Genomic DNA, 54,342 nt, shown 5'->3' with positions numbered 1-54,342 from the left:
TAAAACGACAGAAACGCGAAAAAGGGCCGATCCCGGTGTTCCCGGATAAAGCGGCTGGTCTCTTTGGCCAGCTTCTCCGGCAGGCTCATGCCTTTTTCTGCCGGATGATCTTCCATCTTGGGATTGTTAAACGGGGAAAAATATCCGCCCGTGTAGGGCCCGCCGGCTTCAAACCCTCCCTGGTTGAAGTCAAACCCGTGGTCTTCCGGGTAGGAGCCTTCCCCGCCCAGGTGCCACTTGCCGGCAAAAAAGGTGGTATAGCCTTCCTGGCGCATCGCCTCCGGCAGCACCTGGTACTCGTGCGGCAGATGGTCCACGTAATCAGGCGGCAGCAGCTTGCTGTGGCGACCCTGCTCGCGCCAGTCGGTCCCGGTCCGGGCCCCGATCCAGTCGGTGATCCCGTGGCGGGCCGGGGTCTTCCCCGACATGATGCTGGCCCGCGCCGGGCTGCAGACCCGCCCGGCGGTATACCCCTGGGTAAAGACCATGCTGTGGGCCGCCAGCCGGTCCAGGTAGGGAGTATCATAAAATTCGCTGCCCATACTGCTCATATCATGGTAGCCGTAGTCGTCGGCAATGATGAACAGCACATTGGGGTGTTCGGGGGCGGGCTGTTCTTCCAGAGGCGTGCAGGCTCCCACAAGGCATGCAAGAATAATTATCAGACAAATTGACGAACTATTTAAATTCATAACTATTTTCCATCCATTGAAGAGAGCTTTGCCTGCCGCTGTTTTGCCCAATACCGACTTGTTTATCCTGAACAAAACTCTCAATTCCACGTTCTGGGGTTGTACTCCCGTTTAAAGGGCAATAAGGTCGATGGTACAACCACCTTCCATCAAAATAGTAGATTCTGCAAAGATCCCTTAAATTACATTGGTCGTATTCCGATAGTTGTTTTTTCCCGAACGATCTAAAACAGCGTAAAGATTATATCCCAATTTGTAAAGCGTTAAAATTCCTGCCTGAATCCTGCCATCTTTCTCCTTCAACAGGTTACCTCCCTTATCTACAAAAAACGGATTACGTACTCCCTTTCCTCCCTTTCGGGAACTTTGCCACCTATCCATTGGTCCGCACGGTGCCAGAGTCCCTGGGCACCAGTTTAGATGTCTTGCCTTGCGAAGTATTCAAAACTAATTAAACCTGCGTTTGCTAAATATTTTTAGAAATACTTCCCTTTTATAAAACAAATGCAAGTTTTTAACCTCGTTCTGTGAGCGATAAATTGTATTTACAGATTTTTGACTTTTCCTGCCGACCTTTACTCTACTTGTGCTGACAGGTAATCCACCAGGGCCACAAACTCTTCATACGAAAGAGAGTTCGTCAGTCCTGCCGGCATCATGGAAGTTTTGAGCTGTTCTCGCGAAACAATATCTGACTTCTGCAGTGTCGTCGCCTGCCCGGCGATATTCCTGATGACCAGCTTTTCAGCCGTCTCTTCAGTGACAAATCCCACATAGCTGTTCTCATCACTGGTTTGGATTTGCACGGTGGCAAAACCCTGCGAGATAGAGGCGTTGGGTTTCAGGATCGATTCCGCAATCTGCTGTCGATTCATTATTCCGCCGACCTGACCCAAATACGGGCCTTTCATCGCTTCGTCCGGGCTGATGCTGTGGCATGCCTGGCATCCCTGCCGGACAAACAATTTTTCGCCCTTCTCCAAGTCACCGGAGAGCTCCTGCAGGGCCAGCATCACATCTTCGATGGATGATTTCCCGATTTGTCCTTCTTCACTTTTTATCTCTTCCAGGTCTACGACCGGTTCCTCTACTTTCGACCCGGTGTCGTCGGTGCCGCCAAACGCGGGAATACCCAGCCGGTATTTGCTGTTCAGGTCCGCGAAAAACCGGTCATCAAATGCACCGTTTTCATACTCAGTAATGAGGAAATCCCGTATTACCGGTGTTCCCTGCCACTCCTCTGCCTTATAATACGGACCGTGGGTATCGGGGCGCGTGCTCCACCACCACGAACCGTCGTAATCGGCCTCTTTGTGGTATATACGCGCCAGGTTATGAAGGATTCTGCTTTTGAAATCGATATTACTACTGTTGTTGTAGACTTCAATCAATCTTTCAGGTACATGGGGATCGTGAATATAGCGCAGGGCCCAAAGTGCCAGTTCGCTGCGGTCCTTTGACACTGCATCCAGTAACGGTGCTGTAGCGCCGATCTCGACCAGTGATTTGACGGCTACATGCGGGGGAATAATCTCCGCATTCGGGGTGGCATGAGGGCCAACCGTACCGATATCCGGGGCCTCAAACGAGTCCGGTACTTCAATCTGAAGGAGTGCATCCACCGCTTCTTCGCGGCCCAGGCGTCCCAGTCCCACGATCGCCGCGATTTTAACGCGATCAGAGGAGCTATCCAGCGCCGAAAGAAATGGCTGAAGCGGTACCTGGTCCACATATTCTTTGCGATCCGCCAGCGCACGCAGGGCGTACTCCCGCACCTGCTGATCCCTTGTCAGCTCCACCAGGTTTTCAATGCCCCCTGTGCCGGCAGCCTGAGCGTAGGTAAAAATCCCGGCAACCCGCACATCCAGGGGGAGCCCCGCGTCACGGGCTGTCTCCCAGGCCACCCTATTCACCTCCTGGTCTGTGCGCTGCAGGAGTTCATACTGCGCATACTGGCGCGCTTTGGCATGTTCCGACTTGAGATACCCGGCCAGTTCCCCGATCGAAGCGTTTTCCAGCGATGGAAACGGCTGGGGTTGTAATCCCTCTGGGACCGACCGAACGGTAAATCCCCTTGTTGAATCGCCGGAATAGCCCGCTCCATCCCAGGCGGAAAGATACATCGTGCCGGAAGCATCCAGGTCAAGATCGGTAATCTGCGGCAGTTCAATAAACTCCTCCTGCTGCTGGGTAAAGCTTCCTTTGTCGGGGTTCATGTTATGCAGGTATAGGTAGCTGCGTCCCCAGTCCGCGGTCAGCGGTTTATGGTTGTAAGCCTCCGGCCACCGCTCATCATCCAGGTACAACGCCCCGGTACCTGATCCCCCGCCAAAATCTTTCAACGCGGGGATGATCTCTTCCGTAAAATGTTTAAACAGCGTGGGATAGCCGTATTCTCCACTCTGGATATGGTCGAGAAACCGAACATTCCAGCCCCCGCCGTCGTTGGTGTTGCCGCGCGTAAAGATATTCATATAGGGATCGATCGCCACGTCGTAGTTATTGCGCGTTCCGTGGGTATAGACTTCCATCTCGGTTCCGTCCGGGCGCACGCGAACGATCCCGCCCCCCAGCATCGTCAGCTTGGTATCTTCGCGATCAACGGCATCGTGGAATCCAAAATCTCCGACGGCTATATAAATCCACCCGTCAATGCCCATTCGAATTCCGTTCGTAGCATGATCGGTTCCCCGGCTCCGCAGGTAGTTGGGGTTGCTGATCCCTTCAATCAGTGGTTCGGAGGGACCGTCGGCAACACCGTCACGATCTTTGTCCTCGAAGACGACCAGGTCCATCCCCGAGGCTTTCCCGGTCTCTTCCGAAAAAGTTGTGTGCAGGACAAACACCTGATCCCCAATCGCAATGATTCCGCGTGGATTGTTGACCCTGGTGAACTCTGTGTGGGCATCCACGATGCCATCCTGGTTACAATCCACAAGGCGTACAATCGCCCCTTTGTCCATCTCCTTGCCGAGCGAGCCCTGCATGTCAACACCCACAAAAACTTCGCCGGTGGGAGCTACGGCCAGTGCGGCCGGACTTGGGGTCAGTTCCGGCCCGGAAAATGCGTTAATGGCCAAGTTGTCCGGCCAATCCAGGTTGCTTTCCAGGGAATCTGTGAGTGCTGTCAAGGTACTGGAATCACTGGCATTGCAAGGTACAGGCGGCGAAGAGCTGGTTTGATTTTGGCACCCCATGAGGGCTGCACTTATCAGGAAAAATAGCAAGGTACCACGCATCGTTGTTACCGGAATTCGAATCATAGTGTGTAAAATCAGTCGTTAGCTTGCGGTTGAATACTGCGGGGAACTGTAAGAATCGCTGTTCCTTCGATCCCGTTTTACGCAAAATACAACGGTTAAAAACGACCATAGCTGCTCACTTTACGATCAGCTAATTGCCAACGCCGTACTATTCAGCGCAAAGAATGAAAGGAAGACCCATCGATTTTTACAGAATCCTTCCCGGAAGATCATCAATATGAAATATGATCACCGGCACTGAATATAAAACATAAATTCAAACCTTTTAATATCTTTCGGGACTATAAATACGTGAGAGGGACGGGAGTAGCACCAGCAGTTAAAAAGAAGGATCGATTCCCTGACAAGAAAAGAGAGGAAGAACTATGCCCGCGCAGATGATGTGATTTAAACGGGTACCCAACGCCGGTTACCGGGGGAGAAATTGTATCCCCGCTCATTCCCGTATTAAACCCATCAATAACATTCTCGATCACAGGGTAAGAAAGGATAAAACATGCGGTCAGACCCGATGCAGCTTAATCGGATACGTTTGACCGGCATTCCACTGGCAGACATACATATTTTTATCCTCATCTATACAGACATCATGACAGTGCTTGAATATGGATTCTTCCTGGACCATAAGCTGGAGCTCTCCATTGATATAGCTGGGTTGGGTGCCGGCCGGGTTCGACACCACATTATCATCTTTATCCAAAATGGTAATGAAGCCGGATTCAGGAGTTAAATTCAGATAGCGTTTTCGCGACCAGCAGACCCCGGCATAAACATTTTCTCCATTAATTACCGGTCGACATACGTAGGCACCGGGTAGAAAAATGGTTTCCAGGTACTCCCCCTCCAGGGTAAACCGTTTAAAACTGTTATGCCTCCGCGAGGTAACGAGAAGGGTTGGCGTTCCGTTACTCCGGGTATCAACGGCCACACCGTGGGGTTCATTAAGTTGATCATCTGCACTGCCTGCCCCCCCGAACTTATCCAGGTATTTGCCGTCTGGACTAAACCGAAGTACATAGAAGGAGCCGTAGCCATCGGCTACATAGATCGTACCGTCCGGCCCGACGGCCGTTTCAGTCGGCAGATAGTCATCCTCCGTGTCGTAACCACCCACTTCCCGGGGATCTTCCAGAGTCAGAAGAACCCGTCCATCCAGCGTCGTCTTTTCTACCCGGGCTGTTTCAGCATTTGTATCGGTGATAAAAAGAAATTCTTCTCCCCCCGCATTCCAGAGCGTCAGCCCGTGTCCCCCGGGATATTTGGATCCCCAGCTATCCAGATATTTCCCATCCTTGTTGAAGATAATAATATTATTCTGAGTCTCATCGGTAATCATGATCAGACGTCCCCGCTTGTCCATAACCATCTCATGGCAATTTTTAACGGGATGTCGAGCGGGGTCCAGGGCTGCCCAGTCTTTTTCAACGCGATAACGAAAGTCACCATGACCTATCACATCATTCTCCGGGGAAGATCGACTGGTATTAATGTTTACATCAAAATTTGTGACCATGCCGGGGGCGGCAAAGGCGGTTCCGGCCGCCGCCACCTGTTTAAGAAATTCTCTGCGGGTTTTATTCATAATTAGCGTTGAGATGGTTTTTTAGGGCCCTTTTAAGTTATAAAGTTGTGATCTACGCGAAAAGCTCGGGGATCGCTTCCCCATGACCTTCCGGAGTGGTATACACGGGGCGGCCTTCAATGGTATAATGTGTTTCAGGGGGAATACCCAACGCCTGGTATATGGTCTGGTGAATATTGCTTATCTCTACAGGATTTTCCACGGTTGAACAGGGACGTTCATCCGCTGTTTTCCCATAGACGTGCCCCTGTTTTATTCCACCGCCGAACATTAAAATTGAACATCCATCGGTGAAGTGTTTGTGCATGCCATATTCCGATATACTTTGCATTACTTCTGGCTGTTTTGCCTGTTCCTTGACCGTTTTTCCCGGCCGACCCTCTACCATCATATCCCGGCTGAATTCACTGGCCAGGATAACCATTGTGCGGTCCAGGCGGCCTGTTCTGTCGAGATCTCTGATCAGTTGAGCAATGGGCCGATTGATACTCTTTTTCATCTCCACGGTTCGGGTATGCCCGTTTTCGTGGGTATCCCACCCCATGAATGGCACGTATTCTGTAGAAACGCTTATAAATCGAGCGCCAGCCTCCGTGAGTCTTTTTGCAAGCAGACACCCCAGTCCAAAGCGGCCGGTATTGTATTCCCTGTAAATTTCTTCCGGTTCTTTTTTAAGGTTAAACGCCTCTGATTCAGGCGATTTCAGCAAAGCATAGGATTTTTCCATCGCGCGCACCATCGATTCCTTCTGGTAGGCGCTGCCATGTTTTCCGAGTTCACTTTGATCAACCAGATCGCGATACAACTGATGTCTTTTTTCAAACCGCTCGATACTCATCCCAACCGGTGGCCGAACGCTTTCGAGTCCACTGGAGGGATCGGGAATCAAAAATGGGCCGTACTCACTTCCCAGGAAGCCGGCAGAATGGTACGCCTTCAGCTCTTCCCCCTCGCCGACATCGAACCGCTGGCCGATACTGATAAAAGGCGGAATCACCGGGTTTACAGGCCCCCGTTCGTGGGCAATCCAGGCCCCGATGTGCGGTACCTGAATCGTTTGAGGCGGTTCATAACAGGTATGCCAGTGATATTGATGCCGTGTATGCAGGATGTGTCCCAGGTCGGCCGCCCGGTAAGACCGGATCACCGTCCCCTTGTCCATTACGGATCCTATCTCCTCGAGTCCCTCTGAGAAAAACAGATCGTCTACGGCGGTTGGAGATTTTGGGAATGTGCTCAATACCCTGCTACTTTCAATACCTGGTTCAAACGGGGTGTAGGCTTTGGGATCAAATGTCTCCGTGTGGGCCATACCGCCCGCCATCCACAGTAATATTACCGTATCCGCAGTTGATTCAATTTCGTTGCCCGCCCGCTTGCAGCTACTCAAAAAAGAGGTTCCCGGAATCGTTGCTCCCATTGCTGCAAGAGCTGCAGCCGAAGTATTTTTAAGAAAATCGCGTCTTTTCATAGTATTAACTAACCTCCTGGGTTACCTGTGTATTAACAGATCTAATTTTACGAATATATGTCGCCATACCATATGATCAGTAAATCAATTGAAATTCGGGATTCATCACCAAGGCCCACAAGAGATCCTGTACTGCTTCCCTGCGCGGGTCTGATGAGAGCTTCTCACTTAATATTTTTTCTTCGGTTTCACTTGGGGAGCGACCATACGCGGTGAGATAAAGGTGTTCAATCATCCGGTTTGTAGCGGTCCCGTATTCGTTTATCAGCCGCTCCGCTCCCCGGGCCATCACTTCATTCAACTTCTCACCGTTGGTCAGCTCCAGCGCCTGAAGCAGCGTAGCTTCCGTCTGCCGGTTGGTGATTACATTCTCCCGTGTAGGCCGGCCCATCTCCTTAAGAAAATCATTATTTTCGACCAGTGATGCGCGGACAAAATCCATCTGATGGCTGGTATCGTGCGTAAAGCCCAACAGTTGTCCCCAGTGATCACTGCCGGCACTGGTTCCAAACGCCCGAACTGCTCCCCACTCACTATCATCAAAATCCAAGGTTTCCCACCCTTCAGCGGGCGTATCCTGCAGGGCTTTCCAATTTTCATTGGAGGTAACCACGAGGGAATCATCACTGCTGGTGAACTGTATTTTCAGATTAAGCAGGATGCCGGCCGGATTGGGTATCGTACCTCCATTTTCTCCCTCCAGTGCCAGTACATTTCGTCCTGATCTGAGGTATTCGGTTACATCCAGGCGTTCAACCCGCCTCCAGTCATCTCCCTGACCGACCATTGTTCCGTTCAGATAGAGCTTATAGGATTCATCCACCGTTACCAGCATGTTGGCTACGTCCACTTCCCGACTACCCGGAAGATCAAATTGATGTCGGAAATAGTACATGCCCGGGGCCGGCTGGCTTCGCCGCCCGTTTTCGGTGGTATTAAACCAGATCCAGTCGGCCTCGGCAGGAGGCGTTTCGTAGGGATCATACGCCACTGAGAAATAGAAGGGAGCGGCCACCTGGGAAACCGCATCGGCAAATTGTTCAGCCGTCATCCGCTTTCTGAGTGGTCCCTCAAACACGTAATCCTCAGAGCCGGCCTCTTCTTCACTCATACCCACCGAGGGCAGCTGGTAGGTGCGGGACTTTAATATAGTGGACAGAAGGTACTTCAGGTCATATTTGTGGTCGATCAGGTCAGCGGCAAGCCAGTCGAGATGCTCCTGGCTCCACGGGATGTTATCCATATTGTCTACCGGTTCAACCAGGCCTCTTCCCATCAGCAGCTCCCAGTAGCGGTTGGCAATCGTCCGATACAGGCGCCCGTTTTGCTCGTCCGCAATAACCTCCGCCAGCTGCTCCAGTCGTTTTTCCAGGGAAGCTTCCGAATCGACATCGCCGAGCTCCTCACTGTAAACAAAGCTTGCTTTGGCCGTATCACCGGTGGGAACGTCGCACCGCTGGATCGCAATAGCCGAATCGGAAAAAATCTGGGCAAAAGAGTAGGCATCATTCAGCGTCAGGTTGCTTACAAAACTGTCGTGACAGGAGGCACACTTGAGATTGGTGCCCAACAGCGACTGGGATATATTTTGTGCGGCCTGCATCTCAGTAGTCTGGCTTGCATTAACCGCACCGCGCCATTCAATACCCCTGATAAAACCATCCGAACGCTCATTGGGATTCGCCAGTTCCCTGACCATCTGGTCGTAAGGCATATTATTATAGAGTGCGTCGTACAGCCAGTCTGTGATCTGCTCTCTTCCTCCCGTGATAAAGCCGGTTCCAGTGTAATCATTGCGCAGCAGATCGTTCCAAAAGGTCAGCCAGTGCTGGGCATAGGCATGTTTTCGGCCCAGCAGGGAATCAATCAACCGGTCCCTTTTATTGGGCGAACTGTCATCGACAAACGCCTGGAGTTCTTCAGGACTGGGCATCAAGCCGATCACATCCATATAGGCACGGCGCATAAACGTAACATCGTCCACCGGTTCCGGCCAGCTGATATTATGCTCCTTGAAATAGGCGTCGGTAAACTTGTCAATGGGATTTTCAAGATCTGATCCCGTCTCCGGAAGTTCAGGTTTGTACAGCGCCATGGGAGCCTCGCGGAACGTTTCCACCTCCTCGTCAGACCAGGGAGCGCCCACTTCTATCCATGTACGTACCAGCTCAATCTGGCTCGCACTTAATGAGCTTCCTTTCTGCGGCATCACCTCGTCATGGCCTTCCGGCAATGTGAGTCGACGCATCAGTTCACTTTCGCCGGGTTCGCCGGGAACAATAATCGGTCCGTCATCTCCTCCCTTCATAACGGCTTCCTCGCTGTTGAGGACGAGTCCGCCCTCAGCTTCATTGGAGTCGTGGCAGCGATAACATGTTTGGGCAAAAATGCGGCGGACCCCGACATTAAGTTTCGTTTTGTGGGTTTCTGCCAGTGTCCCCATCTCCCTGTGTTGGTTGACCTCCTCCACCAGTTCAGTAAATTCGTCGTCCGAGAGGGTTTCGTAGTTCCAGGGCAAGACCGATGTCAGGTAGTCGCTGCCATGCGTCAAATTTGCCCCAAAATGGCCGGTTACTGTCAGCACCAGCACTGTTGCTGCAAGCGCACCCCGGTAGATATTGAGATCCTTCCGGGTGTCACGTGTTTCTGCCCGGTACAGAAGCCAGCATGCAGAAAGGGACAGCACCACGGTAAGAATACCACCCCACCGGTGATAAAAAATAGTTGATTCCGAATAGTTGCCGCCATAAGCGAGCATGAGGCCGACAATGGCGGCACCCAAAGCGGTTCCGGCCCCAATGTAGATTAGCCAGCGGATGCCTGAACGCAGGTCAGGACGCTTGCCCCCCATTGTAAGCATTTCAAGGAAAAAGGCGATTACAAGAGCCCCTATCGGGAAATGAACAATCAGTGGATGCAACCGACCCAGCAATTGCCAGATCCACAATTCTGAAAGGGTGTCTAAAAACATTAGCTCAATACTTTTGGCTTCTTATTTATGTATATGAGAGGGCTTTGCAAAACCCTCGATTTCCTCGTTCTGAGGGAGTTGTACTCCCGTTTAAAACGGTCAACAAAGTCAGTGATAAACCACCTCCCAACAAAATAGCAGACTCTGCAAAGGTCCCAAAGAATAAAGTTCAACAATTCAGCATCTAACGGTGATCCACTGCCCGCCTCTTTTGTTTATGCTAGATGCTAAATGTGTTGATTAAAATCAATACCCCGGATTTTGGGTTAAATCCCCGTTAATCAGTATTTCATCCGCAGGAATCGGGAATAACGCTTCATAGGGTTCAAACACATAGTCTCCCTCGGTAAACGGGATGCCTCCCCGGCTGGTGGTGGGATTATCACGCTCCTCCTGCCCGTGGGCATTTAAAAAGTCCGCCAACTCCTGGGGCGTATGGGTTCGTTTGAGGTCAAACCACCGATGATTCTCAAACGCCAGCTCCATGCGCCTTTCGTGAAGTACCGTATCCCTGAAGGTTTCCTGGTCCAGGCCGTTTAACGGATCAAGTCCTGCCCGTTCCCGCACCTGGTTCAGGTATCCATGCGCTTCGGTAGTGGGACCTTCTTCTTCATTTATCGCTTCGGCGAGCATCAGCAGAACATCGGCATACCGCAGCACGGGCCAGTTGTCGTCTGTACGGCCCCGGATCGAATGAGGGTGATGATACTTCGTGATATACGGAACCGGCACCCAGTCGCCCTCATTATTTGTGTATCCCTCATTCAGGGATACCTCTTTGCGAAGGTCACCATCTTCATAAGAGTTGATAATGTCTAACGTGGGAGTATTCCATCCCCCTCCATTTTCACCCGGAAAATCGATCACGGCTCCCTCGGATTCCCGGGGGGCAAACGTGTAGATAAAACTGCTGTGTTCCCCCAGGTCATTTCCGCCCTGGAACTGAACTGCAAAGATTGACTCCTCATGATTCTTGTTTGCCGGATCAAAAACGTCTTCGTAAGAGGCTAACAGTGAGTATCCCATGGGAAGAACCTGCTCAAGTGTACTAATTGCCTGCCCATACTGTTTTCTGGTAAGGTAGACTTTTCCCAATAAACTCAGGGCCGCTCCCTTGGTCACCCGTCCGGCCGCGGCTTCTCCATAGTCCGGCGCACCAGAAACGGCGGCATTGAGATCACTTTCGATTAGATCATAGACCTCTTCAACAGGCTGCCGGGCATACGACCATGCTTCTTCCGGCGTGTCGAGTGGTTCGGTCATAATAATCACATCACCGAAATACTGAACCAAATTGAAGTAGTAGTAGGCCCTCAGAAATTTCAGCTCTCCCTCAAACTGCTGAATCGCTGTCTCATCGAAGGTCGCCCCTTCCAGCTTGGAAAGCGCGGTATTGATATTCACCAGCGCCTGGTAGTAGCTGTTGTACAAGTTTGTAATATTGGGCGTCGACTGGTTTATCTGCCAATATTCAATCGCCTCCAGTGCCGGACCCTGTCCGCGGTTTGCAACATTAAAATGGAGGGTCGTGTTGTCCGTGATAAACTCATTGTATTGCCATTGATCATGTATGATATCCTGCAGCTGGGAGTAAACCCCATTGACAGCCTGCGCCATCTGCTCCTCGGTTTGATAGAACTCATCCTCCACAAGACTGGTCGGATCTGTTTTGACAAGGTAATCATCACTGCATGAAACCAGCGTCAGCAACAAAAGCGAGTTTAATGTTATGATAAAATATTTCATGGCTATCCAAATATTAGTTTAAAAATTGACTGCAGCACCGAGAGAAAATGTTCGGGGAACCGGGTATGTCTGATCGTCAACACCAGGCCTTATTCCCCCGTATTGGTCCACTTCGGGATTGTTGCCCGGATAACTTGAGATCAGCAACAGGTTGTCAGCACTGACATATACCCGGACATTGCTTATGCCGGGAATTTGCGAGAAGGTGTAGCCCAGCGTCACATTTTTAAACCAGGCATGGCTGGCGTCGTACACATATTTTGAGTTTGACTCTCGCTGCCACTTCCAGGTGTTTGAAGTGGGAATACGCCCGTTCCCGGGGTTATCCGGCGATCTCCATCGGTCCTTGCCCGCCGCGAGGATGTTAAAGACTCCATCCATGTTGAGCGTGGTTTTTTCGATCTGCCTCATCACATCGTAATCCTGGGCTCCGGTGACCAACACGCTCAAATCAAATTTTTTGTAATCCGCCCCGAGGGTCAGGCCCCAAACAAATTTGGGATGCGGGTTCCCGATCTCCACCATATCCTCTGTGTCGTAGGAAACGACGCCGTCTCCGTTGGTATCGGCATATTTAAAGGTACCCGGAATTGCACCGTCTTGTGTGGCGTGGTTATCGATCTCCTCTTCGGTATTGAAGATTCCGAGCCACTTGTAGCCGTGCAGCATGCCAATCGGGCGGCCGGGTCTTGAAACATTGTAGGCTCCATAAAATCCGCCATTCCTGATTTCGTCATTATTCCCGCCGATGGCAAGTACTTCATTGCGGTTGAACGAGATATTGAAATCGGCGTTATAACTGAAGTCCTGGCCCGATTTCCGATATCCGAGAGAAAATTCCAGGCCCTTGTTTTCAACTTCACCGATATTCGTAAATGTGGTTTGGAACCCGGAGACTACGGGAATTTCGGTCGGCAGCAGCATGTCGTTGGTGACTTTCCTGTACGCCTCGGCCGTGAACGTTACCCGGTTGTTCAGGAGAGCCAGATCCATGCCCAGATTGACCTGGTTGGATTGCTCCCATCCCAAATTGGCATTCGCAAATGAACTTAATACCTGCCCGTTCACGAACTCTCCATCCAGTATGTAATTCGCCTGGTTCATGGTAGACAAGCTCCTGTAATTCCCGATGCTGTTGTTACCGGTAACGCCCCAGCTACCCCGGAGTTTTAAGTCCGACAGCCAGCTGTAGTCAGGGACGAATGACTCTTCGGAGACTCTCCAACCCAGCGACACGGCCGGAAAGTCGCCCCACCTGTTATTGGAACCAAACCGGGAACTCCCCTCCCGGCGGAATGTAGCCGATACCAGGTACTTGTTATCAAAATTGTAGTTCAGCCGGGCGAAATAGGCCAGCAGACTCCAGTCAGCTTCAGAAGAACCTGCTTCCACTCTTGTGGCGGCATCAAGATACCGCACGATGTCATTCGGGAACTCGTCGCCTGAAGTCGAAATATTTTTCACAACTTCCTCCTGTGCAGAAAAACCACCCATCAGTGTGATGTCATGATCACCGAGGCTGGTCATATAGGTGAGAAGTTGATCAGTGGCATAATTATAGACCTCGGAATCCCATTCATTCAGGTATGCTTCCCTGGGAGGCGGATTGTTAAACCCTCTTCCCGCCAAGTAAGAAGGACGAAACTCCTTTTGGCTGTTGTTCTCAATACTGGCGTTGACCGACGATTTAAACGAAAGGTTCTCCAGGATAGAAAATTCCAGGTATCCATTGGTCGTCAAATTCCCGGTATCACGGTCTCTGTCCATCTCCGTCAACTCCATCACCGGGTTGGGCGTGCCAAAGACCCCGTCTCTACCCCCGATGTAAGCGTTGTAAGTTCCATCTTCATTGTAGACCGGCTCCCGGGGATCTGCCCACAGTGCCGACCCAATAATAGCATCGCGACCCGTTGTGGGTGCATATTGTTCCCGGGAAAAAGATCCCGCCAGGTTCCAGCCCATCGTGATTTTCTCATGGAGGTCGCCCCTCAGGTTTGCCCGTACATTAAACCGCTCAAATCCGGTTTCGATCACAGCTCCCTTTTGATTGAGATAACCTACAGACACAAATGACCGAACCGGTCCTCTGCCCGCGCCGACGGAGATGTTATATCGCTGAAAGGGAGCATTCTGATTAAGAATCTGGTCGACCCAGTCGGTCGAATGTTGTGTTTGCTCCGGGTTCCGATAGCTTTCCGGCACCTCATCAATACTCGGCTCCCTGTTCTCGAAATAACGAATCTTATCCATGAAGGCCTCTTTTTTGAATCGTGCGAATTCCTCCCCGTTCATCATCTCTGTCCTTCTGGAATCGGGAATATTCTGAATACCGGAGGTGGCATTAAACGAGATATCAACTGCTCCCTCCTCAGCCGACTTGGTTGTGATAAGAATAACCCCGTTAGATCCCCTGGCCCCGTAAATAGCCGTTGAGGAAGCATCCTTCAGCACGGAAATACTTTCAATATTTGACGGGTTTATATTCTGTCCAACCGATGTACCCACTGGAAACCCGTCAATAACATAGAGCGGCTCGCTGCCGGCGCCGAGAGAACTTATCCCCCGAATGTTGACCTGCAGCTCCTCCCCGGGAGTTCCAGAAGTTTGTTTGGCAACCAGCCCCGGTGCCTGCCCCTGCATAAGGTTTGTGAGATTTGTTACAGGTCGGTCCTGGGCACTCTCCAGGTCCACTTCCGCCACTGCCGACGTTATATCGGCCCGTCTTTGCGATCCGTATCCCACGACAACGACATCTTCACCGACCAATGCCTGGGGCGAGAGGGCTACATCAATCGTGGTTCGGCCATTGACGGGAACCTCCCTGGTTTGATATCCAATAAACGAGAACAGGAGCGTATCCTGCTCCCCTGTAGCCTGCAGGCTGTAATTTCCCTCTGAATCTGTTGCCGTCCCCGTTGCCGTACCTTTGAAAACCACATTTACCCCGGGCAGGGTCTCACCGGTATTCGCATCGGTGACGGTGCCCTGAATTTGCTCGATTTTCTCCCTTTTCACAGTCTGCGCATATTTTGAAAAATCCAGCGAAATAGCGAATGTGCGGTTGTTCAGCCGGGTATATTTCAGACTGTAGGGATCAAGCAACCTGTTAAGTTCATAGGTCAGGTTATCGGTCTGCCCAACATCGGAAGGGGCGTATACGCCGTCCAGCAGTCCCGTTTTATACATAAACGAGATATCAAATTTCTTTTCCAGCTGCTCCAGGGCAGAAGTAAACTTGATCTCGGAATCGATACTGGAGCTCTCCGTTATTTTGAGCTGCGCCAGCGCCTGAGATCGCTCTTTTCCCTGCGCGTGAGTGGTTATCGCATGGGCAACCACCAGTAACACTAACATCATACTTCCGTGTATCCACCGAATATTCATACGTGTTTCCCCTTTTTGTTATTCTTGGTTCTCTGTTTTAATTGCGTATCAGGCATACTTTATCCCTTTTTATTTATCCCTTTTTATTATTGAGTAAAAACCTTCCTTTTCTTGCACAACATCCACATGGAGTATTGTTGAAATCCCTTCCATCAACGTTTGCAGATCCGGGTTCCGAAGGGTTCCTGTCACCTTTTGATTCAGCAGGCTCGCATCTTCAATTTGAATGGTTATTCCATATATATGTTCGACATCGCGAACCAGCTCGTTAAATGGAATCTCCCGGAACACAAACTTTCCATCGATCCAGGCCGTATAAAGAAGTGTATCTACCTCCTGGATCTGAACATTCGGTTGATTCACCGAAAACTGGGCCCGCTGTCCCGGTTTTAATTTAAATTGGCCGGCGACCCCGTTTGCAGAATCCTTCAGCAATACTTCGAGGCTCCCCTCCTCCAAAACGACCCCGGTCCGGTCGTAGCGGGTATTTACATTAAACCGGGTTCCCAGTATCCGCACATCACCATCCGGGGTATGCACGGTAAAGTTCCTTTTTTTACCCTCCGGATCACGGACAATTGAAAAATAGGCTTCCCCTTCAAGCCAGACCTCTACATTCGAACTGTTGAACTGCTCCGGGCTGTAGCGCAGGGTTGAGTTGGCGTTCAGTTTAATAGTTGACCCATCGCTTATTTTTAACGCGCCCTTTTCACCATATCCCACTTCAATTGTTGAAAATAACGGGGTCGGTTCAGCAGGTGTCGGTTCCTGCCGGTTGTAAAGAGTCAAAACGGATACCGTTACGACCAGGAGAATGACAGCTGCGGCAACTGCCCATCGATATCCCGACGGGCTGTGGACCAACTTTTCTTTTTTATTAAAAATATGCGGGTAATCATTCAGGCGGGACTGAAACCGGGTTAACTCTTTTTGAAGATCATCTCCCCTTTGCTCTTCAAATGGCAGCTGAAAAAGTGCTTGAGCTCTTTTCCTGTAATCCCGATGTACTGGATCTTCGGCCTCCCACTTTTCCCACTTTTTCTGTTCCTCGGGTGATGCCTCCCCTTTAATCCAGCGACTAAAAGAGGGATCATCCAGCAGATCCATTAATTCCTGTTCAAATTCCGTCACGCTTTTTCCCATTTGTTCATCGTTCACTTTAATAAAGGAAGGCATTTCGGGGATCTACTCACTAAATCTGAATTTTTTTTAAGATAGGCTGTATTACTTTGTTAATCAGGGCACCTTCAGGCAGTTACAAAAGCCTTTTCCTGATCAGAGTGTTTTTTTGTATGACCAAAAACGACCCCAAAAAATCGCCGCCCTGGAAATATAAATGTAGAATTAGGGATGATGAATTTCGCAGGAAAAGTCGCAGGCTTGATCTTTTGGATCTTTCTCTCAAGCCCAAGGGGAGACCTTTTCTGTAAAAAACCTCTTTTCCATGTTGAGGCTTCTTATTTTCAGAGGTCTTTGCAAAACCGTTTTTTTGGCCCATATCGACATTATCGCGGATTCGAAATCCTCATTTATGAGATATAAACTGCGGTTCCGAATCCGTTCAGGGGTTGATCTTGACCAAAACTCCTGGTTTTTCAAAGCCCTCTTTCAGAAAGCAAAAATCACAGATTATTCTATTCTTCCGCATTATTTTTCTTAAATATTTCACTTTTTGGATCTCCGCCCGAAATCAAATAGGCGGCCAGGCTTTGGAGCTCTGCAGCATTTAGTGGATTTATCAAATCCGGAGGCATCTGGGAGATATCCACCGGCTCCATGGATGCCACTTCCCGGGCGGCAAATAGATCAGCGGCCTGATTGGGATCCCGGCTATACACTTTTATAGAGTCCTGCTGATCCACAACCAGTCCCGTTACCATCTCACCGTTTGTTAAGGTTACCTGTGTGGTATTGTACAAACTTGAAATTATATCACTCGGTCTTATGATGGCGTTGATCATCTTTTCCGTAGAAAACCGCTGGCCCACAGTGCTTAGGTCCGGGCCGATATTCCCTCCATAACCGGCAAAACGGTGGCAGCTTGCACAACCCGTAGCAAAAAATGCGTTTCGGCCCTTATCAAAATCCAGGTTATCCCTGTCTCTGAACCCCTCCGATACAACTTCTGTCGCCTCCTCTACGGTCCAGTCTCGACCCGGCCCCTCCGGCGGATTGATCTCGAAGTCGGGTTCCTGCGACAAGTTTACCCCAGCGATATCGGCTACGGCCTTGCGCTCGGCATCCGATGCATTCTGCAATGCCTCGTTTCGCATGCGTTCCAGGAACCCGGTATAGCTGGCTCCCCCCATGGCATCGGCGGCATTGTTAATGAAGGCAAAATATTCGCGCCGCTGTTCTATCGTCCAGCCGCTCTGCAGGTTCCGGAGCATAAAGGCATATTCCAGTTTATTGGTCGGCGGCGGGTCGTCAAGCATCTGCTGAATGGTACCCCCATAGTGTTCATTTCGAGCGACCAACTCGCTCCAATCCGGCAATGTGGGCTTCTCTTGCTGTTGCATTAACGCCAGGGCCTTTTCAATTACGCGTTCATCCTGCAGGTACACCAGCAAGCGGACCAGCTCTACATTGACGCGATCATCGTTGGCGGGAAAAAGTTCCTGCAGGGTATCCGTGATTTCTGAACGCTCCTGCTCATCCGGATCTCCCAGGCGCATACACACCAGGGCCATTGCCCGCAGGTATCCGAGCTGCTGCCGGGTATCCAGGGAAGCCAGCTCAAGATTTAGAAGAGATGCAATCGCTTCCTCCCGATAGTGTTCCGGGGCCGTGCGCGCGAGGGCCACCAGCCCGGTAATCCGGGCCTGGGGGCGTTCGGCGGTTAATGCTTTGTCCACCCACCACTGCACCGGCTGCGATTCGATCGCCACGCGGGCCGCATGCCGCAAAAACCGATCCTCATCCGCAAGGTAGGGCCAGGCCACCTCTACTGCACGCCGGTCCCTCTTTCCGTGAAACGCTTCCAGCTTCTGACGCTCCTGCCGGGCGGCCCGGGCCTTTGGATTATCGATGGCATCCACCGGAGCCGTGGACTTGTCTCCCGTATAAATCACGCGGTACAGCTTGGTCTTATTATCCCAACCGCCGGTTATGAAGTAGAGCGCCCCGTCTTTTCCTATCACAGCATCCGTCAGCGGCAGGGGGCTGCCAGATAAAAATTCTTCGGCCGTAGCGGTGTAGCTTGCTCCTTTGGGTTCCAGGTGGAAGGCGTACATGGTCCCGAACGTCCAGTCGAGTCCAAACAGGGCGCGTTGGTAGCGGGCGGGGAATTGGGCTCCCGTACCAAATAGCAGTCCGGTAGGTGATCCGGGACCAATATTCAACACCGGAGGCAGGCTGTCTTCATAATATTGTTTCCATTTGCCGCTTCCGCTGCGCCATCCGTAGTCGCTGCCACTGACGGCATGCACAATCCGGGTGGGGCGATACCACGGCATCCCCATATCCCACTCCATGTCGGCATCGTAGGTGAACAGCTCTCCATGCGGGTTGATCGCCGCATCGTAGGTATTCCGGTGCCCGATGCTGATCATCTCCCACGTTGTGGCCTCGGGATTTATGCGCGCGATATACCCGCCGGGCGCCAATACCCCTCGTGCATGGCCGCGGGCGTCCCACTGCCGCGATAATAAGATATCTTCCTCCCAGCCCGACAGGCGGCTGGAGGTGAGCTCCGGCGGCGGGGTGTGATTTCCATTTACTACGTATAGCCCGTCGCCGTCTTCCGTGGGGAGTACCGCGTGATTACCGTGGTCGCCCTGTTCGGTAGGCCCGCCAAGATATTCCATTACGTTCAAGTGTCCGTCACCCTGCCTGTCCCGCAAGCGGAACAGCCCTTTCCGGTGCATGTTGGCATACAGATGATCAAAAGCCCAGGTAAGTCCCTGGGCCCCGGTGGCGGGCATCTGGACTTCCTCCACCTGTACCTCGGCATTACCAGTGGTATCGTCAATCCTGATGCGATATGTCCCCTTTTGGTTCTCATCGGAAGCAAACAGGTCTCCACGGGGACCAACAGCGAGGGAAACCCACGATCCCTGTTCTTCAAGGGGCACTTCGTACAGCAACTGCACTTCAAAGTTGGGCAGGGACTGGATCGATTCTGATACCGAATCCTGCTCGGTATCTCCCCCTGAATTCACCCCTTCGGTATTGGTGGGTACTGAGTCGTATGATGACAGAACCAATGGAGCTAATAATACGATGATAAACGATCTGGCATTCATAAAAATTCGTTCTAAATTCATTGGTGCTTTTCTTTTTCTTTGATTAAGATCCACCTCAAATGAGGGGTCCCTATTATCCCGATTTTTAAAACTACCCGGGTAACTTCTTAAATTTGAAATTGCGATATTCCACTTTCATGGGCGGTCCCTGGTGCAGCTGTACGCCCAGCATTCCCTTCTTTACCCGGTTGGTATATCTGTCAATCAGTATACACATTACCTGCCCGTTCAACATCTGGATGATCGTATCGCCGCGGACAATAAGATGGTAGGAGTTCCACCCGTCACTATTGATTTTCTTGGCAAGTGCTTCGCTCTGGCCCACTGATCCGATCTCGGCCGGGACGTCCTGCTCGCTCACCTGTATCACCTGTCCCCGGTTGGCCAGAATCTGGTGCCCCCGGTCCTCATAGTTCTCATACACAATTCCACTGTAGGTGTTCGCACCGTCGATATCGGCCTGGTATCCAAGTAATACATTCTCATTTTCTTTGGAGGCGGTACTTCTGTAGTAGATTCCACTATTGCCTTTGCTGGAGATTCGATATTCCACTTTCAGCTCAAAATTGGTCACTTCCTTTTCCCACCGATAGAAGATGTTCCCCCTCAAGGGAGATGCTTCCGGCACTTCTCCAATGAGTATCCCGTCTTCAAATTGCCAGTACTCAGGATTTCCCTCCCAGTTCTCCCGTTTTTCTTCCGTCAGGATGCGCCTAAACCCCTGATCCGGATCTGATTTTGAAGATTGACCAAATGCAAAAGAATAACTCCCTAAGATGAAAACCAAAAATGTTAATATGCATATGAATTGTTTCATAACAGGCTGTTTGCTATTTGTGCCATATTTTATTCTTCCGACGATATCATAAATCAATATTTTCCAACATAACCTAAAAGGGTACGGCTACTCCACGAGATAAGACTGCAGCGATTGAATTGCCCGGTAGATGTAATTATAGACGCTCTGACGATTTACCTCCATCACCTGCGCGATTTCCGTGTTGGTCAGACCGCTGTAAAATTTTAAAAACACAGCCTCCTTTTGCTTGTTACTCAAGGATTCCAACGCCTGTTTCAGTCGCTCTTTTTGCTCCTTTTCAAACGTCTCTTTTCTGTTCAGCTCTTCGTAATTTACCACGCGGCTGAAAAATTCGTCAGCATACGCTTTATCCCGCTCATACCTTGTTTTTTTAATCTCTGCCTGCCTGAATACCGTTCTGCGGAGTGATACGTACAAATAAGAACGAATATATTCTACTTCTGACAGGTTCTCACGCTGCTCCCAGAGGACATAAAAAAGCTCCTGGATGCTATCTTTTACGAGCGATTCATCAGGGATCAGCTTTAAACCATAATTTAGCAACGGCGTGTAATATTTTTCAAAGAGGGTGGAAATTGCATGTTTATCACCATTCTGAAGCTTTTCCCATAAACGGATATCTTCTGCGGAGCGAATGCCGGCCACCTAACTCATCCCTTTTTATATTTAAATTCAGCTAACTTGCATGCAAACCCATTCTTTGGCTAAAAATGCAGATTAGCCAACCTGCTAATCGAATATAGATTTATCCAGAAGTTATATCCTTATACTCCGGTCGATACCTGATTCGGAGAATAATTCCAGCTAACAGTGAGAGCATGCTTTTACAGCAGGGGATAGCTCAACCCTTAAAATTTATTTTAAAATATATCCCTTTGATTTTATAGAGACTCCAACCGTCAATATCTACTCAGAAAAATACAGTTCCTCTTGCCACCAGATCAGAGGGGAATGGAAAGCAATAAAAAATCCAGCCAACTACTGTTTGGCCATCTGATCTTCCGAAATCCCATTTCCAGGCCCACAATTCGCGGTTATTTTATTCCCAATATTGATCCAATTTTTCCCGCAAGAAAGTTACGCTGCGTTCCAGCTGGTCCATCCCTTCCACCCCGTCTTCAATGCTGATCCAGCCGTCAAAATCGACCCGCTTCAGTTCGGTAAAAATGGCGTCATAATCGTTGAGTCCGCGGCCAATTTCGCCATGCTGCAGACGCTCGGCGTAGCCCTCTACCCCCGCCTCCTCATTTCGCAAATCTTCTATCGTCCCTTGTTTCAGGTATCGATCACTGGCATGCATCGTCACCACGCGGTCTGACACTTTTTTGAGGAGTTCAACCGGGTCATCTCCCGCTAAAAAAGCGTTACTGGGGTCGTAATTCACCCCGAAACTGGGATGATTGATCCGATCGACCAGCTCACAAAACAGCTCCATTTTCTGGGCAAACTCGGGATACTTCCAGAAATCATCCTTATAGTGATTTTCCAAAATCAGGGTAATGCCACGCTTGGCGGCATAGGGCAGGCATTCTTCAATCGACTCTGCCGCAAGGCGTATGCCCTCTTCCCTGGAAAGCTCCGGACGCCGTTGTCCCGAGAGTACACGGCAATACCTCCCGCCCAGCTCATCAATCATATCAATCCAGTGTTTCTGCTTTTCAATCTCTTTTGCCCGAAATTCCGGGTCCGGGTGCGTGAAATCCGGGGAGCAGCACAGCATCGGGATCTCCTTTCCCTGCTGTTCCACTTCTTTTCGAAACCTGGTCCAGTTCTCCCGGTCTTCCATTTCCAGAAATCCCGAATACCATTCCAGTCCGTCGACCTCTAATTCTCCAGCCATGTTTATCCACTCAGAAACGCTCATGGTTCCATCTTTACAAAGCTCTTGCATGTACGCCTTGGGAAAAACAGCTAGTTTGGGCATAAATTGGTTACAGGTTACAGGTTACAGGTTACAGGTTGCGGAAAAGATGCGATTATTTTGCATGTTTTTCTGAGATTCTGGCTCATTCTTCTTTTTGGGGAATGGTGGTCGCATCTTTAGGGGGATTTCGCCCGATGAGGGGATACTGTTCCAGCTCTACTACCTGCCCGCTGACCGGCCCGCATTCATCGGAAAGCCAGTAAACCGCAGCAGAAGCTATTTCTTCGGGTTGCAAAATGCGTCCCGCCGGCGCATAGGTCTCGGGCAGCCGGGTATGCCAGTCTTCATCCAGATTTTGTTCACGCTTTCGTTCAATCTCTTTTTCGGTAAGTACCCACCCGGGGTTGATCTGGTTGACCCGTACCCCCTCTTCCCGCATCAATGTATCCCCGAGATTGCGTGTCATGGTCATCAGGGCCCCCTTGGTCATGCTGTAGGCCAGTAGATCCGGTTCGCCGCACCAGGCATTTACAGACCCGATATTCAATACACAACCATCGGTTTTGGAGAGGTGAGGTAGCGCCGACTTAATCAGTTGAAATGGAGCAAAGGTGTTTACCCGGAAGATATTCTCCAAAAAGTCCAGATCTGTAGTATGGACATTCGAGGTAGCAACCATCGCTGCATTATTTACCACCCCATCGAGTTTGCCAAACTTTTGCAGGGCACTATCGACAAGTCGCTGCACAGCACCATCCCTGGTTATATCCTCGATATGAGCTACCGCTTGCTTCCTGCCAATTTCGGAAACAAGCTCTTCACCCAGATTTTCCTCCAACCCGTTGATCACTACCCGGGCCCCTTCCTCGGCACATCTCAGGGCTATCGCCTTCCCGATTCCCATGGTACTGCCGGTGACGATAATAACTTTTCCTTTAAGGCGCATCGTTATTCGGGTTTGAGTACACTTTTTACAACTTCTCCGTCATGCATTCTTTCGAATGCTTCTCTCCAGTTTGTGATCGGCCATACGCCGCCAATGATGGGCTTTACATCCAGTTTTCCCGACGCCAGAAGAGCAATTACCCGCTCCCAGATCGGCCAATTGTGGCTAAAGCTTCCCTGGAGCGTTACGTTTTTCTGGACGAGAGGATCCAGTGAAAATTCAAGAGGTTTTGGCCCCCATCCGACCTTGGCAATGTGACCATTTGGTCGGACGAGCTCCAACGCGATTTCGAGAGTCGCACTCACGCCTGCCGCATCCACGATGCAATCTGCTCCCAGGCCATCACGTTCTTGCGCCCAGCCGGTAGCATCCCCGATGATTGGCGTACATCCGTATTGTTCTGCAATATCCAGGCGATTTTTGTCACTTTCCAGTCCCACAATAGCGACCTCGGCTCCACTCAATTTCGCCATGGCAGCACATAGAATACCGATGGTTCCGGGTCCCAACACGATCACCCGGTCGCCGGGCTTAAGATTCGAATTCCCGATCACGGCATTATACGCCACACAGCACGGCTCGGTAAGACAGGCCTGCTGAAAATCCAGCGTTTCCGGTACCCTGTGGAGGCAGCGGGCCGGCACTCTCACATACCTGGTCATGGCCCCATCCACGCCGTATCCAAAACCCTTGCGTGTAGGATCCAGGTTGTAGAGTCCCTGTCGGCTCATCGGGTTATCGGGATCGATAATCGCAGCTGTTTCACTTACAACTCTATCGCCCTCTTTCCAATTCTCCACCCGATTTCCAACTTCGGCTACGTGACCCCCGAATTCATGTCCCAACACAACGGGATAATTCACCGGCCAGCTGTGATCGGCCGTCCACTGGTGAAGGTCACTGCCACACACGCCAATATTGGCCACATCCAGCAATACATCCTCATCCCCGATCTCGGGTTTGGGTATTTCACGTATTTCAACAGATCCTTCTTTTGGGGCATAATTAACGACGGCGGGAAAAGTACTCATGAAACCTTGTTATTCGTTACTTGTTATTTGTTATCTGTATCGATTGTGTCACCCAGATCTACTACAAAGTCACAAAGCTGCAAAGATATAAGATGAACACATACATATTTGTGTGGCACTTTGTTTCTTGTCTATTTGTATCTGTAATTTCATGGAAAAATCCAGCAAGGGTTTTACAATACATACCGGTTCCCTAGTCTTGCCACGGTACGGTACCATCCTCTCTGACAGGTGCCAGCTGATCTTCGCCTCTAATAAGGTTATTCTCATGCTTTTCTACCAAATCCATAATTTCTGATATCACTTCCGGATACTTCTCGGCAAGGTTGTATTTTTCAGATGGATCTTCTTCCAGGTTGTACAACTGCGGTGGCTCATGCGAAACAGGTTTGTCCCCGACATAAGCCGACTGTGTAATAAAATGCGCTTTCCAGGGGCCTTTGCGAACCGCAAACAGTTTTTCTGACCGGTAATAAAATACCGCATCCCGAACGTTTTCCTGCTTGCCGGTTAACACAGGCATCAAATTCACGCCATCGATGATACGATCATCGGGTTGCTCGGCACCCGCCAGGGCCAACGAGGTACTAAACAGATCCATCGTGGTTCCCAACGCCTGGGTGACCTGTCCCGGAGAGATTGTCCCGGGCCACCATGCCAGGGCCGGAACCCGCATTCCTCCCTCCCACGTAGTGCCTTTTCCATTCCGCAGCAATCCGGCCGATCCACCATTTTGATCCATTGTCAGCCACGGACCGTTGTCGCTGGTAAAAAAGACCAGGGTGTTTTCGGCAAGTCCCCGCTGTTCCAGCTCATCCATAATCTGGCCGGTACTCCAGTCGATCTCTTCTATCACATCCCCATACAGGCCACGCGTGCTGGTGCCACGAAAGTCCTCCGAAGCATACAGTGGCACATGTGGGAAGGTATGAGCGAGGTACAAAAAGAACGGTTTATCTTGATTCTCCCGGATAAACTCCAGGGATTTTTCCGTATACCGGGGAGTGAGCGTGCGCTGCTCGGCCGGTTGTTCAATAATCTCTTTGTCCCTCATCAACGGCACGGGCGGCCAGGCTTTGTTATCCATGTCATTGCTGTATGGAATCCCGTAGTAGCTGTCGAAACCGTTGTCGGTTGGCAGGTAGGGAGTTTGGTGACCGAGGTGCCATTTACCAACGGCGGCTGTTGCATACCCTTGCTCTTTCAGGGCTTCCGCTATCGTTATCTCTTCAGGTGGCATCCCTTTTGCTGAAAACGGGAACAGAACACGAAATTCCTCACTCATCATCCCACTGCGTACCGGCAGCCGTCCCGTAAGAAGTCCGGCCCGGCTGGGAGTACACACGGAAGCAGCCGTATAAAACTGGGTGAATTTCATCCCTTCCCCAGCCATCCGGTCAAGGTTGGGCGTTCGTATAGTTGGGTGCCCGTAGACACCCACATCACCATATCCCATATCGTCCGTAAATATGATGACAATATTTGGGCGATCGCTACCCTTATTTTGAGCCAGCGCATCGACGCCGAAACCAAGTCCCAATACAGTTGTCACAAGCAGGAACACATATAGTTTATACATGGACTTTCCTCTGTTTATCGTTCCGAAATACTTTTTCTTTAATCTCTTATTCACCTTGCCTCCGTTACCCATTTCGTGTAGCTTGCCATTAATAGCTTGATTTTTGCCACGGCACCGCCCCGCCCTTCTGAATAAAATTCATCATTATTGAGTTTAGCTCCCGGTACTTTTTTGGATACTCCCCGATCAGGTTGTTCTTTTCCATCGGGTCTTCCTGCAGGTTGTAAAGCTCCGGTGAACTGAATGGACTATTTTGCAAGAGTTTCCAATCGCCCATTCTTACTGCTTGGATGGTTAGTCCGCCATACCGGGTTCCCCCTTCTCTCCGGGAAAAATACAGCGGTTCATCTCTTTCAGGCTGTTTCTTTCCCAAAAGAGTTGGCAAAAAACTTTTTCCTTCCAGGGGTCCCTCATAACGAATTCCCAGCAGGTCAAAAAGAGTGGGGAAAATATCCATTGTCAGGGCCACACGATCGGTGCTCGTCCCTGATTTAATATGATTCGGCCAGGTAATGGCCGCGGGGACTCTCAATCCGCCCTCATACATACTTTGCTTGGCACCTCTTGCAGGACCATTATCGGCCATGCTTGGACCGTGACCGCCATTGTCACTGGTAAATATTATGATGGTATTTTCATATTGACCGGTATCTTTTAGTGCTTGCAGTACCTGCCCTATTCCTGCATCCATATGTTCGATGAAGGCCACAAGTTCCGCTCTCGTTTGATCGATGTCAGATTCTCGCTCCTTCACTTTTTCCAGCCACTCTTTTGGTGGTTGTACCGGAAAATGCGGAGCATTATACGACAAAAACAGAAAGAAGGGGACTTCCTTGTTGGCGCGATCATTAATGTAATCTATTGACCAGTCAGTAAACAGGTCCGTGGCATGTCCTTCCGGATCGATCGTTTTCCTGTTTAACCGCATATAATTAATACCATGGCGGCGGTGCGACCAATAATCGTCCATCATATCCCCCAGCCAGCCGTGGAAATAATCAAATCCCCTTTCATTCGGGATATTGGGCGGGGCCAGTCCCAGATGCCATTTCCCGATTAATGCTGTGTGATACCCGTGATCCTGCAAAACCGATGGCATCAGGGTCGCATGCGGGTGGAGGTAGCCCCAGCTGTTGTCCGGGTGTGTACGTATTACTCCCGGAACTCCCACAAAATCCTGGTATCGACCCGACAGCAGAGCCGCACGGGTGGGCGAACAGACAGGACTATTGGCGTAAAAGTTGTCGAACCTGATTCCGGAGGAGGCGATCTGGTCAATATTGGGCGTTTGGATATCCTCCGTCCCGTAGTAGGAAACGTCATGATATCCCTGGTCGTCGGTTAGAATAAGCAGGATATTCGGGTGATCTTCCTGTAGATCACCGGCAAACAACATTGCCGGCAATAACAGAAATGCAACTGCACAGAAGTTAATACGGAGCACGGGTCCTTTCATTGTTTTCCCAGCTGTTATTTGTTGATAATACGGGTAAATCTGGCTGTTAACTTAATTAGCTTGTCTCCAACTGTCACTGCCCAAAATCAGAGAACTTGACTTTCCTGTGATCGTTATATGAACCCGCCCCTGTTACCACTAGTCCGGATGTATTACTCTTTCATCGGCGTGGTTGACAGAAGGCCGGCGGAACCGTACGTCAGTTGCCCCGTTCGCCTCAAATATGTCGAACATCCGCTCATGCATATCCCGGACACGCTGCTGTTGAGAAGGAACATCGATCAGGTTGACCATCTCATTGGGGTCGGTCTTCAGATCGTACAACTCATTTTGATCCCACATCCCGTGGTAGTAAATATATTTGTAGCGGTCGCCCCGAATGGCATAAGTCGTCGGCGTGTGGGGAAAGGCGTGTTCCCAAAAATATTGATATACAAAGGCAGAACGCCAGTCATCCACTTGTTCTCCTCCAAGCAATGGCAGAAATGAGCGCCCGTCAACCGTGTGATCTCCGGGCATGTTTCCATCCGCGATATCAAGGAATGTTGGCCCGATATCGATATTCAGCACATTTTCTTCGATGGTGGTACCCGGCTCAATATACCCCGGGGCCCAGGCCAGCATCGGTACGCGCATCGACTCTTCATAGGCCTGGCGCTTGTCTATCAGCCCGTGTTCACCCAGCATAAACCCGTTGTCTCCCATATAGATGACCAGCGTATTTTCTGCCAGTCCCTCCTGTTCGAGGTAGTCCATGACGCGGGCTACGCTTTCATCCACGGCCATCAGGGATTCGCTGTAATCGGTAATAATCTCGTCCAGGCTCTGCGGGTGGTCATCCCGGTTGTGATACATATGTTCTACCCCGTGCCAGCTGTAGCGCTGCTCGCGGACCCAGTCGGGCTTTCCCCGGTAATTTTGCTCAATATTTTTCATTGACTGCGGTTTTGGAATATCCGCCTGGGCGTACATCCCTTCATGCCTTTCTGCGGGATAAAACTCGGCGTGCACTGCTTTATGAGACAGGTATACAAAAAACGGCTTGTCTTCATCCCGATCTTCGTCCAGCCATTCAATGGCATATTCTGTTAGCAGGTCGGTAATGTATCCCTCCACCTGCCGGCGTTCCCCATCAATATTCAGGGTGGGATTGTAGTACACGCCCTGTCCCCTGAAGCTTACCCACTTGTCAAATCCCGGTTTGGGATCATCGTGGGCGTGCCCGATATGCCACTTGCCAAAATAGCCGGTCTGGTATCCCTCGTTCTGCAGCTGCTCAGGGAAAAATTTTGTACCCTCTTTCATTGGATTTGAATTATCGACAGCGCCATGGCGAAAGGCATACTGCCCGGTGAGGATAGAAGCGCGACTGGGAGAACAGAGGGAGGTCGTTACAAAGGCATTTGCCAGGTGAGCGCCTTCAGCCGCCATGCGGTCCATGCCCGGCGTCTTCAAAAAATCCGGCCCGTCAGGGTGAAATCCCATATAATCATAACGGTGGTCATCACTCAGAATAAAAATTATATTTTCAGGCTGGGCGCGAAGTGAAGAGATCGAGAACAGGCTCATAAGGAGTATCAAACAGCATTTTCCCGCTAATTTCATAATAAACTCTATCCCTTTTTTAGTTAAAAATGAAATGGAAGATCGGCTTTCAAGAGAACTATTGTAACAGATACTCAGCTTATTAGCAAAAACTCTCTTGAAGTAGTACACATTTTACGCTTACAGCCGGTATGGAATCAGACAAAACTGGCAGGCTCGGAAATTCAGGCTGCTTAGTACTACGCGGATACGCCAAGCTGTTGATTTTGGAATCCAACCACTGGCATGTACTAGCAGACCCGGATATGGTACGATCTTATTGAGGGGACAGAGGGATGTAAAATTTTCTCTTTTGAGAGGGCTTTGAAAAACCAGGAGTTGTGATCAAGATCAACCCCTGAGTGGATTCGGAACCGCAGTTTATATTCCATAAATGAGGACTTCGAACCCATGAAAATGACGATATTGGCCCCAATAAACAGTTTTGCAAAGCCCTCTTTTGATTTATCCTGTCAAAAGATTGGGATAACGGGAAATCTCATTGTCATTATTTTTATGTATTGACAGTTGCCTTGTCCCTGTCAATCGAACACTGGCCGGAATTACCCGGAGTTTCACTCTCAGAGAAAAGAAGTCCGACCTCACCCAAAATCCCGTTTAACTGACGGAGTAGTTGGGAGCTTCCTTCGTGATCTGGACGGAGTGCGGGTGGCTCTCTTTGTAGCTGGCGGAAGATATCTGTACAAATTCGGCCGTTTGCAGCTCTTTGATACTTGCTGCCCCACAGTAGCCCATGGCCGCACGCAAACCGCCGGTCATCTGGTATACCACCTCTGAAAGGTATCCTTTGTAGGGAACGCGTCCTTCAATACCCTCCGGTACCAGCTTTTTGATGTCATCCTCCACATCCTGGAAGTAGCGATCCTTTGAGCCTTTCTCCATGGCCCCGATACTCCCCATTCCGCGGTAGGACTTGTATTTTCTGGATTCGTAGATCACTGTTTCGCCCGGACTTTCGTCCACCCCGGCAAACATGGAACCCATCATTACCGCATGCGCGCCTCCAGCAATAGCCTTGGCAATATCGCCGGTCTGCTTAATACCTCCGTCGGCAATCATCCCCACACCCGCTTTCTTCACATATTCGGAAACCTCCAGGATGGCACTCAGCTGGGGCACGCCAACGCCGGTTACCACGCGGGTGGTACATATTGAACCCGGTCCAACGCCCACTTTGACCACGTCCGCGCCTGCTTCGTCAATAGCTTGGGCTCCCTCTTTGGTGGCAATATTTCCGGCGATGAGATCCAGATCGGGAAATGCCTCCTTGATTTCCTTTATTTTGGCAAGTACTCCTTCCGAATGACCGTGGGCGGTATCGACCGTAATGATATCCACACCCGAATCAACGAGTGCCTCTACCCGTTCCATCGTATCAGGCGTTACCCCAACAGCCGCACCCACGCGCAGGCGACCCATATCGTCTTTACAGGCGTTGGGGAAATTCATCTTCTTTTCGATATCCTTGAATGTGATGAGTCCCACCAGTTTCATTTGGTCGTCCACGATCGGCAGTTTTTCCACTTTGTGTTCCTGCAGGATCTCTTCTGCTTCCTCAAGCGTCGTACCCTCTCGCGCAGTGACCAGGTTATCACGCGTCATAATGGTATCAAGCGGCTTGTCCACAAAATGCTCGAACCGAAGATCACGGTTGGTTACGATACCGATCAGCGTATTATCCTCTTCCACAATCGGAATTCCCCCGATCTTGTGTTTTTTCATCAACGACCGTGCCTCACGAACGGTTGCCGATTCGGGCAGGGTCACCGGATCTACGATCATGCCACTTTCACTGCGCTTCACCATACGCACCTGGTCAGCCTGCTCCTCGATACTCATATTTTTGTGCAGCATGGCGATACCGCCCTCACGTGCCAGCGCAATGGCCAGCCGGTACTCGGAGACGGTATCCATCGCCGCACTTATAACGGGCACGTTCAGCTTCAAGTTTGGGGTCAAGCGTACGCTTGTATCAACATTTCGTGGCAGTGTTTCGGAATAGGCCGGAACCAGTAGCACATCATCATAGGTTAGTCCTTGCCGTGATATCCGATCAAAGGGAGAGGAATTATTCATAGCTGACTCTGCTCGCAGTATTTGGTTTCAGATTTGGGCAAAGATAAAAAATTTGCCAACGAAGTGCGTAACCAAACCCGGATTAATTTTTTGTAATACTGAGACGCCAGAAGTGAGATGTGAGACGAGTATTATTTCAAATTTGTCATCTTTTTTACAATGTACCGCAAGAATTATCTCGCGCAGCATAATTTCAATAGTGAGCTGGGGTCCGCCATACATCTCACCTCCATCGTCTCACGTCTGCCGTCTCACGTCTCACTTCTGGCGTCTCACACTACTTTACAGCTTTCTCACCTTAAGTGCCTGTATCGCCGTCTCAAGAGAGCAGATCCCGTCTCGATAACAGCTCACCCAGTATGTCACGCTCTGGCGACGTTTCTGCACAAAGGAATCGCAGGTGGAGTACTGCCCCCGCAGCTCCTCGATCATCGCTGAAACATCGTCCTTGATCTCGATCTTCAACTTGTCCGGCAGATCGCCCCAGCCCATCAGTTGAAACATCTCCTGGAGTTCCTGGTGATCCTGCTCAGCGTCAACCAAGACCTTGCGAAGTACCGGTTCGATTTGAAAGGTATCGTTTTTTACAGCGGTGTTCATGGTGTTCTCCATTATTCATTGTGTTTATTTTATCATCTGTAATAAGGATACTAACCGGGAGTGACATCCCCGTGTCACCCCTTGTCAAAAAATTTTTTCCCTTTTTTCTGGCATCTTATTTCCGTCTTTTAGGATTTAAGTTTCCCCCAAACCTGCTCACAGTCAGAGTGAAAGTGACATTCCTGAAGGTCTGCACGGTATGCAAGACATAATCTTGAAAAAAATATGCACTAAGCAGCCTGTTTGTGAAATAAGGGGTATACAGCTACCAGTAAACCGGGCCATTCATCAAGTTTAGAGGCTTTACAAAACCTCCTGTTTTGTTGGGAGGAGGTTGTACCACCGAACTAATTGGGTGTCAAGCGGGAGTACCTCCCCTACAACGAGAAGCCGATCGTTTTGCAAAAGGCCTGGCTTAGGATGTTTCCGACAGACGGAGTACACGTCAGAAAATTACGCTCCTTTCCCTCCCTAAATTACCGCTGGACTGATAAGCCAGGAACCTGCACTGACGCTTAAACTCAACATTCAGCGTAATTGTTGCATACATTTTTTACGCTCATTTTGACAGGTTATCCCCCTGCCTCCCATTCAAAAGTGGGACTTTGGAGATTTTTTTACGCGTATAATCCAACAATGGTAAATACGCTTTTTCTGATACCAAGTATTAATGGGCATCGAGCCAGTTATCTGCCAGGCCCATCTCAACCTTAAGTGGCACTTTCAGCGAATAGGCGGTCTCCATCAGCTCCAATATTTTTGCAGGAACGGACTGCTGCTCCTCTTCCGGCACTTCAAAAATCAGCTCATCATGCACCTGCAGCAGCATGCGGGTTTTCAGGCCGTTTTTTTCAAGGAATTGCTGGATATTGATCATCGCCCGCTTAATAATGTCAGCGGCAGTGCCCTGTATCGGGGTATTGATGGCCGTACGCTCGGCGAATGCACGGCGATTCCAGTTACTGGCATTGATGTCGGGGATGTAACGCCGGCGCCCCATCAGCGTCTTCACGTAGCCGTGTTCCTTGGCAAACTGCTTGGTTTCGTTGATATAGCGAAGGATGCCGGGAAACCGCTCAAAATACTGGTCGATCATCTCCTTCCCCTCCGAATTTTCGATGCCCAGCCGGTTGGCCAGTCCATATGCACTTACGCCGTACGGAATCCCGAAGTTCACCTCCTTGGCTTTACGGCGCTGGTTGCCGGTAACGGCCTCAAGCGATTCAAGATCAAATACCTCTTTGGCCGTGCGTGCGTGGATATCCTCATCATTCTTAAACGCCTCTATCATATTTTCATCTTCAGATATAGAGGCGATCACGCGCAGCTCCACCTGGGAGTAATCCGCTGAGAGCAGCTTGAATCCCTCATCGGCAATAAAAGCCTTGCGGATCTCCCGTCCCCGCTTGGTACGGATCGGAATATTTTGCAGGTTCGGGTTGGAGGAGGAAAGCCTGCCGGTAGCTGCTATATGCTGGTTGAAGTCGGTGTGTATCCGACCGGTCTTCTCGTGGATCAGCTTGGGCAGCGCCTCAACATAGGTTGACCTCAGCTTGCTGAGCGCCCGGTATTCGAGAATCAGCCCGGGTACCTCATATTCACCCTCGAGCTTGGACAGAACCGATTCAGAGGTTGAATACTGCCCGGTTTTGGTCTTCTTGCCGGCGGGCAGTCCCATTTTGTCGAATAGTACCTCCCCCAGCTGCTTCGGAGAGTTGATGTTAAATTCTGTTCCGGCCTTGTCAAAAATATCCTGTTCGAGCTGCTGCAGGTCTTGCCTTAATGTCTCAGAAAACGCCTTTAACATCTCTACATCCAGGCGGATACCATGCATCTCCATCTTGCCAAGTACCTCCATAAGCGGGAATTCCAGCGTCTCTGCAATCTCTTTCAGCTCATCATCCCTGAGAATGTTGTCCAGGATGTTATGGAGCCGCAGTGTGATGTCGGCATCCTCGCAGGCGTACACCATTACCTCTTCAGGAGAAAATTCATCCATGCTTTTTTGTTTTCGTCCCTTCCCGATCAGCTCCTGGATAGGGATCGGCTCATACTTGAGGTATTTTTTCGCCAGGGCGTCCATCTTCAGCTTCTGACCGGCATCGATCAGGTAGGCCGCAATCATGGTATCAAAGGCAGGTCCCTCCACCTCGAGTCCGGCCCGCCGGAGTATCATGTAATCAAATTTAAAATTGTGGGCAATTTTTAGACTGTCCGGATCTGTAAAAATCGGGCACACGGCCTCAAGGGCTTTCTCCTGCTCCAGACCACCTTCAACATTTACCGGGATATAATACGCAACGCCGGGGGTCGCAGAAACGGATATGCCCACAAGCCGATCCCTCATCGGGTCGGTACCGCTTGTCTCGGTGTCAAAACTCACGGCATCCCGGCCACTCAGCTTGTCGACAAGGGCCTCCACTTTTGAGATCGTATCCACCAGCTCATAGCTCACGTTCTCCTCCGCATAGCTGGCGAAGCCCCTCCTCTCCTCTTTATCGGTCTCATTGGGAACAAACAGGTCGCCCTGGTTCTTGTGCTCCTCCGATACATCGCGATCGACCCACCGCTTGACCTCTTCGCCCAGGTATTTTTTGGTCAGCGAACGAAACTCCATCCGTTTAAAAAATGCGCCAAGTTCCTCCTCCTGCGGACCTTCCCACTCCAGGTCCTCCCAGTCGATGATATCGGGGACGTCCGTCTTAATAGTCACCATTTTTTTGGCATGCAGCGCCTGTTCGGCCTGTTTATCCAGGGCATTGCCGTAGCGGGTTGACTTGATATCGGGGGCAACCTCGATCGCTTTTTCGAGAGAGCCGTAATTTTTTATGATCTTGGGCGCCCCCTTTTTACCGATACCACGCACACCGGGGATGTTGTCAGATTTATCCCCCAGCATCGCCAGCACATCCACAACCTGTTCGGGATAGACCCCAAAATACTCCTTCACGCCCTCGCGGTCGATAATATTAAATCCGCCATTTTGGTTATCGGGTTTCATCATTTTGATATGGTCGTGCACGAGCTGCATAAAATCTTTATCCGGCGTCACCAGGAAGACATCCACATCTTCGGCATTGGCCCGATCGGCGATAGTGCCGATAATGTCATCTGCCTCATATCCATCCTGCTCAATATTCGGGATGCCGTATCCCTCCAGCATCTCTTTAATAAGCGGAATGCCCACCTTCAGCTCTTCCGGCTGCGGCGGGCGGTTGGCCTTGTACTCCTCATCCATCTCATGGCGAAAGGTGGGAGCGTCGGTATCCCAGACTACCGCAATATGGGTGGGTTGCTCCTCTTCCAGCATCTTTTCGAGCGTATTGGCGAACCCCAGGATGGGTCCGGTGGGGATACCCTCCGCATTCCTTAAATTGCTGTTGATAAATGCGAAATGGGATCGATAGGCCAGCGCCATTCCATCCAATAAAAACAGGAGACTTTTAGACATAATAAATCCGTGAATTCAGTTATATTCCTTTTCAATTTGCGACAGAGGTTTTTCACCCAGCGTATTATAATCCTTCAACTACTCAATAGGGTCGCTACCCATGAACCGCCGTTTGAACCTGTGTTCAGAATCCAGCTTTTTACGGCACTCGTGTTACATCCGGCTTTTAATATTGACTAACTGCCGGCGATCATTGATAATTGTCCATGAACCGTGAAGGTAAACTTTTTAATTCAGAATTCGAATAAGCTTGTATTGTCAATTTAGATAAACCTTTTATAGATGGGATTAAAAAACGAAGCACAGTCGGCCTTACAAAGTACCAAGTCGTTTTACAGGGAATATGTGTCAGGGATGACGCGGGAACGGCTGGGGAAGGAGCTATATGAAGACACCGACCGGCTGAAACAGCTTTACCACGAGGCGATCGGCCAGGAGGAAGAGCAAGAGCAGGGAGCAGCGCTGCCCGGTCACGTCAAATTTTTCCGGTTGTTCTCTTCTCTTACCCAGCGGCTGAACCCAACGCGCAGGCTCGCATTCGGGCTCTCCACCATTTCGTTCGTGTTGTATTATTTGGCGGGATTTGTGGGAATATCCGATTTTGTGCTCTTTTATGATCTGCTGTTGCCGTTTTCATTTGGCACCATGCTGCTGTTGCTGCTTGTGGAACTGCTGGAAAAATCGGATGTAAAGCGGGAGATCGACCTGGCAAGAGAAATTCAACTGGGTCTGCTGCCCGCCACCGAGCTGGTCAGGGATCACCTTGAGATCTACTCATTTGCCAATACCGCCCAGGAGGTGGGCGGCGACTACGTGGATATGATCGAGACCGGGGCGGGCACCTACATCGTTATAGCGGATGTCTCCGGCAAGGGGCTCACCGCCGCTCTTTATATGGTTCGCATGCAGGCGCTGGTTCATCTCCTGATCGAAAAAGAACAGCCTCCTCCAAAAAAACTGCTTGTAGAACTGAATGACTATGTAAAGTCGGGGGCGGCTGACAAGACTTTTGTCACCGCCTGTGCGGCCTTTTTTCCTCATGGAGCAGGTCACTTTACGTTTGCGCGCGCCGGCCACAACGCGCCCATATTCTACAGCCGGGAGCGCGATGCCACATTTGAACTCCGTTCCGACGGTTTTGCGCTGGGCATGACCTCTTCCCAAAACCTGGAAAATTTCATGCAGGAAAAGAAATTCCATTTCAAGAAAGGAGACAGTGTTCTCTTTTTCACCGATGGTCTCACCGAAGCCCGTAACGAGTACGGGGAACAATACGGGGAAGAGCGGGTCGATTCCCTGATGAGTATCTACGGTTCGCTACACGCCAAAACCATTGTTCGGAAAATTCACGCTTCCCTGGAGGGATTTATCGGCAAAGAAAAACCCCCGGATGATATCACATTTACGTGCGTACATCACCCGGAGGATTAATTTGTGACTAAGTACGGGTAAAAGAGGGTTTTACGAAACCCTCAATTCCACTTTATGAGGGGGGTACTCCCGCTTGGCACCCGGTAAGGTCGGTAGTACAACCACCTCCCGCCATAGCAGTAGATCTGCAAAGGCTCCAAATTAATAATTCGCTGCGAATTACCTATTTGCCGAGCAGGTCTTTGGCCTCTTCTACCAGGCGTTCCGGTGTCAGCTCGAACTCCTGATAAATCGTCTCATAGGGAGCCGAGGCGCCGAAATGATCGATTCCCACGGCCACCCCTTCCGAGCCGATCCACTTGTGCCAGCCGTGGGTTGAACCCGCTTCAATGGATATCCGTGCCTTGATATCCGGCGGCAGTACCTGATCTCTGTACTTTTTACTCTGCTGCTCAAACAGTGACCACGAGGGCATGCTCACGACTCTCGCTGCGATACCCTCTTCAGCAAGGGTCTGCTGGGCTTCCATCGCGTACTGCACTTCGGAACCGCTCCCGATAAGGATAATATCGGGCTTGCTGTCGCTGTCGGAAAGTACGTATGCACCCTTCAGCGTATTTTCTGCAGCGGCATATTTTTCACGGTCATACGTCGGCAAGTTTTGACGAGTCAAAACCAGCATCGACGGACCCTCATCGTGTTCAATGGCAGCTTTCCACGCCCAGGAAACTTCGTTGGCGTCGGCGGGGCGCAGCACCAGCAGGTTGGGCATGGCCCGCAGCGAGGAGAGGTGTTCAACCGGTTGGTGGGTGGGACCATCTTCCCCGAGGCCGATACTGTCGTGGGTCATCACAAAGATGGAGGGGATTTCAGACAGGGCGGCAATGCGGATCGCGGGCCGGCAATAGTCTGAAAAAATAAGGAAAGTACCTCCGTACGGGATAATGCCCCCATGGAGGGCCATTCCGTTCATAGCTGCCCCCATGGCATGTTCCCGCACTCCGTAGTGCATGTTGCGGGCAGTATAATCTTCCGCGCTGAACGGTCCGGAGGAATCGATCCAGGTTTTGTTACTTCCGTGCAGGTCAGCCGAACCGCCAAGCAGTGCCGGCAGGTAGCCTTCAATGGCATTTAATACTTTGCCGGAAGAAGCTCGGGTTGCCAATCCCTTTTCATCTGCCGGAAATACGGGCAGCCTGGAATCAAAATCGGCGGGAAGCTCGCGGTTGATCCGCGCCTTGAATTCAGCGCCCTTTTCGGGATGCACCGACAGGTACTCCTCCACCCGCTGCTCCCACTGTTTTGACAACTTTTTACCCTTTTCAACAGCTTCCGCCATGTGTTTTGCGACCTCTTCCGGTATATAGAACTTCTTATCCGGATCCCATCCGAGGTTCTCTTTTGTCAGGCGCACTTCCTCTTCTCCAAGCGGGGCCCCGTGCGAGGCTTCACTGTCCTGCTTGTTGGGACTTCCGAATCCGATGTGGGTGTTACATACAATAATGGAGGGCTTGTCCGATTTTTGAGCGTGTTTTATGGCGTTTTCCACCGCTTGGTGATCGTGCCCGTCAATTTCCTGCACATGCCAATTATAGGCCTTAAAACGCTCGTTTACATTTTCAGTAAATGCAAGATCGGTGCTGCCGTCGATGGAAATATTATTTGAATCATACAGATATATAAGCTTCCCGAGCTCCAGGTGGCCGGCCAGGGAGGCGGCCTCGTGGGAGATGCCCTCCATCAGGTCACCGTCACTTACAATACCGTAGACATAGTGATCGGTTAGCACAAACTCCCCGGTATTGTACAGCGATGAAAGATGTGCTTCCGCAATCGCCATTCCCACACCGGTTGCAAACCCTTGTCCCAGCGGACCTGTCGTAGTTTCTACTCCCGGTGTCAAGCCATATTCAGGATGACCCGGCGTCAAACTGTCCCACTGGCGAAAATTCTTCAGTTCCTCAAGTGAAAGATCATAGCCGGTCAGGTGAAGCAGACTGTAGAGCAACATAGAGCCGTGCCCCGCAGAAAGGATAAATCGATCCCTGTCGTACCAGTCCGGGTTGGTAGGATCATGGCGGAGAAACCGGGTCCATAATACATAAGCGGCGTCGGCCATTCCCATCGGCATACCCGGATGCCCGGATTCGGCAGCCTGTACGGCATCCATAGACAGCGTGCGAATCGTATTTACACAAAGATCATCAAGTGATTGAGTTGACATGCTAAAGTAATTTGTGGCTCTTATTCACATTACGTTTGGTTTTTGCGCAATGAAAATAGTTAATGCCAACATTACTTGAAACTAAAAATTGGTACAAAAAAAGCCTCTCTTCCGAGAGGCTTTTATAAAAAATCACAAATAGAACTTGTTATTATCAGGTGCTGCTTTCGCACTCCAGCTCAAACTCTATCTCGTGTTCCGCCGGAGATTGGAAAGAACCGAAAGCCGCATTTTTAAAGGCGGAGCAGGCTTCTGCTTTTCGTCCCTGTGCCTTCAGAGCCGTTCCCAGCTCAAAATAGATTTTTGCCAGTTCCGTCTTTCCACCGGTCTCCAGGTCAAGCGCTTTCTGGGCGTGAGAAATCGCCTGGTCCCAGTTGGTCTGCTTGTTGTGCAGTTCAGCCAGCCTGTAGTGAGCATTGGCAGATTCCGCATCATACTCAAGGGCCCGGTTCAACTGCTCTTCAGCCCGCGCAAAATTTTTATCCTCCATATTTTGCACGCCCCGGTAAATCAGGTTGTCGCGGCCTGCTTCGGTGGCCTGCCGCACAATCTGGTTGTCGTTGACCTGTTTTCCGACCTCAATGGCTTTATCAAACATCTCAAGCGCTATATCCAGGTCTTCATCATTTTGATTTTTGATAACCAGCCCTTTCTGATAATAGGCTTTTGCATAATTGGGATTCCGCTCAATCGCTTCATCCAGCGAAGCAATTGCCGCATCGTACTGCTGCGACTTAAACTCAATAATAGAGCGCGTATACAACAGCTGGGTTACAATATTGCTCGCCTTTTGTGCAACCTGTCCATTGCCATATTCTTCGGAAATATCAGCGGCTTCCTGGAATGCGGTCATCGCTTCCTCCAGCCCTGCAATATTCTGGCTTTGCTGGAACGCTTTGTACTTAGTTACCGCAAGTTGAAAATAGATAGAAGGCAGTTGACTCTGTGCCCGGTCAACCAGATCCCCGGCTTTCTCATTATCTGATTCTTCAGCTAGTGAGACAGCCTGGTTGTACATGTTGATGGCACTTTCAAATTCATTTGCCTTGGCTTGTTCCAATGCCTTGTTGAAAGCAGCAACCGCCTTGGAGTAGTTGTCACTTTGTGCCAAGGCCTGTGTAGAAAGCCCGATCGTAAGGATACCGGCCATAAAAAGTGTTGCACTGTATTTTAAAAACTTCATGTTCCCATATTTTTAGAGTGAACGTTCAGAGCGATAGAAAGTAATGAATAAAAAAATTTATTTAAATGAAAAACTCAATTGCCTTTTAAATATTGTACTTCAGATCGAAATGCCGATGTTAAATTACTGTTGTTCCCGCGGCAATCAATATATCAACATACATTAGATCCCTAAAATTAATTAATGTTCCCTAATCTTTTTAAACCGGGAATCGAATGTCCCACCATCCGGCACGCCCGGATTTCGCCAGGGATTTTGATTCGCTAAAAATTGGGACTGACGGAATGTTTTTGATAGAATGAACAGATAATATCCACCGCCTCCAGGTGGTCATCCGTCAGGTGAAAAAGATTGATATCCTCCGGTGAAATCGTTCCCTCCTTCACCATCTTGTTTTTAATCCAGTCAACCAGTCCTCCCCAGTATTCCGTGCCGATAAGTACGACGGGAAACTGCGTTATTTTATTCGTTTGAATCAGCGTCATCGCCTCAAAAAATTCATCCAGCGTTCCGAATCCCCCGGGAAAGACGATAAAGCCCTGTGCGTATTTCACAAACATCACTTTACGGGCAAAAAAGTAATGGAACATAATCGTATAATCGGGATCCACAAACTCGTTTACCCCCTGTTCAAAAGGCAGGTCAATACCGAGGCCTACCGATTTTGCCTGCTGTTCCCTGGCACCTTTGTTTGCCGCCTCCATGATTCCCGGTCCGCCGCCGGTTATTACCCCAAACCCCTTTTTAGTCATCTCGCGGGCGGCCTCCACGGCCTGCTGGTAATAGGTGCTGCCCGGTTTGGTGCGCGCCGATCCGAAAATGGAAACACAGGGCCCGATACGGAACAGTTTGTCATATCCATCGACAAATTCCCCCATAATTTTGAAAATGCTCCACAAGTCGGTATCCCGCTCCTGTTCGAATTGTTCCGGGACTAACCGGGCGTTTTTGGGGGCATCATTTGTATTACTATCCTTTTTCATAAAAATCTACTCTATTTGGTATGATTAAACAGCTGAACCGAAAGTGTTATTCCGGGAGAGGAATCTGCTATGAGCGCAGGTTTAAGATCGGTTTTCAGGCTCAGGTCCTCCGACACGTCAAACGAGCGCATGTGCGCATAAACGTAGGCATCGAGCGCATTAAGCCCGTAGGCCAGTACAATGCCAAGATAGGTCAAATCTCTCCGGTTCCGTAACCGGTTCCTGGTATTGCGCAGCTGTTCTTCGTTCGTATTCGGGGGAATATAGTCGGGCGTTGGACCAAACCTCATATCATCGTTGTTAGCATTGTAATAGGCAGCCCGGTAATCCCAGTACCTGTGGGTCAGGTAGATATTGTACCCCACCACCCCGCCAATAAGCCCGTACACAAGCGGTATTTTCCACGCCTGTTTGTTAACCAGCTGTCCCCAGCCCGGTATCATCAGCGACTTCATGAGCACGCTTTTGGGTTCGGGATACCGGGAAGTAGATTCGTCGTCAGTATTGGCGGTTGTGTCTGGCTGCACGGGGCCGAAGCCTTTAATAGCATATTGCGACCGGGGAGACAGAAAGGCCTCCGCCGTTTGTCGCTGCAGGTGATCAGCGTGCCCAATATTTTCCGCCGGCTGAGCTGTAGCCGGAACCACCGCAAAAAGCGAAAGAAAGAAACAGAACAGCAGGACGCTAAATAGATTCGAATAGCTCGAGAAGCCGGTCCAGATCTTCGTCTGTATAATATTCGATGCGAATTTCTCCGCCATCCTTTTTGGGTTTTATATTTACTTTAGTACTAAACTTACGTCTGAGCCGGTTGGATATTTCGTTGAAGAAGGCGCGGTTTTCATCCTCCTGTTTGTCAGTTGATCTCTTCTTTTGCTTTTTGCCGATCTGCCGGACCGCTTTTTCAATTTGCCGGACCGAATAGTCATGTTCTACCGCCTTCTCAAAAATCTCTTCCTGCACATCGGGATCCTCAATATTAATCAGCGCCCGGGCGTGGCCCATCGAGATGCTGCCATCCCGCAGGGCGGCCTGTATAAAGGGCGGCAGGTTTAACAGCCGGAGCATATTGGTGATGGTCGTGCGGTTTTTACCCACTTTTTCAGCTACCTCGGCCTGGGTGTAGTCACACTCCTCGATAAGCCGCTCGTACCCCATGGCAATTTCGATGGGATTCAGATCTTCCCGCTGGATATTCTCAATCAGTGCATACGAGATGATATCCTCGTCATTGACCTCGCGTATGTATGAGGGAATCTCATCGAGTCCCGCCAGTTTTGAGGCCCGCAGGCGGCGTTCTCCGCTGATCAGCTCAAACCGCTTGTCCCCGATGTAACGGACCGTAATAGGCTGGATAAGCCCGTGTTTTTTAATAGACTGGGCCAGCTCCTCCAGGCTTTCGTCCTTAAACTCCTTGCGCGGCTGATGCGGATTGGGGCGGATATCTCCCACGGGGATATGCAGCACAATATTGACCCGCTTTTCTGGCTCTACAACCGTGCCCGAAGATGACTCCGTTCCTCCCGTATTTTCTGGTTCTTCCCCCTCCTCTTTGTAATCGGGGAAAAATGCTCCTAGTCCTCGTCCCAAAACTTTTTTAGATGCCATAACGGTATTGTCCTGTAACTGCTGATCTAATTAGCGAACACCGGGCTGTTCTCAAACATACTCTTGTTGCGGTGGATAATTTCACGGGCCAGCGCCAGGTAATTTTTCGCCCCCTTGCTCGTGGAATCGTAAAGCAGCGCGGGCTTCCCAAAACTGGGGGCTTCAGCCAGCCGCACATTGCGGGCAATGACGGCCTCAAAAACGCGGTCTTCGAAATACTTTCGCACCTCCTCGGCTACCTGGTCCGACAGCCGCGTGCGGGTATCGTACATCGTGAGCAAGACCCCTTCGATCTCCAGTTCAGTATTGAGATGCTGCCGAACAATTTTAATGGTGTTCAGCAGCTGGCCAAGCCCCTCGAGCGCAAAATATTCACACTGGACCGGTATAATAACTGAATCTGAAGCCGTGAGCGAATTTATGGTCAGCAATCCCAGCGAGGGCGGGCAGTCGATAATAATAAAATCATATTTCTCGCGCAGCTCCACGATCGCCTTTTCAAGGATTCGCTCCCGTTCATTGCGGTCGATCATCTCAATTTCAGCTCCCACGAGATTTATATGGGAAGGCAGCAGATCCAAAAACGGGAGGTCGGTCTCAAGTACCGCTTCGGTGGCCTCCTGTCCTCCAACCATTACTTCATAAATAGATTGTGTGACTGTCTTGGTATCGATTCCCAGGCCGCTGGTCGTATTACTTTGGGGATCGATATCCAAAATGAGGGTCGGGTGTTCTATCGCCGCGAGGCTTGCAGCCAGGTTTATAGCGGTCGTCGTTTTCCCAACTCCACCTTTCTGGTTGGCTATGGAAATAACTTTGCCCATGTAGAATTTCTAACTAATGTATTAAAGAGGAAGTTTGAAAAAATATAATGTGCAACCTGTAGCTAAACAAAAATACTTATACACATCTTATCAACGATGATTTATATTTTTAAACTCAAAAATCAATAAATAATTGCAATATAACTTTATAGCATTGTGTAAGAGGATGTTGCAACACCGTTAATTGGCCAATCTCAATATTTTGCCAATTTAATACCCTGATTTACGGGATACAGCCTGGGGTTTCGAATGTCCGAATGCAAAAAAAAGAGTCTTTTTACAGAAGAGGTGTTCCTTTTGGCTTGATTCAACGAGAATCAAAAGATCAAGCGGGTGAATGCCCCCCCGCAGCCGCTGCATTCAAGGCCTGGAGAGCAGGTTGATTTTTTTCACCGGCCCCTCGTCAGGCAGAAATTCTACCGATTGAATTCTGGTATTATAACCTGTTAATATTTTATCCTTCGAAATTCATACTTACCGGCCATCATGCGAGATGGCTCTCAATTGGAGTATGGTCCGCACCAAAAGCATCAGCCACATTTTCGTAGACAATATCCCCTTCCACGATATTAACTCCCTTTTGAAGGCCGGGATCCTCACGGGCCGCCTGCTTCCACCCCTTGTTCGCCAGGGCTAAGGCATATGGGAGTGTTGCGTTGGTCAGCCCCAGGGTTGACGTGTGGGGAACCGCCCCCGGCATGTTCGCCACGCAATAGTGAAGCACATCATTCACCACAAACGTTGGAGCATCATGGGTTGTGGGTTTTGAAGTTTCAAAACAGCCCCCCTGGTCGATAGCCACATCCACCAGCACGGAACCGGACTCCATCATCTCAAGCATCTGCCGGGTAATCAAGTGAGGGGCCTTCGCGCCCGTTTTTAATACCGCACCGATCACCAGGTCCACATCGGGCAGCATGCGCCGTATATTAACTTCGGAAGAAAACATGGTGGAGACATTACGGGGCATTACATCATCGAGGTATCGCAGTTTTGAAATATTAATATCCATGATGGTGGTGCTGGACCCCATGCCGGCGGTAACTTTAGCGGCATTGACGCCCACAATGCCTCCTCCCAGAACCAGCGTTTTAGCCGGGGGAACCCCGGGAATACCGCCCAGCAGCACCCCCCGTCCCCCGAGCGGCTTCTCCAGGTATTTGGCTCCCTCCTGTGCCGCCATTCGCCCGGCCACTTCACTCATCGGGATAAGCAGCGGCAGCGAACCATCCGGTTTCTCCACTGTCTCGTATGCGATGGCAACCGCCCCGGAATCCACCACCGCCTCGGTCAGCGGCCGGCTTGCGGCAAAATGGAAATAGGTGAAGATAACCTGTCCGCTCCTCATTCGGGAATACTCCTCTTCAATCGGCTCTTTTACCTTCATGATCATCTCCGAGCGGTCCCATAGCTCGTCCGGATCATCGATAATCCGGGCCCCTTCTGCAGCATACCGTCCATCGGGAAATCCGCTCGCCGTACCAGCATCTTTCTGGATCAACACCTGATGTCCCTGTTGTACAAACTGCTTAACCCCGCCGGGCAGGAGGGCCACCCGGTTTTCATGCGTTTTAATCTCCTTCGGTACTCCGATTCTCATAGCTGACCCCGCATTTTTGCTTCAATTTTTGCGCAAGGTAGGTATTTTTTCACAAAAAAGAAGCCTCCTCCCGCTCCTCAGAACCGGAAATACATAATCCCAAAAAGGGGACCTTATTCACGGAAAGAAGCACACTTTTTGAGGCCTTTCTCGGTTATTTTAATATGACCATACAGCAACGGTCCGCCAATTGTCACAATATCCACGTAGCCAAGCTCCTGCAGGTATTCCAGGAAGTTTTTTATTTCAGTGCGATCCAGCTCCAACTCTTCGTTTATTTTTTGGACAGACAGTTTTTTTCCCGATTCGCCTCCTGCAACCTGCCCAATTCGTTCGAGCAGAAGCTTGCTTTTGTCACTGAATTCACTGCCGATGATCATAACGTGCCGATCAAATTAATTAGCCTGAAAATCACTGGACAACAATAGAACAAACAGATCTGAACAAACCGTTACCGAAATGTTAACGAATTGTTAAATACAGGTCCTCTCTGCCGGATCAATTCGTGTATTTTCATTTTAACTTCTCTGTAAATTCCTTTTCTTAGGGTCTGTGAAATGTCAACACTCCCACTTTCTGTTTCATGATTTCAAAAGAGATACTCAAAAAAATCCGCAAGCTGGAGATCCGTACCAAGGGTATGGTGAACAATATTTTTGGCGGTGAATACCAGTCGGTATTCAAGGGTCGGGGAATGGAATTTTCCGAAGTCCGCGCCTACACCTACGGGGATGACATCCGGCAGATCGACTGGAATGTAACGGCGCGTACCGGCGACCCGTTTATCAAGCTTTTCGAAGAAGAGCGCGAGCAGACCCTGATGCTTTGCGTGGACATATCGCCGAGCGGTCTGTTCGGCAGCCACGACCAGCGGAAGATGGACCTGGCTATTGAGATCTGTGCGGTACTGGCCTTCAGCGCCATTAAAAATAATGACAAGGTGGGGATTGTGCTTTTCAGCGATGTTATTGAGAAAGTTGTGCCCCCCAAAAAAGGCCGCCTGCACGTGCTTCGGCTGATCCGGGAACTCTATACGACTGAACCGGAAGGCACCGGCACCGACCTGAGCGAAGCCCTCTCCTATGTCAACCGGCTGTTGAATCGCAGGTCCATCGTGGTGCTGGCAAGCGACTTCCAGGATCGCAATTTTGAAAAACAGATCAAGATCACCAGCCGCAAGCACGATCTTGTCAATATCATGATCAATGATGATCTGGAGGAAGAGCTGCCTGACCTGGGTATTGTTCCCCTCAGGGATGCTGAAACCGGGGATGAAGTACTCATAGACACCTCCAGCAAGAAAGTGCGCCAGGCATTTCGCAAGAAAAAGATCAAGGAAAAGCTCGCACTAAAAGACAAGTTTCGCCGATTAAAAATCGACACAATCGATCTGCAAACCAACCGTTCCTACATTCAGCCCCTGATGAACTTCTTTCACCGGCGAATGCAGCGCTACTGATCGAGGGACTGGGAACGCATCACAGTATTCCTGTTTTTGGTTTACAATTTCCATACTTTCAGGCAAACAAATTTGGTGTTTCAGCATAGATCCAACAATATTTCACGTAAGTAGCAAGTGCAGGCAACCTTTTTTAGATGACGAAATCTACATTCTCAACCTGGTCAACCTGGAGTACAACACCCCTTCTTCTGCTGCTTCTGGTAGCTTTCGCGGAGAACCCCACCGCACAGGCGCAGGATGTAACCGAATATGTGACGGTAGACTCTCTCAGGGTCGGAGACACCTTTACCTACAACATAACGCTTCGCAAAAACCGGGAGTACGACAGCATTCTCTTCCCGGACTCCACCCATTTCGGGGAGATGTTTGAGATCCGTTCCCGGCAACATTACAGGGAAACCAACTTCAAGGACAGCCTGGTCTACCGCGTGCAGTATTTCGGTACGGCCGACACCCGCATCCCCGCCCTTCCGATCAGGTTGGTCTCCGGCACCGATACCACCACCGTCCGAACCAACCCGGTTCCAGTGTATTTTAGCTCCGTCCTGCAGTCCGAAAATGAGGAGTTCCGCCCCTTGAAACCGATCTTCGACTTCGCCCGTGCCTGGTGGGCCTATATTCTCGGAGCTATTCTTCTGGCATTGCTGAGTTGGTACCTATACCGGCTGTACCAGCAGAAGTCCGCCGAGCCGGAAGCCGAGCCGCATGCCGATTTTTCTCCCGCCCCGTTTGTGGACCCGCTGGTTCAGCTGGAAAACTCCCTGAAACAACTGCGCAGCTTTTCATTTGAGGAGGAAGAGGATGTCAAGCAGTTTTATATCAACCTCGGGGATGCCATCCGCACCTATTTTGAAACCCTGTACCATATTCCGGCGCTTGAGTCCACCAGCCGGGAAATTATCCTGGAACTGGAAAAGCGGATGGTCGACGAACGGATGATCACCCAAACCCGCAAAGTGCTTCGCCAGGCGGACATGGTGAAATTTGCCAAGTTTAAACCCTCCGAGGAGCAAACCAGGATATCACTGTCTATTGCCCAGGATTTTGTAGAGGTTGCGCGAAAAAATGACGCCCCCCGGATCGAGCAGATGCGTCGCCAGCACCAGTCTGAAATAGAGGAACAGCGCCGAAAGTATGAAGAAGAATCCGAAACAAAAGAGCTGCATAACGCATGAGTTGGGCAAATCCCGAATGGTTCTGGCTGTTGACGCTGATCCCCCTGCTAATCGGGATCCAGGTATGGAGGCGACTTAAAAAACGCCAGCCCAGTATCACCTTTTCCGATGTTTCGGGCCTGAAAGACCTGCCGGGCAACTGGCGCAGCTACGGGATATGGATCGCACCGGCCCTCCAGTGGATCGCTTTCGCGCTGATTGTCATGGCCCTGGCGCGTCCCCAGCTCCAAAATACGACCGTAGAACGAAATGCTGAAGGGATCGACATTGTGCTGGTGCTGGATATCTCCACCTCCATGAAGGCCGAAGATCTGAAACCAAATCGTTTTGAAGCGGCTCGAAATGTAGCAAGCGACTTTATCGACAAGCGGGTCTCAGACCGGATCGGGCTTGTGGCCTTTGCTCGAAAAAGTTTTACAGTGGTGCCTCCCACCCTCGACTACGATCTGCTCAAGCGCCTGCTCGATGATGTACAGATGGGGATAGTGGAAGATGGAACCGCAATCGGCATGGGTATCGCCACGGCGGTCAATCGCCTGAAGGAGAGCCAGGCCGAAAGCAAAGTTATCATCCTGCTGACTGACGGGCAGAACAATTCCGGCGAAATTGATCCCGTCACGGCAGCCGATCTGGCTGTAACCTATGGCATTAAAATCTATACCATAGGGGCTGGAACGCGCGGTACGGCCCCCTACCCCGTACAAGACCCGGTTTTCGGGACCCGCTACCAAAATGTGAAGGTCGATATTGATGAGGAGATGCTGACCGAGATCGCCAATATGACGGAGGGCGAATACTTTCGCGCCACCAATACTGAACGTCTCCAGGATATCTATGACCGCATTGATGAACTGGAAAAGACTGAAGTTGAAGAACTTATCTACACCGATTACCAAGACCTGTACCTGCGCTTTCTAATCCCCGCCTTAGCACTCCTGATACTCGGACTGTTGTGCGAAAAGGTGTTTTTCAGGACTGAACTGGCTTAACCCTCCTCCCCATCTTCAGGGGCTTCAATGGTAAACTCAATCGACCGCTCCACTTCGCGTCCACTGCCGGGTTCGGTTGCCGTAAGTTCAAGTTTGTAGTCCCCGGCTTCAAACGGGGAAGTATCAATTTCGAGATTTTCCCTGAAGTGCGGGCCCCGAGACTCGAAATTAAGCGACAACCTCACCTTGTCTCTTTTTGTAAAAATACGCTTTAGCAATCCCATTTTTTCCACGGCTACATATTCGATTTGAAACGGCTTCGGGCTGGTCGGCTCACCTTCAAGATTGTACACTTCAAAATGTACGATCAGGTTCTCTCCCTGGTCAATAGTCGCGTCCGGTTCCACCCGGAATCCAAACGGCAGTTTTTCATCCATGGCATTCTCTCTGACCCCGACAATGAGATCTCCCATTTGAAGTTCCCCGTTAGTTATCAATATCGGCTCTTTCTGTTCCACAGATACGTTACCGATGGCGCGAATATTCTCTTTAAACACATTTTCGCTGACCCGCATGCTGTCTTTATTTTTGTGCCGCAGCTCGATGGAAAAACGCTGGGTGTTTATCGTCTCTTTGTTCGGAACTTCAAAATAGGTGATCTCCGGCTGTACCCGGTCAATATTGCCGCGGAAACCGTCTAATCCTTTCAGGGGCTGGTTATCGGTAGCCTGCTGAAAGGCGATCTGGTTGCTTTTATCCACGCCCAATACCGATCCCGCCAGCATGTAAGATGACAGGCTAAAGTCATCTTCCCGCAGCTGGTCGTACAGGTACGCCCGGTACGGGTTGCTCAACACGTAGGTGGCCAGAAAGGGCTCATTTTGCTCATTGAGCAGGCGGTACTGGTGTACATCCAGGTCGATAGACGGGAACTCCCTGTCCAGTGTGGAACGCTCCTCGGGCGCCCTCATCTGTGCATGCGTGAGAGTACTCCGGTTTTGGTAATAAAGCTGGCGCGAATCCCACTGGTTGACCCCCTGTAAATTGTACAGGCGGGACTCCAGCTTCTGGTAGGCGCGTTCAAAATAGTTGTCGATGGTAACCAGGTTTTGATAATACATCAGCTGCAGGAAAAAGGACGGGGGCACCTTCATCTGGGTCCCCGAGCTCCGAAATGCGGAGTTGGGCATCATCTCCTCGACCGAGCTCAACAGGCTGAACTGCCCGGTGTTCCCGTCATTTCCGAAAATAAAAATGAGGGGAGTAAAATTATTATCGAGGATATCCCTGTAGACCCAAATTTCATAACGGGGATAGTTGTGAGCAAACCGAACCTGCCGCTCATAATTCATAATCTGTTGCTGCTTTTGCATGATACGAGCAGCCATGATTTGCTGGGCCATCGCTCTCGATACCGAATCGGTTCCACTGGGCAGCGGACCAAGGTCCGTCATCCTGATATCAAATGCCTGCTGTATCCACGACTGGACAAGCCCGGAGCTGAAATGGATCATCCCGTCGCGGACAAGGTCGGGCGAACCATATTTGACATATATTTCCGCACGCTCATCCGCATCGTAGGCAGAAACATCATTCCGCGTAAACTGCTCCCGCCCGTAGGCTATCCGCTTCCAGTGCTCTACGAGCCGCTCATTGTACCGGGTTGTGATGGTGGGATCCGTCAGTTTCCAAAAATGGAGCAGCTCCTGGCCCAGTTCCGTGAATTGTTTATCTTTCAGCAGGCCTCTCCATGCCCTGTACTGGCTGCGCTTGGCAATGGGCTGCAGGCGTTTGATTTCAGCTGACAACACCTCCTCAAATACCGGGTCAGACGGATTCTCGAGTCCCCAGTAGTAAATATCTACCGCTTGTTCATAAAGCTCGTTTTTTTGCAGGGCGGTCACCAGTTCAATGTAGGAAATGCCGATCCGGGGATCAGTTATCCCCTCTGGTGCACGTTCCGCCTCCGTGCTCCACAACTCCAGTGCTTTTTCAGGATCTCCATTCTCTACCGCTTTTTCTCCCTGTTCCAGTGCCACAGTGAAGTCCTCAACGGTTTGCGCCGGTACAGGACTGCACAACAATGAGAGGAGCATGAGAAACAGTATGAAGCCTCTTCCCCACATAGCACGTCAACTTTAGTAGTAAATAGCGAATGATCTATCGCGAAGGCATATATTGCATATAAAAACAAATTACATATAACTACAAATATTATTGCATTTTTATGCAGATCTGCCTGAAATATATTGATTTAGTATAACGTAATTAATTCCACAACTATTTTAGAAATGGTGACAAATAATATTGCGTTAAAATGGCCTGTTTGCAGAGGAACCGTTATTTTGGCTGGGTTCTATTTCTAATACATTTCGCTCATGGTTTTAAAGAACATTACTGATACGGTTAAAAAGACGATCCCGTGGGACCAACTCCGGGAGCAGCTCAATCAACGCAACGCGATCTACCTGGACCATTTTGTAGGATCCACCTCCTCGCTGATGGTTCATCTGCTGTCCAGGGAGTATAAGAAAATAGTGGCCATATCTGCTGAATTTGAATCGGCCCAGTTTCTCAAGTCGGACCTGGAGGAACTGGCCACCGAAAATCCCCTGCTGTTCCCTCCCACCAATCACAAGCCGTACGATCAGCAGCAGATCATTGACAGCGGCCTGATGGTTCAGCGGTCGGAGGCACTGGAGCGCATCCAAGCCTCCGAACAATTTGTCACCGTAACATCGTCGCGCGCGCTTTTTGAAAAAATTGCGGCACCTGAGACATTCTCAACATCCTCCATCTCTATTGACAAGGGAGATCAGGTGGATTTTGAGAAACTGAAGGAGGAGCTGGTGGACCAGGAATACAAGAATGTGAAATTTGTGGACGAACCCGGCGAATTTGCCTCCCGGGGCGGAATCCTGGATATCTTCCCCTATTCCGGGGAATACCCGGTGCGTCTGGAGTTTTTCGGGGATGAGGTCGAGTCCATCCGCCAGTTTGATACCGATACACAGCGCTCCATCTCCTACCTGAACAGTGTGCGCATCGTGCCGGATGCCACAAATCTGAGTACCGGGGAAAAAGAGAGCCTGCTGACCTATTTTGACGATGAAACCCTTTTTGTCTTTTTCAACCAAAGCCTGGTAAAATCCGATATTGAAAAACGTTTCCACAAGGCAGAGGAGGCATACAAGGATCTCGAGGAGCCCGGGGAATCCCCTCCCCCGCACGAAGCCTTTATCTCCATCGGGGAGTTTGAAGCTCAAATTCGGGATAAGGCGGCCGTTCATTTCGGGGGGTTTTCCACCAGCGAGCAGTTCGACTGGACCTTCCGCCTGCCTGCAGAGCCGCAACCGGAATTCAACGGCAGTATCAAGTTGCTCAAAGAGAATATACGGGAACTCAGCAACGAGGGCTGCCAAACGTATATCCTGTGCGACAATGAGGGTCAGCGCGACCGTTTTGCGGAGCTTCTCGACGAGCCGACGGATACCTACCGCTACACCCTTGCTGTGAACACCCTGCACCAGGGATTTGTCCTCAGAGACCAAAAAACAGCCGTTTACACTGACCACCAGATCTTTAACCGCTACCATCGGCCCAAAACAAAGAAACGGCGCTATCACGGCGGAATCTCTTTCAAGGAGCTGCGGGACCTGAGTATTGGCGATTATGTGGTGCATGTAGACTACGGGATCGGTAAATTTGCCGGATTCAGGAAAATTAAAGTCAAGGGGGTGGAGCAGGAGTCGGTCGTCCTTAAATACCAGGAAGATTCGGTGCTGTACGTGAATGTATCGAGCCTGCACAAGGTTCAGAAGTATTCAGGCAAGGAGGGAACACAGCCCCGCATCTCAAAAATCGGCTCCGCCAAATGGGCGCGCAAAAAAGCGCAGACAAAGAAAAAAGTCAAGGATATCGCGCGTGACCTGATCAAGCTGTATGCCGAACGAAAATCGAAGGACGGGTTTGAATTTTCGGCAGACACCTCGTGGCAGACCGAGCTGGAAGCGCGCTTCGAGTTCGAGGAAACGCCCGACCAGATGGAGGCGATCAGGGCTGTAAAGCAGGATATGGAGTCCGATACGCCGATGGACCGCCTCGTCTGCGGGGATGTCGGCTTTGGCAAAACGGAAGTAGCGCTGCGAGCGGCCTTCAAGGCGGTCAATGATCACAAACAGGTTGCGGTACTGGTACCGACCACAATCCTTGCCGAACAGCACTACAATACGTTCAGGGAGCGGATGAAACATTTTCCCGTCAATGTCGACATGATTTCCCGTTTCCGATCCTCCAAAGAGCAGAAAGAGACAATCAAAAAACTCGAAGAGGGCAAGGTGGACATCATCATCGGCACCCACCGGCTTACCTCGAAAGATATCAAGTTCAACGACCTGGGCCTGTTGATTGTGGACGAGGAGCAGCGCTTCGGGGTCTCGGCCAAGGAAAAGCTCAAGGAGTACCGCGCCACGGTGGATGTACTCACGCTTACGGCCACCCCGATCCCGCGAACACTCCAATTTTCGCTGATGGGGGCCCGTGACCTCAGCATTATCAATACCCCGCCCCCCAACCGCCAGCCGGTTCGTACGGAAATTCACAGTTTTGACAAAGACCTTATCAGCGATGCCATCCGGCAGGAGATGGCGCGCGGCGGACAGGTATTTTTCATCCACAACCGGGTGAAAAATATTGAAGAAGTGGCATCTATGGTCCGCCAGCTGGTGCCCGATGTGCGCGTACGTTTTGCACACGGACAGATGAGTTCCAAGAAACTGGAGAAGATAATTGCCGATTTTTACAACCATAAATTTGATGTGCTGGTCTCAACCAACATCGTGGAAAACGGCATCGATATCTCCAACGCCAATACCATGATTATCAACCGGGCCGATCATTTCGGCATGGCGGAACTGCATCAGCTGCGCGGTCGCGTGGGGCGCTCCAACCGCAAGGCGTTCTGCTACCTGATCACCCCACCCGTCGAAACGCTGACCAACGAAGCTCGTAAACGGCTGCTGGCCCTCGAAGAGTTTTCAGACCTGGGTTCCGGCTTCAGCCTGGCGATGCGCGACCTCGACATTCGCGGGGCCGGGGATATCCTGGGAGCGGAACAAAGCGGGTTCATCAACGACGTCGGGTTTGATCTATACCACAAAATTCTCAATGACGCCATCAAGGAGCTCAAGAAGGAAGAGTTCAGCGATGTGTTTGAGGACGTGGAAGTTGAAACCGATCTGCCCGAAACCACTGTTGAATTTGACGTTGCCGCCCTCCTGCCCGGCCGATATGTTTCCGACAACATTGAACGCCTCAATCTATACCGAAAACTGGCGCAGGCCACCACGGAAGAGGAGATCGACGATTGGGAGGAGGAGGTGCGCGACCGGTTTGGCCCGATACCAAGCGAGGGGCAGCACCTGATTACAGGGGCCAGGATCAAGCTTTTCGCCTCGCATAACTTCATCACCAAAGTGACGGTTCGCGCCGACCGCATGTGGCTGAAATGTCCGAAAAACCGTTCCGAGCTTGGGGAAGAGTTTTACGGCACAAAATTTCAACCGCTGCTTAAGGCCCTGCAGGAATATTCCGAGGACCGCTTCAAGGTGATTCAGAAAGATGAACGGGTGCGCTTTGTGATCCATGAGATTCCGGATATCAAAGCGGCTGCCGAATTTCTGAAAGCACTGAAAGAAGCAACGGCGGATAAGGCGGAAACGGCTGCGGTGGGTTAACATTTTCAGGTGAGTACAATCTTAAAGAGGACTTTGCAAAACCCTCAAATTCTCGTTCTGAGGGAGTTGTACTCCCGTTTACAAGATCAACAAGGTCGGGATACAACCACCTCCCAACAAAATAGCAGGCTCTGCTAAGGTCCTTTAAAACAATACCAGCGGGCGTCACTACCACTAAAATTAATATTAGTAAAGTAATTAGCCACAGATTTTCACAGATAACATGCAGCATAAGGTTGTAAATGCAGAATAATGACGAGCTAATAATTACTACGCTAATTAACCGATAACTACACTAGCCCGGATTTCTCACGCGTATTTTGGATAAAATCATGTAACTTCATGGATGACCATAACTTATTCCATTTTTACTGCCAAATCATCATTACAGTCTGTAACAGGCTGCGAAATGGGCCTTTCAGCTGCGTTGAAGGACAAATCACCTGCTCAACGTACCAACGTACGTC

At 50.3% G+C, this 54,342-nt stretch carries 34 protein-coding genes; 5 read left to right on the top strand and 29 right to left on the bottom strand.

Annotated elements, in window-relative coordinates; translation table 11 throughout:
- The 20 genes from ACG2E4_RS14590 to polA form a co-directional block, all read right to left on the bottom strand.
- On the bottom strand, window positions 1-692 hold a 692-nt coding region (locus tag ACG2E4_RS14590; protein ID WP_395276992.1), incomplete at its 3' end, for a sulfatase-like hydrolase/transferase.
- Between the two features lie 575 nt (window positions 693-1,267).
- Window positions 1,268-3,889 carry a HEAT repeat domain-containing protein gene (locus ACG2E4_RS14585; RefSeq protein WP_395276993.1) on the bottom strand — a complete coding sequence of 874 codons (2,622 nt, stop codon included), beginning with the start codon at window positions 3,887-3,889 and terminating at the stop codon, window positions 1,268-1,270.
- Between the two features lie 568 nt (window positions 3,890-4,457).
- A complete protein-coding gene (locus tag ACG2E4_RS14580) occupies window positions 4,458-5,537 on the bottom strand; it encodes a twin-arginine translocation signal domain-containing protein (RefSeq protein ID WP_395276991.1) in 1,080 nt (359 codons plus the stop codon).
- A gap of 52 nt (window positions 5,538-5,589) precedes the next feature.
- The gene (locus tag ACG2E4_RS14575) at window positions 5,590-7,008 is read right to left on the bottom strand and encodes a DUF1501 domain-containing protein (protein ID WP_395276990.1); all 1,419 of its coding nucleotides are present in this window, start codon (window positions 7,006-7,008) and stop codon (window positions 5,590-5,592) included.
- A 76-nt stretch (window positions 7,009-7,084) separates the two neighbouring features.
- On the bottom strand, window positions 7,085-9,979 hold the full coding sequence (locus ACG2E4_RS14570; protein WP_395276989.1) for a DUF1549 domain-containing protein: 2,895 nt from the start codon (window positions 9,977-9,979) through the stop codon (window positions 7,085-7,087).
- Between the two features lie 246 nt (window positions 9,980-10,225).
- Window positions 10,226-11,725 carry a RagB/SusD family nutrient uptake outer membrane protein gene (locus ACG2E4_RS14565; protein ID WP_395276988.1) on the bottom strand — a complete coding sequence of 500 codons (1,500 nt, stop codon included), beginning with the start codon at window positions 11,723-11,725 and terminating at the stop codon, window positions 10,226-10,228.
- 18 nt (window positions 11,726-11,743) lie between these two features.
- Window positions 11,744-15,082 (bottom strand): SusC/RagA family TonB-linked outer membrane protein, encoded by a 3,339-nt coding sequence (locus tag ACG2E4_RS14560; RefSeq protein ID WP_395276987.1) that lies wholly within the window; start codon window positions 15,080-15,082, stop codon window positions 11,744-11,746.
- Window positions 15,083-15,178: 96 nt separating this feature from the next.
- Window positions 15,179-16,252: a FecR family protein gene (locus ACG2E4_RS14555; RefSeq protein WP_395276986.1), complete on the bottom strand. Its 1,074-nt coding sequence runs from the start codon at window positions 16,250-16,252 to the stop codon at window positions 15,179-15,181.
- A 491-nt stretch (window positions 16,253-16,743) separates the two neighbouring features.
- The gene (locus ACG2E4_RS14550; protein WP_395276985.1) at window positions 16,744-19,374 is read right to left on the bottom strand and encodes a c-type cytochrome; all 2,631 of its coding nucleotides are present in this window, start codon (window positions 19,372-19,374) and stop codon (window positions 16,744-16,746) included.
- A gap of 70 nt (window positions 19,375-19,444) precedes the next feature.
- Window positions 19,445-20,140: a DUF1080 domain-containing protein gene (locus ACG2E4_RS14545; RefSeq protein WP_395276984.1), complete on the bottom strand. Its 696-nt coding sequence runs from the start codon at window positions 20,138-20,140 to the stop codon at window positions 19,445-19,447.
- Between the two features lie 117 nt (window positions 20,141-20,257).
- Window positions 20,258-20,818, bottom strand: coding sequence for an RNA polymerase sigma factor (locus tag ACG2E4_RS14540; protein WP_395276983.1), 561 nt, complete (start codon window positions 20,816-20,818; stop codon window positions 20,258-20,260).
- Between the two features lie 394 nt (window positions 20,819-21,212).
- Window positions 21,213-22,097 (bottom strand): sugar phosphate isomerase/epimerase family protein, encoded by an 885-nt coding sequence (locus ACG2E4_RS14535; RefSeq protein WP_395276982.1) that lies wholly within the window; start codon window positions 22,095-22,097, stop codon window positions 21,213-21,215.
- Between the two features lie 82 nt (window positions 22,098-22,179).
- On the bottom strand, window positions 22,180-22,983 hold the full coding sequence (locus ACG2E4_RS14530) for an SDR family NAD(P)-dependent oxidoreductase (protein ID WP_395276981.1): 804 nt from the start codon (window positions 22,981-22,983) through the stop codon (window positions 22,180-22,182).
- Between the two features lie 2 nt (window positions 22,984-22,985).
- Window positions 22,986-24,014, bottom strand: coding sequence for a zinc-binding dehydrogenase (locus ACG2E4_RS14525; protein WP_395276980.1), 1,029 nt, complete (start codon window positions 24,012-24,014; stop codon window positions 22,986-22,988).
- A gap of 193 nt (window positions 24,015-24,207) precedes the next feature.
- Window positions 24,208-25,593 carry a sulfatase gene (locus tag ACG2E4_RS14520; protein ID WP_395276979.1) on the bottom strand — a complete coding sequence of 462 codons (1,386 nt, stop codon included), beginning with the start codon at window positions 25,591-25,593 and terminating at the stop codon, window positions 24,208-24,210.
- An 88-nt stretch (window positions 25,594-25,681) separates the two neighbouring features.
- On the bottom strand, window positions 25,682-27,049 hold the full coding sequence (locus ACG2E4_RS14515) for a sulfatase (protein WP_395276978.1): 1,368 nt from the start codon (window positions 27,047-27,049) through the stop codon (window positions 25,682-25,684).
- Window positions 27,050-27,187: 138 nt separating this feature from the next.
- Window positions 27,188-28,654, bottom strand: coding sequence for a sulfatase (locus ACG2E4_RS14510; RefSeq protein WP_395276977.1), 1,467 nt, complete (start codon window positions 28,652-28,654; stop codon window positions 27,188-27,190).
- A gap of 597 nt (window positions 28,655-29,251) precedes the next feature.
- Window positions 29,252-30,730, bottom strand: coding sequence for an IMP dehydrogenase (guaB, locus tag ACG2E4_RS14505; protein ID WP_395261527.1), 1,479 nt, complete (start codon window positions 30,728-30,730; stop codon window positions 29,252-29,254).
- 282 nt (window positions 30,731-31,012) lie between these two features.
- Entirely contained in the window at window positions 31,013-31,330 is a 318-nt protein-coding gene (locus ACG2E4_RS14500) for a hypothetical protein (RefSeq protein ID WP_395276976.1), read from the bottom strand.
- 667 nt (window positions 31,331-31,997) lie between these two features.
- Window positions 31,998-34,781, bottom strand: coding sequence for a DNA polymerase I (polA, locus tag ACG2E4_RS14495; RefSeq protein WP_395276975.1), 2,784 nt, complete (start codon window positions 34,779-34,781; stop codon window positions 31,998-32,000).
- A gap of 282 nt (window positions 34,782-35,063) precedes the next feature.
- Between polA and ACG2E4_RS14490 the strand changes: the two genes are divergently transcribed.
- Entirely contained in the window at window positions 35,064-36,212 is a 1,149-nt protein-coding gene (locus tag ACG2E4_RS14490) for a PP2C family protein-serine/threonine phosphatase (RefSeq protein WP_395261524.1), read from the top strand.
- A 163-nt stretch (window positions 36,213-36,375) separates the two neighbouring features.
- Here ACG2E4_RS14490 and tkt read toward each other — a convergent pair whose 3' ends face one another.
- From tkt to ACG2E4_RS14450, 8 genes are all read right to left on the bottom strand, one after another.
- Window positions 36,376-38,376 carry a transketolase gene (gene tkt / locus ACG2E4_RS14485; protein WP_395276974.1) on the bottom strand — a complete coding sequence of 667 codons (2,001 nt, stop codon included), beginning with the start codon at window positions 38,374-38,376 and terminating at the stop codon, window positions 36,376-36,378.
- A gap of 154 nt (window positions 38,377-38,530) precedes the next feature.
- Window positions 38,531-39,559: a tetratricopeptide repeat protein gene (locus ACG2E4_RS14480; protein WP_395276973.1), complete on the bottom strand. Its 1,029-nt coding sequence runs from the start codon at window positions 39,557-39,559 to the stop codon at window positions 38,531-38,533.
- 263 nt (window positions 39,560-39,822) lie between these two features.
- The gene (locus tag ACG2E4_RS14475) at window positions 39,823-40,542 is read right to left on the bottom strand and encodes a TIGR00730 family Rossman fold protein (RefSeq protein ID WP_395276972.1); all 720 of its coding nucleotides are present in this window, start codon (window positions 40,540-40,542) and stop codon (window positions 39,823-39,825) included.
- Window positions 40,543-40,553: 11 nt separating this feature from the next.
- Complete coding sequence (locus tag ACG2E4_RS14470; protein ID WP_395276971.1) at window positions 40,554-41,303, bottom strand: DUF5683 domain-containing protein; 750 nt, start codon at window positions 41,301-41,303, stop codon at window positions 40,554-40,556.
- The gene (locus ACG2E4_RS14465) at window positions 41,227-42,150 is read right to left on the bottom strand and encodes a ParB/RepB/Spo0J family partition protein (RefSeq protein ID WP_395261519.1); all 924 of its coding nucleotides are present in this window, start codon (window positions 42,148-42,150) and stop codon (window positions 41,227-41,229) included. Before ACG2E4_RS14465 ends, ACG2E4_RS14470 begins: the two co-directional genes overlap by 77 nt.
- A gap of 26 nt (window positions 42,151-42,176) precedes the next feature.
- Window positions 42,177-42,974 (bottom strand): ParA family protein, encoded by a 798-nt coding sequence (locus tag ACG2E4_RS14460; protein WP_395261518.1) that lies wholly within the window; start codon window positions 42,972-42,974, stop codon window positions 42,177-42,179.
- A 484-nt stretch (window positions 42,975-43,458) separates the two neighbouring features.
- Complete coding sequence (gene ald, locus ACG2E4_RS14455; RefSeq protein ID WP_395276970.1) at window positions 43,459-44,574, bottom strand: alanine dehydrogenase; 1,116 nt, start codon at window positions 44,572-44,574, stop codon at window positions 43,459-43,461.
- A gap of 113 nt (window positions 44,575-44,687) precedes the next feature.
- Window positions 44,688-44,954: a hypothetical protein gene (locus ACG2E4_RS14450; RefSeq protein WP_395276969.1), complete on the bottom strand. Its 267-nt coding sequence runs from the start codon at window positions 44,952-44,954 to the stop codon at window positions 44,688-44,690.
- Between the two features lie 203 nt (window positions 44,955-45,157).
- On the opposite strand from ACG2E4_RS14450, the gene ACG2E4_RS14445 reads away from it, so the two are divergent.
- The 3 genes from ACG2E4_RS14445 (at window position 45,158) to ACG2E4_RS14435 (ending at window position 48,200) form a co-directional block, all read left to right on the top strand.
- Window positions 45,158-46,033 (top strand): DUF58 domain-containing protein, encoded by an 876-nt coding sequence (locus ACG2E4_RS14445; RefSeq protein ID WP_395261515.1) that lies wholly within the window; start codon window positions 45,158-45,160, stop codon window positions 46,031-46,033.
- 137 nt (window positions 46,034-46,170) lie between these two features.
- A complete protein-coding gene (locus tag ACG2E4_RS14440) occupies window positions 46,171-47,211 on the top strand; it encodes a hypothetical protein (protein WP_395276968.1) in 1,041 nt (346 codons plus the stop codon).
- A complete protein-coding gene (locus ACG2E4_RS14435; RefSeq protein WP_395261513.1) occupies window positions 47,208-48,200 on the top strand; it encodes a VWA domain-containing protein in 993 nt (330 codons plus the stop codon). The genes ACG2E4_RS14440 and ACG2E4_RS14435 overlap by 4 nt, the downstream gene beginning before the upstream one ends.
- On the opposite strand, the gene ACG2E4_RS14430 is transcribed toward ACG2E4_RS14435, so the two are convergent.
- The gene (locus ACG2E4_RS14430; protein ID WP_395261512.1) at window positions 48,197-50,179 is read right to left on the bottom strand and encodes a GWxTD domain-containing protein; all 1,983 of its coding nucleotides are present in this window, start codon (window positions 50,177-50,179) and stop codon (window positions 48,197-48,199) included. The genes ACG2E4_RS14435 and ACG2E4_RS14430 overlap by 4 nt on opposite strands.
- A gap of 339 nt (window positions 50,180-50,518) precedes the next feature.
- Between ACG2E4_RS14430 and mfd the strand changes: the two genes are divergently transcribed.
- Window positions 50,519-53,875: a transcription-repair coupling factor gene (mfd, locus tag ACG2E4_RS14425; RefSeq protein WP_395276967.1), complete on the top strand. Its 3,357-nt coding sequence runs from the start codon at window positions 50,519-50,521 to the stop codon at window positions 53,873-53,875.
- Window positions 53,876-54,342 lie beyond the last annotated feature (467 nt).

This window comes from Halalkalibaculum sp. DA384 (assembly GCF_043951955.1).
GTDB lineage: Bacteria > Bacteroidota > Rhodothermia > Balneolales > Balneolaceae > JAMQKA01.
The sequence above is the reverse complement of the archived record's forward strand: the minus strand, read 5'-3'. Positions and strand labels throughout refer to the sequence as shown.

Bases quoted from the DNA above. Each gene is read 5' to 3' on its own strand.
- ACG2E4_RS14460 (WP_395261518.1), bottom strand. From the start codon at position 42,974: ATGGGCAAAGTTATTTCCATAGCCAACCAGAAAGGTGGAGTTGGGAAA.
- ACG2E4_RS14470 (WP_395276971.1), bottom strand. From the start codon at position 41,303: ATGGCGGAGAAATTCGCATCGAATATTATACAGACGAAGATCTGGACC.
- ACG2E4_RS14580 (WP_395276991.1), bottom strand. From the start codon at position 5,537: ATGAATAAAACCCGCAGAGAATTTCTTAAACAGGTGGCGGCGGCCGGA.
- ACG2E4_RS14585 (WP_395276993.1), bottom strand. From the start codon at position 3,889: ATGGGGTGCCAAAATCAAACCAGCTCTTCGCCGCCTGTACCTTGCAAT.
- mfd (WP_395276967.1), top strand. From the start codon at position 50,519: ATGGTTTTAAAGAACATTACTGATACGGTTAAAAAGACGATCCCGTGG.
- ACG2E4_RS14525 (WP_395276980.1), bottom strand. From the start codon at position 24,014: ATGAGTACTTTTCCCGCCGTCGTTAATTATGCCCCAAAAGAAGGATCT.
- polA (WP_395276975.1), bottom strand. From the start codon at position 34,781: ATGTCTAAAAGTCTCCTGTTTTTATTGGATGGAATGGCGCTGGCCTAT.
- ald (WP_395276970.1), bottom strand. From the start codon at position 44,574: ATGAGAATCGGAGTACCGAAGGAGATTAAAACGCATGAAAACCGGGTG.
- ACG2E4_RS14570 (WP_395276989.1), bottom strand. From the start codon at position 9,979: ATGTTTTTAGACACCCTTTCAGAATTGTGGATCTGGCAATTGCTGGGT.
- ACG2E4_RS14530 (WP_395276981.1), bottom strand. From the start codon at position 22,983: ATGCGCCTTAAAGGAAAAGTTATTATCGTCACCGGCAGTACCATGGGA.
- ACG2E4_RS14515 (WP_395276978.1), bottom strand. From the start codon at position 27,049: ATGAAAGGACCCGTGCTCCGTATTAACTTCTGTGCAGTTGCATTTCTG.
- ACG2E4_RS14435 (WP_395261513.1), top strand. From the start codon at position 47,208: ATGAGTTGGGCAAATCCCGAATGGTTCTGGCTGTTGACGCTGATCCCC.
- ACG2E4_RS14500 (WP_395276976.1), bottom strand. From the start codon at position 31,330: ATGAACACCGCTGTAAAAAACGATACCTTTCAAATCGAACCGGTACTT.
- ACG2E4_RS14575 (WP_395276990.1), bottom strand. From the start codon at position 7,008: ATGAAAAGACGCGATTTTCTTAAAAATACTTCGGCTGCAGCTCTTGCA.
- ACG2E4_RS14510 (WP_395276977.1), bottom strand. From the start codon at position 28,654: ATGAAATTAGCGGGAAAATGCTGTTTGATACTCCTTATGAGCCTGTTC.
- ACG2E4_RS14480 (WP_395276973.1), bottom strand. From the start codon at position 39,559: ATGAAGTTTTTAAAATACAGTGCAACACTTTTTATGGCCGGTATCCTT.
- ACG2E4_RS14520 (WP_395276979.1), bottom strand. From the start codon at position 25,593: ATGTATAAACTATATGTGTTCCTGCTTGTGACAACTGTATTGGGACTT.
- ACG2E4_RS14535 (WP_395276982.1), bottom strand. From the start codon at position 22,097: ATGCCCAAACTAGCTGTTTTTCCCAAGGCGTACATGCAAGAGCTTTGT.
- ACG2E4_RS14490 (WP_395261524.1), top strand. From the start codon at position 35,064: ATGGGATTAAAAAACGAAGCACAGTCGGCCTTACAAAGTACCAAGTCG.
- ACG2E4_RS14440 (WP_395276968.1), top strand. From the start codon at position 46,171: ATGACGAAATCTACATTCTCAACCTGGTCAACCTGGAGTACAACACCC.
- ACG2E4_RS14565 (WP_395276988.1), bottom strand. From the start codon at position 11,725: ATGAAATATTTTATCATAACATTAAACTCGCTTTTGTTGCTGACGCTG.
- ACG2E4_RS14555 (WP_395276986.1), bottom strand. From the start codon at position 16,252: ATGGGAAAAAGCGTGACGGAATTTGAACAGGAATTAATGGATCTGCTG.
- ACG2E4_RS14465 (WP_395261519.1), bottom strand. From the start codon at position 42,150: ATGGCATCTAAAAAAGTTTTGGGACGAGGACTAGGAGCATTTTTCCCC.
- ACG2E4_RS14445 (WP_395261515.1), top strand. From the start codon at position 45,158: ATGATTTCAAAAGAGATACTCAAAAAAATCCGCAAGCTGGAGATCCGT.
- tkt (WP_395276974.1), bottom strand. From the start codon at position 38,376: ATGTCAACTCAATCACTTGATGATCTTTGTGTAAATACGATTCGCACG.
- ACG2E4_RS14550 (WP_395276985.1), bottom strand. From the start codon at position 19,374: ATGAATTTAGAACGAATTTTTATGAATGCCAGATCGTTTATCATCGTA.
- ACG2E4_RS14475 (WP_395276972.1), bottom strand. From the start codon at position 40,542: ATGAAAAAGGATAGTAATACAAATGATGCCCCCAAAAACGCCCGGTTA.
- ACG2E4_RS14560 (WP_395276987.1), bottom strand. From the start codon at position 15,082: ATGATGTTAGTGTTACTGGTGGTTGCCCATGCGATAACCACTCACGCG.
- guaB (WP_395261527.1), bottom strand. From the start codon at position 30,730: ATGAATAATTCCTCTCCCTTTGATCGGATATCACGGCAAGGACTAACC.
- ACG2E4_RS14450 (WP_395276969.1), bottom strand. From the start codon at position 44,954: ATGATCATCGGCAGTGAATTCAGTGACAAAAGCAAGCTTCTGCTCGAA.